The sequence below is a fragment of the Bradyrhizobium sp. SZCCHNRI3043 genome, assembly GCF_032377735.1.
Lineage (GTDB): Bacteria > Pseudomonadota > Alphaproteobacteria > Rhizobiales > Xanthobacteraceae > Bradyrhizobium.
On the sequence record NZ_JAUHID010000026.1, the window covers coordinates 1 to 56,612 of the forward strand.

The 56,612-nt window shown below is 64.8% G+C and carries 51 protein-coding genes and 3 pseudogenes (1 of these 54 running past the window's edge); 34 read left to right on the forward strand and 20 right to left on the reverse strand.

Annotated elements, in window-relative coordinates; genetic code table 11:
- A partial coding sequence (locus QX124_RS29505) for a hypothetical protein (RefSeq protein ID WP_315799046.1) occupies positions 1–188 on the reverse strand: 188 nt, incomplete at its 3' end.
- A 583-nt stretch (positions 189–771) separates the two neighbouring features.
- On the opposite strand from QX124_RS29505, the gene QX124_RS29510 reads away from it, so the two are divergent.
- Positions 772–1,065 (forward strand): hypothetical protein, encoded by a 294-nt coding sequence (locus tag QX124_RS29510; RefSeq protein WP_315786667.1) that lies wholly within the window; start codon positions 772–774, stop codon positions 1,063–1,065.
- 53 nt (positions 1,066–1,118) lie between these two features.
- Here the strand turns inward: QX124_RS29510 and QX124_RS29515 are convergent, their stop codons facing one another.
- From QX124_RS29515 to QX124_RS29530, 4 genes are read right to left on the reverse strand one after another with little or no spacing between them, the layout of a single operon-like run.
- On the reverse strand, positions 1,119–2,069 hold the full coding sequence (locus QX124_RS29515) for an oligopeptide/dipeptide ABC transporter ATP-binding protein (RefSeq protein ID WP_315786664.1): 951 nt from the start codon (positions 2,067–2,069) through the stop codon (positions 1,119–1,121).
- Complete coding sequence (locus QX124_RS29520) at positions 2,047–3,054, reverse strand: ABC transporter ATP-binding protein (RefSeq protein ID WP_315799047.1); 1,008 nt, start codon at positions 3,052–3,054, stop codon at positions 2,047–2,049. Before QX124_RS29520 ends, QX124_RS29515 begins: the two co-directional genes overlap by 23 nt.
- 2 nt (positions 3,055–3,056) lie before the next feature.
- Entirely contained in the window at positions 3,057–4,040 is a 984-nt protein-coding gene (locus tag QX124_RS29525) for an ABC transporter permease (protein ID WP_315799048.1), read from the reverse strand.
- Positions 4,040–5,026 carry an ABC transporter permease gene (locus tag QX124_RS29530; RefSeq protein WP_315799049.1) on the reverse strand — a complete coding sequence of 329 codons (987 nt, stop codon included), beginning with the start codon at positions 5,024–5,026 and terminating at the stop codon, positions 4,040–4,042. Before QX124_RS29530 ends, QX124_RS29525 begins: the two co-directional genes overlap by 1 nt.
- Before the next feature lie 490 nt (positions 5,027–5,516).
- On the opposite strand from QX124_RS29530, the gene QX124_RS29535 reads away from it, so the two are divergent.
- Entirely contained in the window at positions 5,517–6,866 is a 1,350-nt protein-coding gene (locus QX124_RS29535) for an LLM class flavin-dependent oxidoreductase (RefSeq protein WP_315799050.1), read from the forward strand.
- Here the strand turns inward: QX124_RS29535 and QX124_RS29540 are convergent.
- Entirely contained in the window at positions 6,836–7,531 is a 696-nt protein-coding gene (locus tag QX124_RS29540; RefSeq protein ID WP_315799051.1) for a glutathione S-transferase family protein, read from the reverse strand. The genes QX124_RS29535 and QX124_RS29540 overlap by 31 nt on opposite strands.
- A 335-nt stretch (positions 7,532–7,866) precedes the next feature.
- Between QX124_RS29540 and QX124_RS29545 the strand changes: the two genes are divergently transcribed.
- The 9 genes and pseudogenes from QX124_RS29545 to QX124_RS29585 form a co-directional block, all read left to right on the forward strand.
- The gene (locus tag QX124_RS29545; RefSeq protein WP_315799052.1) at positions 7,867–8,649 is read left to right on the forward strand and encodes a MetQ/NlpA family ABC transporter substrate-binding protein; all 783 of its coding nucleotides are present in this window, start codon (positions 7,867–7,869) and stop codon (positions 8,647–8,649) included.
- A gap of 55 nt (positions 8,650–8,704) precedes the next feature.
- A complete protein-coding gene (locus tag QX124_RS29550) occupies positions 8,705–10,063 on the forward strand; it encodes an LLM class flavin-dependent oxidoreductase (RefSeq protein WP_315799053.1) in 1,359 nt (452 codons plus the stop codon).
- Between the two features lie 31 nt (positions 10,064–10,094).
- The gene (locus tag QX124_RS29555; protein ID WP_315799054.1) at positions 10,095–11,723 is read left to right on the forward strand and encodes a rhodanese-like domain-containing protein; all 1,629 of its coding nucleotides are present in this window, start codon (positions 10,095–10,097) and stop codon (positions 11,721–11,723) included.
- An 11-nt stretch (positions 11,724–11,734) separates the two neighbouring features.
- Positions 11,735–12,610 carry an ABC transporter permease gene (locus tag QX124_RS29560; protein ID WP_315799055.1) on the forward strand — a complete coding sequence of 292 codons (876 nt, stop codon included), beginning with the start codon at positions 11,735–11,737 and terminating at the stop codon, positions 12,608–12,610.
- A gap of 82 nt (positions 12,611–12,692) precedes the next feature.
- Positions 12,693–13,394 (forward strand): ABC transporter ATP-binding protein, encoded by a 702-nt coding sequence (locus QX124_RS29565; RefSeq protein WP_315799094.1) that lies wholly within the window; start codon positions 12,693–12,695, stop codon positions 13,392–13,394.
- 19 nt (positions 13,395–13,413) lie between these two features.
- Positions 13,414–14,430, forward strand: a complete 1,017-nt coding sequence (locus QX124_RS29570) for a hypothetical protein (protein ID WP_315799056.1) — start codon at positions 13,414–13,416, stop codon at positions 14,428–14,430.
- 21 nt (positions 14,431–14,451) lie between these two features.
- Positions 14,452–15,680, forward strand: a pseudogene (locus tag QX124_RS29575) (acyl-CoA dehydrogenase family protein).
- Positions 15,681–15,962: 282 nt separating this feature from the next.
- Positions 15,963–16,349 (forward strand): annotated as a pseudogene (locus QX124_RS29580) (ABC transporter substrate-binding protein); the annotation flags it as partial.
- Positions 16,330–16,536, forward strand: a pseudogene (locus QX124_RS29585) (Lrp/AsnC ligand binding domain-containing protein); the annotation flags it as partial. The pseudogenes QX124_RS29580 and QX124_RS29585, both read left to right, overlap by 20 nt.
- Positions 16,537–16,591: 55 nt before the next feature.
- Here QX124_RS29585 and QX124_RS29590 read toward each other — a convergent pair.
- On the reverse strand, positions 16,592–18,007 hold the full coding sequence (locus QX124_RS29590; protein WP_315799057.1) for an LLM class flavin-dependent oxidoreductase: 1,416 nt from the start codon (positions 18,005–18,007) through the stop codon (positions 16,592–16,594).
- 428 nt (positions 18,008–18,435) lie between these two features.
- On the opposite strand from QX124_RS29590, the gene QX124_RS29595 reads away from it, so the two are divergent.
- The 6 genes from QX124_RS29595 to QX124_RS29620 all read left to right on the forward strand — a co-directional run bounded on the left by QX124_RS29595 (position 18,436) and on the right by QX124_RS29620 (position 24,097).
- Positions 18,436–19,242 carry a MetQ/NlpA family ABC transporter substrate-binding protein gene (locus QX124_RS29595; RefSeq protein ID WP_315799058.1) on the forward strand — a complete coding sequence of 269 codons (807 nt, stop codon included), beginning with the start codon at positions 18,436–18,438 and terminating at the stop codon, positions 19,240–19,242.
- 114 nt (positions 19,243–19,356) lie between these two features.
- Entirely contained in the window at positions 19,357–20,439 is a 1,083-nt protein-coding gene (locus tag QX124_RS29600; RefSeq protein ID WP_315799059.1) for an ABC transporter substrate-binding protein, read from the forward strand.
- Positions 20,436–21,281, forward strand: a complete 846-nt coding sequence (locus QX124_RS29605) for an ABC transporter ATP-binding protein (protein WP_315799060.1) — start codon at positions 20,436–20,438, stop codon at positions 21,279–21,281. The genes QX124_RS29600 and QX124_RS29605 overlap by 4 nt, the downstream gene beginning before the upstream one ends.
- Positions 21,278–22,150 (forward strand): ABC transporter permease, encoded by an 873-nt coding sequence (locus tag QX124_RS29610; protein WP_315799061.1) that lies wholly within the window; start codon positions 21,278–21,280, stop codon positions 22,148–22,150. The genes QX124_RS29605 and QX124_RS29610 overlap by 4 nt, the downstream gene beginning before the upstream one ends.
- Positions 22,140–22,919: an ABC transporter permease gene (locus tag QX124_RS29615; protein ID WP_315799062.1), complete on the forward strand. Its 780-nt coding sequence runs from the start codon at positions 22,140–22,142 to the stop codon at positions 22,917–22,919. Before QX124_RS29610 ends, QX124_RS29615 begins: the two co-directional genes overlap by 11 nt.
- A 227-nt stretch (positions 22,920–23,146) precedes the next feature.
- Positions 23,147–24,097, forward strand: a complete 951-nt coding sequence (locus QX124_RS29620; protein WP_315786616.1) for a TauD/TfdA family dioxygenase — start codon at positions 23,147–23,149, stop codon at positions 24,095–24,097.
- A 264-nt stretch (positions 24,098–24,361) separates the two neighbouring features.
- Here the strand turns inward: QX124_RS29620 and QX124_RS29625 are convergent, their stop codons facing one another.
- Positions 24,362–25,177, reverse strand: coding sequence for a class I SAM-dependent methyltransferase (locus tag QX124_RS29625; protein ID WP_315799063.1), 816 nt, complete (start codon positions 25,175–25,177; stop codon positions 24,362–24,364).
- 384 nt (positions 25,178–25,561) lie between these two features.
- On the opposite strand from QX124_RS29625, the gene QX124_RS29630 reads away from it, so the two are divergent.
- On the forward strand, positions 25,562–25,906 hold the full coding sequence (locus QX124_RS29630) for a DUF3088 domain-containing protein (protein ID WP_315786613.1): 345 nt from the start codon (positions 25,562–25,564) through the stop codon (positions 25,904–25,906).
- Positions 25,907–25,928: 22 nt separating this feature from the next.
- Positions 25,929–27,368: an NAD(P)/FAD-dependent oxidoreductase gene (locus tag QX124_RS29635; protein ID WP_315799064.1), complete on the forward strand. Its 1,440-nt coding sequence runs from the start codon at positions 25,929–25,931 to the stop codon at positions 27,366–27,368.
- 60 nt (positions 27,369–27,428) lie between these two features.
- Here QX124_RS29635 and QX124_RS29640 read toward each other — a convergent pair whose 3' ends face one another.
- The 4 genes from QX124_RS29640 to QX124_RS29655 are packed head-to-tail and all read right to left on the reverse strand — an operon-like array spanning position 27,429 to position 32,657.
- A complete protein-coding gene (locus tag QX124_RS29640; RefSeq protein WP_315799065.1) occupies positions 27,429–29,144 on the reverse strand; it encodes an ABC transporter ATP-binding protein in 1,716 nt (571 codons plus the stop codon).
- Positions 29,123–29,965: an ABC transporter permease gene (locus QX124_RS29645; RefSeq protein ID WP_315799066.1), complete on the reverse strand. Its 843-nt coding sequence runs from the start codon at positions 29,963–29,965 to the stop codon at positions 29,123–29,125. Before QX124_RS29645 ends, QX124_RS29640 begins: the two co-directional genes overlap by 22 nt.
- Positions 29,962–30,972, reverse strand: a complete 1,011-nt coding sequence (locus tag QX124_RS29650; protein WP_315786604.1) for an ABC transporter permease — start codon at positions 30,970–30,972, stop codon at positions 29,962–29,964. The genes QX124_RS29645 and QX124_RS29650 overlap by 4 nt, the downstream gene beginning before the upstream one ends.
- Positions 30,973–31,010: 38 nt before the next feature.
- Positions 31,011–32,657 (reverse strand): ABC transporter substrate-binding protein, encoded by a 1,647-nt coding sequence (locus tag QX124_RS29655; RefSeq protein ID WP_315786602.1) that lies wholly within the window; start codon positions 32,655–32,657, stop codon positions 31,011–31,013.
- A 388-nt stretch (positions 32,658–33,045) separates the two neighbouring features.
- Here QX124_RS29655 and QX124_RS29660 point away from each other — a divergent pair, with 388 nt between their 5' ends.
- The 3 genes from QX124_RS29660 (at position 33,046) to QX124_RS29670 (ending at position 36,381) form a co-directional block, all read left to right on the forward strand.
- Entirely contained in the window at positions 33,046–34,629 is a 1,584-nt protein-coding gene (locus QX124_RS29660; protein WP_315799067.1) for an ABC transporter substrate-binding protein, read from the forward strand.
- Positions 34,630–34,695: 66 nt separating this feature from the next.
- Complete coding sequence (locus QX124_RS29665) at positions 34,696–35,616, forward strand: AEC family transporter (RefSeq protein ID WP_315777377.1); 921 nt, start codon at positions 34,696–34,698, stop codon at positions 35,614–35,616.
- A gap of 255 nt (positions 35,617–35,871) precedes the next feature.
- Positions 35,872–36,381 (forward strand): hypothetical protein, encoded by a 510-nt coding sequence (locus QX124_RS29670; RefSeq protein ID WP_315799068.1) that lies wholly within the window; start codon positions 35,872–35,874, stop codon positions 36,379–36,381.
- 260 nt (positions 36,382–36,641) lie between these two features.
- Here the strand turns inward: QX124_RS29670 and QX124_RS29675 are convergent, their stop codons facing one another.
- Both QX124_RS29675 and QX124_RS29680 read right to left on the reverse strand, forming a co-directional pair.
- Positions 36,642–38,384 carry a hypothetical protein gene (locus QX124_RS29675; protein ID WP_315786593.1) on the reverse strand — a complete coding sequence of 581 codons (1,743 nt, stop codon included), beginning with the start codon at positions 38,382–38,384 and terminating at the stop codon, positions 36,642–36,644.
- Between the two features lie 2 nt (positions 38,385–38,386).
- Positions 38,387–38,920 carry a hypothetical protein gene (locus tag QX124_RS29680; RefSeq protein WP_315786590.1) on the reverse strand — a complete coding sequence of 178 codons (534 nt, stop codon included), beginning with the start codon at positions 38,918–38,920 and terminating at the stop codon, positions 38,387–38,389.
- A gap of 417 nt (positions 38,921–39,337) precedes the next feature.
- Between QX124_RS29680 and QX124_RS29685 the strand changes: the two genes are divergently transcribed.
- The 3 genes from QX124_RS29685 to QX124_RS29695 all read left to right on the forward strand — a co-directional run bounded on the left by QX124_RS29685 (position 39,338) and on the right by QX124_RS29695 (position 42,154).
- Complete coding sequence (locus tag QX124_RS29685) at positions 39,338–39,739, forward strand: transposase (RefSeq protein WP_315786587.1); 402 nt, start codon at positions 39,338–39,340, stop codon at positions 39,737–39,739.
- Positions 39,740–40,977: 1,238 nt separating this feature from the next.
- A complete protein-coding gene (locus tag QX124_RS29690) occupies positions 40,978–41,181 on the forward strand; it encodes a hypothetical protein (RefSeq protein ID WP_315739236.1) in 204 nt (67 codons plus the stop codon).
- Between the two features lie 34 nt (positions 41,182–41,215).
- Entirely contained in the window at positions 41,216–42,154 is a 939-nt protein-coding gene (locus tag QX124_RS29695) for a TauD/TfdA family dioxygenase (protein ID WP_315786579.1), read from the forward strand.
- A 53-nt stretch (positions 42,155–42,207) separates the two neighbouring features.
- On the opposite strand, the gene QX124_RS29700 is transcribed toward QX124_RS29695, so the two are convergent.
- On the reverse strand, positions 42,208–42,489 hold the full coding sequence (locus QX124_RS29700) for a hypothetical protein (protein WP_315799069.1): 282 nt from the start codon (positions 42,487–42,489) through the stop codon (positions 42,208–42,210).
- Positions 42,490–42,877: 388 nt separating this feature from the next.
- Between QX124_RS29700 and QX124_RS29705 the strand changes: the two genes are divergently transcribed.
- The 5 genes from QX124_RS29705 (at position 42,878) to QX124_RS29725 (ending at position 47,662) form a co-directional block, all read left to right on the forward strand.
- The gene (locus QX124_RS29705; RefSeq protein WP_315799070.1) at positions 42,878–43,723 is read left to right on the forward strand and encodes a CmcJ/NvfI family oxidoreductase; all 846 of its coding nucleotides are present in this window, start codon (positions 42,878–42,880) and stop codon (positions 43,721–43,723) included.
- Positions 43,724–43,886: 163 nt separating this feature from the next.
- Positions 43,887–45,008 (forward strand): methionine ABC transporter ATP-binding protein, encoded by a 1,122-nt coding sequence (locus QX124_RS29710; protein WP_315799071.1) that lies wholly within the window; start codon positions 43,887–43,889, stop codon positions 45,006–45,008.
- The gene (locus QX124_RS29715) at positions 44,998–45,663 is read left to right on the forward strand and encodes a methionine ABC transporter permease (protein ID WP_315799072.1); all 666 of its coding nucleotides are present in this window, start codon (positions 44,998–45,000) and stop codon (positions 45,661–45,663) included. Before QX124_RS29710 ends, QX124_RS29715 begins: the two co-directional genes overlap by 11 nt.
- A gap of 184 nt (positions 45,664–45,847) precedes the next feature.
- Positions 45,848–46,630 carry a class II aldolase/adducin family protein gene (locus QX124_RS29720; RefSeq protein WP_315786565.1) on the forward strand — a complete coding sequence of 261 codons (783 nt, stop codon included), beginning with the start codon at positions 45,848–45,850 and terminating at the stop codon, positions 46,628–46,630.
- A 255-nt stretch (positions 46,631–46,885) separates the two neighbouring features.
- The gene (locus tag QX124_RS29725; protein WP_315799073.1) at positions 46,886–47,662 is read left to right on the forward strand and encodes a MetQ/NlpA family ABC transporter substrate-binding protein; all 777 of its coding nucleotides are present in this window, start codon (positions 46,886–46,888) and stop codon (positions 47,660–47,662) included.
- On the opposite strand, the gene QX124_RS29730 is transcribed toward QX124_RS29725, so the two are convergent.
- On the reverse strand, positions 47,644–49,068 hold the full coding sequence (locus tag QX124_RS29730) for an FAD/NAD(P)-binding protein (protein ID WP_315799074.1): 1,425 nt from the start codon (positions 49,066–49,068) through the stop codon (positions 47,644–47,646). The genes QX124_RS29725 and QX124_RS29730 overlap by 19 nt on opposite strands.
- A gap of 448 nt (positions 49,069–49,516) precedes the next feature.
- Between QX124_RS29730 and QX124_RS29735 the strand changes: the two genes are divergently transcribed.
- From QX124_RS29735 to QX124_RS29750, 4 genes are all read left to right on the forward strand, one after another.
- Positions 49,517–51,112: an FAD-binding protein gene (locus tag QX124_RS29735; RefSeq protein WP_315799075.1), complete on the forward strand. Its 1,596-nt coding sequence runs from the start codon at positions 49,517–49,519 to the stop codon at positions 51,110–51,112.
- Positions 51,109–51,483 (forward strand): ferredoxin family protein, encoded by a 375-nt coding sequence (locus QX124_RS29740; RefSeq protein ID WP_315739247.1) that lies wholly within the window; start codon positions 51,109–51,111, stop codon positions 51,481–51,483. The genes QX124_RS29735 and QX124_RS29740 overlap by 4 nt, the downstream gene beginning before the upstream one ends.
- The gene (locus QX124_RS29745; RefSeq protein ID WP_315799076.1) at positions 51,480–52,709 is read left to right on the forward strand and encodes an LLM class flavin-dependent oxidoreductase; all 1,230 of its coding nucleotides are present in this window, start codon (positions 51,480–51,482) and stop codon (positions 52,707–52,709) included. The genes QX124_RS29740 and QX124_RS29745 overlap by 4 nt, the downstream gene beginning before the upstream one ends.
- A gap of 139 nt (positions 52,710–52,848) precedes the next feature.
- The gene (locus QX124_RS29750) at positions 52,849–53,703 is read left to right on the forward strand and encodes an NADPH-dependent oxidoreductase (RefSeq protein ID WP_315799077.1); all 855 of its coding nucleotides are present in this window, start codon (positions 52,849–52,851) and stop codon (positions 53,701–53,703) included.
- A gap of 58 nt (positions 53,704–53,761) precedes the next feature.
- Here the strand turns inward: QX124_RS29750 and QX124_RS29755 are convergent, their stop codons facing one another.
- From QX124_RS29755 to epsC, 4 genes are all read right to left on the reverse strand, one after another.
- Positions 53,762–54,571, reverse strand: a complete 810-nt coding sequence (locus QX124_RS29755) for a MetQ/NlpA family ABC transporter substrate-binding protein (RefSeq protein ID WP_315799078.1) — start codon at positions 54,569–54,571, stop codon at positions 53,762–53,764.
- Positions 54,572–54,647: 76 nt separating this feature from the next.
- A complete protein-coding gene (locus tag QX124_RS29760; protein ID WP_315799079.1) occupies positions 54,648–55,991 on the reverse strand; it encodes an LLM class flavin-dependent oxidoreductase in 1,344 nt (447 codons plus the stop codon).
- A gap of 57 nt (positions 55,992–56,048) precedes the next feature.
- Positions 56,049–56,273, reverse strand: coding sequence for a hypothetical protein (locus tag QX124_RS29765; protein ID WP_315799080.1), 225 nt, complete (start codon positions 56,271–56,273; stop codon positions 56,049–56,051).
- A 254-nt stretch (positions 56,274–56,527) separates the two neighbouring features.
- Positions 56,528–56,612: the final stretch of a serine O-acetyltransferase EpsC gene (gene epsC, locus QX124_RS29770; RefSeq protein ID WP_315799081.1), read on the reverse strand. It continues 875 nt past the right edge of the window; only the last 85 of its 960 coding nucleotides appear in the window; its start codon lies off the right edge, out of view; its stop codon occupies positions 56,528–56,530.

The window sequence follows — 56,612 nt, forward strand, 5'->3', positions numbered from 1 at the left end:
CCCTCTTGCTGCCACAGGTCATCCTCGAAATGCCTGTCACAGAAATTATCGTGTCTCACTTCAGGGGTGCAGTCCAGTGCACAAAACTCGTGAGCTTCGCTCGCTATCGAGACCGCCCTCGCTGCCTCGTTCAGCGCGGGGCCCGCGACGAAGGCCCGGGCATCCACGTCTTTCTTCGTGATGACCACGACGTGGATGGCTGTGACCGAGCATGGCCATAACGATGGGAGAGGGGCGAGGCCACTCACGGACGCCCGGTCGTCGTGCGATGGATCATCTGCCCGACGGGCAATCCGCGCATGCCCCGCATGCGCCAACTGCCCGTCGTGCCAGTTTGTCGCGGACTCCTCACTTGCGTCGTCGGGCAAATCACATCCACATTCTCGCGCATCCCGGCTCGCTGAAGAGGGACGTTTCGCGATCGTCACGAGCGTCGAGCCGGAGAGGTGACGGGCGTGTTGCTCTGCAGCCGGGTGTCACAGCCGGGCCGACGAACGGAGCGATGCGACGGCGAAGTGGTGTGGTCCTGGCATCGCGGTGCTGATGCCAAGCCGGCGGTGATGATGATCCGCCGGCGACGGGGGCAAGACAGCCGATCCCCGGGGAGAGCGCCTATAACCCGTTCAAACCGTCGCGCAGGGAAGGCCGGATATTGGGCTGAACCTGTGGTTCTGCCGCGTGCTTTCTGCTGCACGCGGACCGCGGGTATCAGCCGATACCCGGTCTTCCCTGCGCCTCTTCGTCTCAAGGAGAGGTTCACTCAGACAAAACTTGGGCGGAGATCGCCGCGAGATCGCGAAGCCATGCCTGCTGTTTGAAGCGTGGAGAAAGGTTGCCGCACGATGTCGTTGCACAGGGCATCAGAACTTCGCCGATGTACTGGTCGATGTTCGCTTAGAAGGCACTGTTCATTTCGCCCACTGTCATTCCGGGGCAAGGCCGCAGGCCTTGAACCCGGAATCTCGAGATTGTCTTGCGTTCATGTCCAACAAGCTCGAGATTCCGGGTTCAATCGCCAACGCGCCGCCGCTTCGCGGCTTTGCACTGGCGATTGCCCCGGAATGACGGCGAGGACCGCGGCGGATCTGCTCCTTGTGACGGAGTACGAGCAGAGTCAGTCAGGAGTGCAGTGCCGGCTCCGCATGATGGCAGGCGACGTGATGTCCGGCTGCGGCGGCGCGCAGCGCCGGGTCCTGCGTCCGGCAGATCTCGGTCGCGATCGGACAGCGCGGCTGGAAGCGGCAGCCGCCACCGACACTGCACGGATCTGGCAGGTCGCCCGGCAGCGGCGCGGCGTAGCGGCGGCGCGTCGGGTCGGGCACCGCGTCGATCAGCGCCTTGGTGTAGGGATGCAGCGGCCGGTGCCAGATCTGCGCATGGCTGCCGCTCTCGACGATGCGGCCGAGATACATCACCAGCACGCGGTCGGAGAGATAGCGGACGACGGACAGGTCGTGCGAGATGAAGAGCAGCGACAGATTGAGGCTTTGCTTCAGCTCGGCGAGCAGATTGAGGATCTGCGCCTGCACCGAGAGATCGAGCGCCGACACCGGCTCGTCGCAGATGATGAGGTCCGGTCCTAGGATCAGCGCGCGGGCGATGCCGATGCGCTGGCGCTGGCCGCCGGAGAATTCGTGCGGATAGCGGCCGGCGCTGTCCGGCGGCAGGCCGACGCGCGCCAGGATGTCGTCGACGCGGCGCTGCCGCTCGGCGCGCGTTGTGATACCGTGGACCGCGAGCGGCGCACTCAGGATCTCGCCGATGGTCTGGCGCGGATTGAGCGAGGCGAACGGATCCTGGAACACCATCTGCATCCGCTTACGCCGGCTGCGCAGCGCCCGTTCCGGCAGCGATGTGAGGTCCTCGCCGTCGAACAGGATGCGGCCGCCCGACGGCTCGACCAGCCGCAGGATCGTCTTGCCCAAAGTGGACTTGCCGCAGCCGGATTCGCCGACCAGGCCGATGGTCTCGCCGCGCGCGATCTCCAGCGACACGCCGTCGACGGCATGCACGGCGCTGCGGCCTGACGTGTAGGTGGTGGTGAGGTCAGAGACGGACAGCAGCGTCATGAAGCGATGGTCCTGTTGCAATCGGCGGCGTCACGGCATGGCAGGCGACGCTGCGGCCGAAGCCGGCCAGTTGCTGATCCGGGAAGGCAGTGCGGCAGACGTCGCGGCGCGACGGGCAGCGCGGCACGAACGGGCAGCCTTTTTCCAGCACCGCGGAGCTGATGCTGCCGGGAATTTCCGACAGCCGGCTGTTGCGATAATGCAGGTCGTCGTGCAGGCGCGGCGAGGCTGCGAGCAGCCCTTGGGTGTAGGGATGCAAGGGATCGTTGAACAGCGGCTCGGGCCGTGCCTCCTCGACCTTGCGTCCCGCATACATCACGACGACGCGGTCTGCCCATTGGCCGACGACGCCGAGATCATGGGTGATCAGCAGCAGCGCCAGCGACAATTCGCGCCTGAGACGGTCGAGCAGCTCCAGCACCTGCGCCTGGATGGTGACGTCGAGCGCGGTGGTCGGCTCGTCCGCGATCAGGAGCTTTGGCCGGCAGGCCACTGCGATCGCGATCATCACGCGCTGGCGCATGCCGCCGGAGAGCCGGTACGGATAGTCGTCGAGGCAGCGGTCGGGATCGGGAATGCGGACGAGATCGAGCAGGTCGCGCGCCTCGCGCCGCGCCTGGGCGCGCGTCAGCCCGCGATGCAGCCGCAGTACCTCGACGATCTGGCGCCCGATCGTGAGCACCGGATTGAGCGAGGTCATCGGTTCCTGGAAGATCATCGCGATGTCGCGGCCGCGGCGCTCGCGCATCGCGGGCTCCGGCACGGTGACGAGATCCTCGCCGGCGAAGCGGATCGATCCGTCAGTGATGCGCGCCGTCTTCGGCAGCAGCCGCATCAGGGCGAGCGCGGTCAGCGACTTGCCCGAGCCGGATTCGCCGACGATCGCAAGCGTCTCCGCCTCGGCGACCTCAAAGCTGAGGTACTTGACCGGCGTCGCGTTGGGAAAGCGGATTGTCAGCCCTTCGGTGTCCAGCAGGGTGGCCATGGTCAGCGCTTCACGCTGGTGCGCGGATTGAGCACGTCGGTCAGGCCATCGCCGATCAGGTTCAGCGACAGCACGGTCAGGACGATCACCACGCCGGGCAGGGCGGTCAGATACCAGGCGGTGCGGATCAGCTCGCGCCCGGAGCCGATCATGCTGCCCCAGCTGACGACGTTGGGATCGCCGAGACCGAGGAACGACAGCGCGGCCTCCATCAGGATCGCGGTCGCGACCATGACGGACGCCGTGACGATGATCGCCGGCAGGGCGTTCGGCAGGATCTCGCGGATCACGATGCGGCCATGGCCGAAGCCGAGGCTGCGCGCGGCCATCACGAAATCCTTCTCGCGCAGCACGCGGAATTCGGCCCGCACGAGACGCGCGATGGTCGGCCAGGTGACGAGACCGATCGCCCAGGTCACGGTCAGGATCGAGGGCTGCGCGATCGCGACCAGCACGACCAGCAGGATGAAGCTCGGCACGGTCTGGAACAGCTCGATCACGCGGACCAGCACATCGTCGATCCAGCCGCCGCGATACCCTGCGGTGGCGCCGACCAGGATCCCGACGCTGACGCCGATCGAGGTGGCGACGACGCCGATCAGCAGTGACACCCGCGCGCCATGGAACAGGCCGGCGGCGACGTCGCGGCCGAGCGAGTTGGTGCCGAACGGAAACGCCGTGGTCTGGCCGGGCCACAGCAGCGGCCGCGCCACCATCGACAGGGGATCGCCAGGATACAGCCAGGGCGCCAGCGCTGCGGCAATGATGATCAGCGACAGCAGCGCGCCGCCCGCTGCCACCGACGGATTGCGCACCAGACGGAGCACGGTCAGGCGGCGAACATTGTGGCTGGTCGCACTGATCACATGGGTGTCGGCGGCGTGCAGGTTGGGCCAGGACAACGGGCTGACTTCGGCCGAGACGGCAATCGGCGGCGTGTCGGCTTCCGGCTGAAGAAGGGTCGTGCGCGTGTTGATCTGGAGCATCAGCGGGTCTCGATACGCGGGTCAAGCCAGGCCTGCACGAGATCGACCGTAACATTGGCGATGATCACGAGCAGGGACGACAGCAGGAGAATGCCGAGCAGCACGCTGAAATCGCGGCTCATGACCGCCTCGAAGGCGAGGCGGCCGAGCCCGGGCCAGCTGTAGACCGTCTCGACGACGACGGCGCCGCTGAGCAGACCGCCGAGATGCATGCCGGCCACCGTCGTCACCGGCAGCAGCGCGTTGCGCAGCACGTGGCCGAAGGTGATCGCGAACGGCGAGAGGCCCTTGGCCGCGGCAGTCCGCACATAGTCCTGGGTCTGCGCATCGAGCATCGCCGCGCGCGTCAGGCGCGAATAGATCGCGATGTAGAACAGCGCGAGCGACAGCGCGGGGAGCACCATGTAGCGCGCCCGATCGATGACGGCCTCGAAGCCGCTGATGTTGGCGCCGATCGTGCCGGAGCCGCCGCTCGGCAGCCAGCCGAGCTTGACCGAGAACAGGAGGATCAGCATCAAGCCGATCCAGAAGCCGGGGATCGAATAGAACAGCGTGATCCCGACCGAGATCAGCCGATCCGGCCAGCGCCCGGCGTAGGTCGCCATGACGGTGCCGAGCGCGATGCCGCCGGCGAGCGCGAGCGTGAGCGCGGTCAGCATCAGGATGACGGTGCCAGGCAGCCGCTGCGCGATGATGTCGGAGACCGGCAGATTGTAGCGCGGCGAGAAGCCGAGGCTGAAATGGGCGAGATTGTCGAGATAGGCAATCAGCTGGACCAGCACGGGCTGATCCAGCCCGAACCGGGCACGCAGGGCTGCGACCGTCTCCATGGTCGCGGATCCCGACTCGCCGGCGAGCACGTCGGCCGCATCGCCTGGTGCAAGCTGTAGCAGCAGGAAGTTGAGGATGACGATGCCGATGACGGTCGGCACCGCCTGCAACGTCGTCCGCCGCAGCACCTTGGCAAGACGGGTCACGTTCGACATGTCGTCCCTCGGACAATCTCGTGCATTCGCATTATTTCGTTCACCCCCACGCCAGCGCTTGAGTGTCGAGAGTGAATGACGCTCCATCTGATTTTTGAGCACGACGCGATCCGCTTGAGGCGCCGATAGGTGGTGATCGGTCCGAGAAGGGCTACGATATCGCGGTGCTCAACGATCATCACTTCATGTCATCTGACAGTCGGTTGCACGAGTAATCCATCGAACATCTGCCAAATCAATCCACTTTGGAGCTTAGATCGATAATGAAAAGATTACGGCTGTAAAAACTGGCTACAGCGAACGTGTTCACGCGTGCGCTTCACCAACAAAAAAAGCAAATTCTCTGAAGCCCGTGCGTATCATGGCGCATCTGACGTTCCAGTTGCCAGGCGATGCGCGGCGCAAAGAGCCTGAATGGCAGCTCCGCCGATCTCTGTGATCAATTCCTCAACCTGAACTGACCATTTCAACCTCGTCTCGGAGACTCCGGATGGCTCGCCGCAAAGACAAGCTTTCGCTCGGTGCATTTCTTCTGTTCACGGGCCATCACGTCGCGGCGTGGCGCTCCAAGGATGCCTCCGACAGCCAGACGCTGCAGGACTTCGTGCAATTCGCCAGGCTTGCCGAGGACGCCAAGTTCGACGCGGTGTTCTTGGCCGATCAGGTCGGCGTCAAGATCGACCGGCTCAATGCTGCGAGCCGCAAGGCGCATACTGGCGTGTATCCGTTCGAGCCGCTGACCCTGCTGTCGGCGCTGTCGTCGGTGACGTCGCGGATCGGTCTCGTGGCGACGGTGTCGACCAGCTACAACGAGCCGTTCAACGTGGCCCGGCAGTTCGCCTCGCTCGACCGGCTGAGCGGTGGGCGGGCTGGGTGGAATCTCGTGACCTCGACGGATGCCTCGGCCGCGCTGAACTTCAATCATGACGGCCTCATCCCGCATGCGGATCGCTATGCGCGCGCCGAGGAGTTCGCCGATGTCGTCGACGGGCTCTGGGACAGCTGGGACGACGACGCCTTCCTGCGCGACCGCGCCGACGGCGTCTATTTCGACGCAGCCAAGCTGCATGTTCTCGATCACCGCGGTCGGCATTTCAAGGTGAGGGGACCGCTCAACATTCCGCCGTCGCCGCAGGGCCGGCCGGTCGTCGTACAGGCCGGGTCGAGCGAGCCCGGCAAGGCGCTGGCGGCGCGGACGGCGGAAGCGATCTTCACCGCGCAGCAGACGCTCGCCGATGCCGTCGCGTTCTATGCCGACGTCAAGGGCCGGCTGGCCAAGTTCGGCCGCGAGCCCGACGACCTCAAGATTCTGCCGGGCGTGTTTCCGGTGGTCGCGGAAACCGAGAGCGAAGCCAAGGAAAAGTTCGACTATCTGCAATCGCTGATCTCGCCCGAGGTCGGCCTCGACCTGCTCGCGACCTTCCTCGGCACGACGGAGATCCTGAACGCCGATCCCAACGGGCCGGTGCCGGCCTTGAAGGAGACCGAGGGCGGCAAGAGCCGGCAGGCCCTGCTGGTCGACCTCGCGCGCCGCGAGGGCCTGTCGCTGCGCGACCTCTATCTGCGCATCGCTGGCGCCCGGGGGCATTGGCAGGTGGTGGGCACGCCGAGCCAGATCGTCGATCAGCTCGAGGAGCGCTTCGAGAATTACGGCGCCGACGGCTTCAACATCATGGCGCCGACCCTGCCGACGGGCCTCGAAGACTTCATTCGCTTGGTCGTGCCGGAGCTGCGCCGTCGTGGCCTGTTCCGCGAGGAGTATGAAGGCCGCACCCTGCGCGATCATCTCGGCCTGCGCCGGCCCCAGCGTCAGGTGCGTGCGGCTGTTGCGGCGGAGTAGCGGCTGGACAGATAGATCGGCCTCACGAAGGCTCGCAACTCATCATAGCATACCATGACGTGCTCGCGAAATGCGGGCCGCTGTGACAGTCGCTCGTAATAGGCATGGATGGAGGGATGAGGGCGGCGTTCGATGCCGATATCGAAATAGCAAAACAGGATGTGTCCGAACTGGATATCTGCCAGCGTGATCACATCGCCGCACAGGAAATCGCTCCGCGCCAGCCGGGCCTCTGCGATATCGAGCGCACGCGACAGATCTCCGATCGCGCGGCGCACCGTAGGCCAGTCGATGTCTGATGGCGCGGTCCGTACTGTAGCGCCGAAGACCGGCCCGGTGAACGCGAGGGCGATGTTGAGTCTGGCCCACTCGGCCCACATGTCGATCTTGGCGCGATCTGCCGGGACGGCCGGCCAGAATGACGGGCTGCCGTAGCGGGCGGCGAGATAGCGCAGGATCGCTCCCGTTTCCCAGATCGGCCGATCGTCCTCGTCGACCAGCACGGGGATCGTGCCATTGGGATTCATGGCCAGGAATTCCAGCGTGTCGGTTCCGCCGTAGCGATGGCCGACGTCATGTCGCCGACATGTGAGCCCGAGCTTGCCGATGCACCACATCAGCGCCTGGACATTCGAAGATGTTGTCCGTCCCCAAACGGTGAGCATGAAAGGTGCCCCTGCAGCGCGCGGCGGTCCAGTCTCGCCCGAGTGCCCATCCTGCACCCAACCAGACGGCATCTCAACGCATCAATCGTCACTGGATCGCTCTGCTTCTGAGAAGAGTCGAGAATGCGCTGGAATTGTTCACGTTGAGTATCCGCTTCGATCGCTCTCTTTAGGTGCGAACGGGCTGCAGAGAAAGAAGCACACCACGCTCTTCGCGCGCGAGAAACGATCCTTCCCTGGTCGCGGCCAACTTTGGTTGCGCGTTTCATTGTCAGCGCAGGCTTTCGTCTCCACTATCAGCGTCGTTCAATGCGATCTGTTGGAGACCAAGCGACATGAAACGTACGCTGCTTTCGATCCTCGCCGGACTTGTGCTGTTTGCTGTACCGGCGTTTGCCGATCAGAAGATCAAGGTTGGAATCTCCGGCGGCGATGCCGAGATTCTCTGGGCGAAGGTGAAGGAGATCGCAGCCAAGGACGGGCTCGACGTGTCCGTCGTCGTCTTCAACGACTATCTGCTGCCGAATGCGGCGCTCGACTCAGGCGATCTCGACGCCAATGCGTTCCAGCATCGGCCGTTCCTCGACAACCAGATCAAGACGCGCGGCTACAAGATCGTGCCGGTCGGCACTACGATCATCGCACCGATCGGGCTGTACTCGAAAAAGGTGAAATCGGTCGACGAGATCAAGCAGGGCGCTGCGATCGGGATTCCGAACGATCCCTCGAATGGCGGCCGGGCGCTGCTGCTGTTGCAGGCCGAGAGGCTGATCAAGGTCAAGGAGGGCGCCGGCCTGCTGCCGACTGTGCTCGACGTGGTCGACAATCCGCGCAAGCTGCAGTTCCGCGAGATCGATGCCGCGCAGCTGCCGCGCAGTCTCGGCGATCTCGATGCCGCGGTGGTCAACACCAACTACGCGGTGCCGGCCGGTCTCATTCCGGGCAAGGATTCGATCGCGATCGAATCGCCTGCCGAAAATCCCTACAGCAACTTCATTGCGGTGCGCGAGCGCGACAAGGATGCACCGTGGGTGTCGACGCTGGTCCGCGCCTTCCAGAACGACACCATCCGCCAGCTGATCAAGGACCGGCTGCCGGGACAGATTCCGGCGTTCTGATCGCGCGTCGAATGTAACGGTTGGGTCGGCCGCAGTCGATGTCGGGGAGGCGCGCATGGCGAGACAGCTTCATCTGAATCTCAACTTTCTCAACGCCGGCACGTTCGGCGCCGCCTGGCGCTGGCCGGCGTCCGATCCCACAGGCTTCTTCGACATCGACTATTGGGTCCGCACTGCGAAGCTCGCCGAGCGCGCGACGTTCGATGCGGTGTTCCTGGCGGATTTTCCGTCGCTGTCGGACAGTCCTGAATTCCGATCGTTCCAGTCGCTCGAGCCGAGCATCGTGCTCACCGCCATCGCCGCGGCGACCACGCATGTCGGGCTGATCGGCACCGCATCCTCGTCCTATAACGAGCCATATAACATCGCCCGCCGCTGGGCGTCGCTCGATCATGTCAGCCGCGGCCGCGCCGGCCTCAACGTCGTGACCACGGCTGATCCGGCCGCGGGACGCAATTTCGGTGCGGATGTGCGTCCGGCGCACGACGCGCGGTACGAAAGAGGTGCCGAGTTCACCGAGGTGGTCGGGGCACTCTGGGACAGCTGGGACGATGACGCCGTGCTGGGCGACAAGGCGGCCGGGCGGCTCACCGATCCATCGCGGATCCACGCGATCAATCATCGCGGCAAGCACTTTTCCGTCGCGGGACCGCTCAACGTGCCGCGCTCACCGCAGGGGCGGCCGATCGTGGTGCAGGCCGGCGGCTCCGACGCCGGGCGCGACCTCGCGGCGCGCTATGCGGACGCCGTCTTCTCCGTGGCGCTCACCCTCGATGAGGCCGAGGAGTACAGCAACGATCTGCGCGCGCGGACGGTCGCGCATGGCCGGCGCGCCTCCGATATCCTGATCTTCCCGGGGCTCGTCACCGTGATTGGCGGCACCGAGGCCGAGGCGAGGCAGCGCGAGCAGGAACTGTGGGAGCTGTTGCCATTCGAATATGGTCTGCGGCGGCTTGCCGGCACGCTCGGCGTTCCCCCTGAGAGTCTCGAACTCGACAAGCCGTTGCCACCCTTGCCGTTGGCGGCCGACGGCATCCAGACCTTCTTCAAGGGCGCTGTCGCGACGGCCCAGCGCGGCAATCTGACCGTGCGCCAGCTGATCCGCGCGCAGGGCGGCGGCACCAGCCATCGCATCGTGGTCGGCACGCCCGAGCAGATTGCTGACGGCATCGCAGACTGGTTCGCCACCGGCTTCGTCGACGGATTCAATGTCATGCCGGACGTGATCGCCTCCGGCTTCGATGCGTTTGCGGAGCAGGTGGTGCCGCTGCTGCGGCGCAAGGGCATCTTCCGCGAGCACTATGAGGGCGCGACGCTGCGCGACCATCTCGGGCTTGCTCGCCCCGTGCGTCGTGCCGCACCGGGCGAGACGCGCTTCGGCTCGCCGACCAATGTCGCGGCGCTGCGGCCGTAATCTCAGTCGTGGAAGGTCTGGAGACATTGCGATGAACGCACCACTCGTATCGATCGCGCCGTCGCGCTTTCCGAGCATCGATGTCGATGCCCTTGCGGCCCGCCTGCATGAGAATGCCGAGCTGGCGCTCGTCGATGTCCGGGAGGAGGGGGTGATTGCCGGAGACGGCCATATCATCTTCTCGGTCCCGCTGCCGCTGAGCCGGCTCGAGCTGCGCGCCGGCAGCCTGCTCAAGCGACGAGCGGTGCCGATCGTCGTGACCGATAGCGGGCCAGGCGACCTCGCCGCGCGTGCGGCCGCGAAGCTCGCGGAGCTCGGCTTCGTGGACGTGTCGCTGCTGAGTGGCGGTGTGGCCGCCTGGGCCGCCTCGGGCCGCGAGGTCTATACCGGCTCCGGCGCCTATTCGAAGGCCTTCGGCGAATTCGTCGAGCACGCCTACGGTACGCCGCGCATTTCGGCTGAGGAGTTCAAGGGGCGTGTCGATGCCGGCGAGCGCATCGTCGTGCTCGACGGCCGTACGCTGCAGGAGTTCGAGAATTTCTCGCTGCCCGGGGCCCATGCGGTGCCCAATGCTGAGCTGCCGCTGCGCGCCCACGATCTGATCACATCGCCTGATGATCTCGTGGTCGTCAATTGCGCCGGCCGGACGCGGTCGATCATCGGCGCGCAGGCGCTGATCAATGCCGGCCTGCCCAATAAGGTGGTGGCGCTCGAGAACGGCACGATGGCCTGGCTGGCCAACGGCTGGAGCCTCGAGCACGGCCGGCAGGCGGAGCTCCAGCCGCCCAGCAATGCCGCATTGGCGCAGGCGAAGGCCGCGGTCGCGCAGTTGTCACACCGCTTCGCGCTGTCGTGGATCGACGAGGCGGCGCTGGATCGCTTCCGCAGCGAAGCTGAGCAGCGTTCGCTCTACGTCTACGATGTCCGCAGCAAGGCCGAGTTCGAGGCCGGCCATCTGCCTGACGCGCATTGGGCTGAGGGCGGCCAACTGGTCCAGGGCGTCGACCGCTGGGTCGGTGCGCGCAACGCCCGCGTCGTCGTCGTCGACGACGAGGTGGGCGCGCGCGCCGCGATCACCGCGAGCTGGCTGGTGCAGCTCGGCTGGGGCGAGGTGCACGCGCTGGCGGTGCGGCAGACCGGTGAGGGACGGTTGGCCGGGCCGGATCGTCCGCCCTTGCTGCGCGCGCCGCCTGCGGTGGAGACGATCGCGCCTGCCGCGCTGAAGGCCGAGCTCGACGGGGGCGCGGTCACCGTGATCGATCTCGACACCAGCCTCGCCTATGCGTCCGGCCACATTCCCGGCGCAAGATTCGCCGTCCGCGCCAGGCTCGATGTTTCGCGCGACATCGAGGGTGGTTCTGCAATCGTGCTGACGTCCGTCGATGGCATCCTCGCAGCCTGTGCCGCCGCGGAGCTTGCGCCGCGGACCGGACGATCCGTTCGTGTGCTGGCTGGCGGCACGCAGGCGTGGCGCGCGGCAGGCCTTCCGCTGGAGACGGGCGAGACCGCACTGATCCATGACGCTGACGACGTCTGGCGGTCACCTTATCAGCAGCCCGGCGACAGGCTTGCCGCCTTCAAGGCCTATCTCGATTGGGAGGTCGGCCTGCTGGCGCAGATCGAGCGTGATCCGGATCTGTCATTCAAGGTCTTTCCATGAGTCTGGCGGGATTGCCCATCGCCGCTGTCGACGTCGCTGGCCGCGACCCGCGTGACGCTGCGGCGCGTGTGCATCTCGTCGATCTCGGCGCCGGTGATCCCGCGATCGGCAGACGCTCATGGATTGCGAGCGGCCGCGATGCACTCAGGGCGCTGGTGCCGGTCTCGCTCTTGGCGGTGTGGCAGGCGGTGTCCGGTTTCGGCATGGTCGAGCCCACCGTCTTGCCGTCGCCGCTGACGGTCCTCGAAGCATTCGCGGAGCTGATCACGACGGGTGAGCTGCAGGCGGCCATTCCGGCCTCGCTCCGCCGCGCGCTCAGCGGGCTGGCGCTGGGGGCTGGCACCGGTCTGGCGCTCGGCTTGTTCGCCGGACTCTGGCGGCTCGGCGAGGAGCTGTTCGATGCACCGCTGCAGATGCTGCGCACGATCCCGTTCATCGCGATGATTCCGCTCTTCATCATCTGGTTCGGCATCGGCGAGACCGCCAAGATCGCGCTGATCTATGGCGCGACGATCTTCCCCGTCTACCTCAACACCTATGCCGGCGTGCGCGGCGTCGATCCCAAGCTGATCGAGGCCGGCAAGGTGTTCGGCCTCGATCCGCGGCAGATCGCGCTGCGGGTAATCCTGCCGACCGCGTTGCCGTCGATCCTGGTCGGCGTCCGTTTCTCCGCCGGTGTGTCGCTGCTGGCGCTGGTCGCCGCCGAGCAGATCAATGCCCGCTCCGGCATCGGCTACATCCTCAACAACGCCAACCAGAACCAGCGCACCGACGTGATCATCGCCGGCATCATCGTCTATGCGCTGCTCGGCATCGTGATCGATCTCGTGATGCGCTGGGTCGAACGCGCAGCGCTGCCATGGAGGGCCTCGCTTGTCTTTGCATGATCTGGCCAGCGTGCGCACGATCTCACCGGTCGCGTTCGAGACCGGGCAGGGCGCCGTCGACAACGACTTCGGTCCCGAGACCGTGCGGCTGCGCGGCGTTCGGCGCAGCTTCGCCGGCCGCGCCGTGCTCGACGGCGTCGATCTCTCCGTGCGCAAGGGCGAGTTCGTTGCCCTGCTGGGGCCATCCGGCACCGGCAAGACGACGCTGCTGCGCATCCTCGCCGCGCTGGACCGCGCCGACGCGGGCGAGGTCGCCGTGGCCGCCGCGCGCTCCGTCGTGTTTCAGGAGCCGCGGCTGGTGCCGGCGTTGAAGGTCTGGCGCAACGTCGTCCTCGGTCACCCGCGCAATGCCGCGACCCGCCAGCTTGCGGCGACGGCGCTCGCCGAGGTCGGTCTGGCCAGCCATGCCGATGCCTGGCCGCGCACGCTTTCCGGCGGCGAGGCGCAGCGCGTCGCGCTCGCACGGGCGCTGGTGCAGGAGCCAGACCTGCTGCTGCTCGACGAGCCGTTCGCCGCGCTCGATGCGCTGACCCGGATTCGCATGCAGGGCCTGGTGCATGAGCTGGTGCGGCGGCATTCCCCCGGCGTGGTGCTGGTGACGCACGACATCGACGAAGCGCTCGCCCTCGCCGATCGGGTCGTGGTCCTCAATGGCGGCCGCGTGCGCCTCGATGAACACATCGACACGCCGCGGCCGCGGGCGCGCACCGATCGTCATATCGAACTGCTGCGCCAGCGCTTGCTGGCCGAACTCGGCGTCGCGACCGACGCTGCGCCGATCTGAAACGCTCATGAGGATGATGATGAAGACAGCTCTCTCGACAGGTCTCCGCACATCGCTGGTTGCCGCGGCTGTGCTGGCGATCGGCTTCACGACCGCAGCCTTTGCCGAAGGCGCCAAGCCGGTGCTACTGGTCGGCTTCCAGGATCAGACGTTGCCGGAGACGGTCGCCGCGTCGAAAGTGCTCGAAGGCGCGCCCTACGAGGTGCAATGGGTCACCCTGACCGGCCCGGCGGCGCAGCTCTCCGCGCTGTATTCGAAGGCGATCGACATCGGGCACATGGGCGACACCTCGCTGATCATCGAGCAGGGCAAGGCCAAGGACGAATGGACTGCCGCAACCGTCCCGCTGCAGATCGTGGCCGGCTGGCGCACCGCCGACAAGAAATATCCGCCGATCGTGACGGTGGCGCGGGCCGGCACCGGCGTCGAGACGCTGGCCGATGCGAAGGGGCATTCCTGGTCGCACAATTATGGCGGCTACAACTATCTGCAATACGTGCTGTCGCTGGTGAAGGCCAGGCTGACCGAGAAGGACATCGAGGCGGTCCGCCTTCAGGACACCACCACGAGCGCGGCCGCCTTCAACTCCGGCAAGGTCGACATCTTCTCCGGCTCGACACTCGGGGTTGTCGACGCCATCGAGGCCGGCAAGGCGAAGATTCTCGTCAACAGCGACGAGCTCGACATTCCCGCCCTCAACGTCTTCACCGCCCGCGGCGACGTGCTGCGCGATCCGGCGAAGAAGGCGCAGATTGCGGACTTCCTGACCCGGCTCAAGGCCTACTGGGCCTGGTATCCGGATCACAAGGCGGAGATCGAGGCGATCTTCGTCGAGAAGCTGAAGCAGACGCCGCAGCGCGCGAAATTCGTCACGGCTTTCCAGCAATCGTCCTTCGTCGCGTTCGACGATGCGCTGATCGCGCGCGAGCAGCGCATCGCGGACGTGCTGCTGACGTCCGGCGTCATTGCGAAGAAGGTCGACGTCGCCGTGGAGTTCAATCGCGACTTCAACGCGGCCGCCGTGGCGCAGCGCTGAGCCCGACAGAGGAGAATGAGCATGACGCAGATCGAACTCGGCTGGGGCAGTGTCCCCAGCGCGCGCTATGAGCAACTGGCCGAGCCGTTCCGGCCGCTGTTCCAGAAGATCCGGGCGAGCGCCGTGGAGCGGGATCTCGAGCGGAAGCTTCCCTATGACGAGATCAAGGCGTTGCGCGCCGCCGGCTTCACCGCGGTCCGTGTGCCCACGGAGTTCGGCGGCGGCGGTGCGACCTTGCCGGAGCTGTTCAACCTGCTGATTGAGCTGTCCGAGGGCGACTCCAACGTCACCAACGCGGTGCGCGCGCATTTCGGTTTCACCGAGGATGTCCTGAACTCGCGCAATTCGCAGCGCCGCGCGCTGTGGCTCGGCCGCCTCGCCGAAAAGACGTTCTTCGGCAATGGCCACACCGAGATCGGCGATGCCAGCCTGAGCGCGTTCTCGACCGTGGTCTCGAAGAAGAATGGACGCGATGTCCTCAACGGCCGCAAATATTACACGACGGGCACGCTGTTCGCCGACTGGATCAACGTCGCCGCGCAGCTCGAGAATGGCGATCCGGTCGGCGTCGTGGTATCGCGCCATGGCGGCGGCGTCGAAGTGCTGGACGATTGGAACGGGTTCGGCCAGGCGACCACTGCGAGCGGCACTGCGATCTTTACCGATGCGCCGATCGAGCCGGACCAGATCGTTCCGGTCAGCGAGCGCTTCAAATACTCCAATCCGTTCTATCAGCTGGTGCACCTCGCGACCTTGGCCGGCATCGGCCGCGCCGCGGCCGGCGACGTCGCCCGCCTGGTCCGCGAGCGTAAGCGCGTCTTCAGCCACGGCAATGCGCCGACTGTCTCGGCAGATCCGCAGATCCTGCAGATCGTCGGGCGCGTTCGCGGCAATGCCTATGCCGCAGGCCTGATCGTGCTCAAGGTCGCCGAGGCCTTGCAGCGCGCCTATGAGGCGCATCTGACCGGGGACGACGAGCGTGCCGCCAGCGCCATCGCAATTGCGGAGATCGAGCTCGACCAGTCGGTCACCGTCGTCTCCGACCTGGTGCTGCAGGCGACCACCATCCTGTTCGACGCGCTCGGCGCCTCCTCTCGGCCGCGAAGCCGCTCGCGCTCGACCGCTACTGGCGCAACGCGCGGACCATCATCTCGCACAATCCGCGGGTCTATCGCGACCGCATCGTCGGCGACTTCGCCGTCAACGGCACGCCGCCGCCCGGCCAGTACCGGATCGGCACAGCGGGGTAGGGACCGCCTGCAATGGTCTCATCTCCCCGGCGCGAGCCTCATCGCCTATGCGCCGACGAGATGGAGTTCACATGCCCGGACAATCTCGGCGTCCGTCCCGGAGAAGGTCGAAGTGAGGAACATTCTCGTTCGATCCTTATCGGCGACTGCTTCATTCCATTTCAGCTTGCCAAATTGCCAGCAAACTTCGCGTTTCCTCGCATAAGTTGCGGGAAGATTCTTCGTTAGCAGCCGTCCGGCATAGCTCGGAACGATGCGGCTCACTAGTTCAGGAGATTGATCATGTCGGATGGTCTGCGAACCCCGGCTCCGTCCCGGCGTGCGTTTCTCGCAGGCACCGCGTCGCTGGCCGCGAGCGTGTCGCTTGGCGGCGGTGTCAGAGCCGCCGGTGCGCAAGGAACCGCACCCGTCACGGGTGGACGGCTGATCTATCTCGAGCAGCAGGCGCATACCAACCCGTACCCCCCGGCCGGCGGCTTCTACCCCAATGGCGGCGTGCTCAATCAGATCACCGACAAGCTGACCTATCAGAATCCGAAGACGCTGAAGATCGAGCCTTGGCTGGCCGAGAGCTGGACCTTCAATGCGGAGCGGACGGACTATGTCTTCAAGCTGCGCAAAGGCGTGACGTTCTCCGACGGCACGCCGCTCGATGCCGCAGCCGTGGCCGTTCTACCGCATGGCGGGCGACGTCGATTACATGCTGCGCGTGGTCGTTGCTGACATGCAGAGCTATGATCTGGTCTACAAGAAGCTCATCGGCTCCGTCGCATTGAAGAATGTGACGTCGCGGTTTGCGATGGAAAAGATCAAGTCCTTGACGGCGTTGCCCGTTCCGCCCGTCGAAACGACGTAGCGACCGATCGTGACAGCGATCGGAGGTGAGAGCGGCTCGTCGAGCTGATCCCCGGTCACTCCGCCGCGTCGGTCCTTTCCGGCGTGAGCTGCTGCAGGAGAGCAGGATCGCGATGGCGCGCGCCAGGATGCGTTGCATGCAGGAGAGGCCCGCGGCCGGGAAACAGCTTCTCCCGCAATGTCCCGTCGCGATAGGCGGTCTTGTAGACACCGCGCGACTGCAGCTCCGGCACCACCAGGTCGACGAAGGCTTCGAGGGATTCCGGCGCCACCAGGCGGAACAGGTTGAAGCCGTCGACGTCGGTCTCGTCGGCCCAGGCGATCAGCTCGTCGGCGACGTCCTGCGGCGAGCCGACGACGAAGGGTGAGCGGGCACCGGCGCGGCTCAAGGCGGCGAGATCGCCGATGCGGACCGGCCGTTCGCTGCGCACGGTAAAATTCTCGACCATCGACTGGATGGCGTTGCTTTCGACATATCGGATCGGGTCGTCCGGATTGTAGGTCGAGAAATCGATGCCCGCCCAGCCTGAGAGCAGCGCAAGCTGTCCGGCCTGGTCGACATGCGCGGCGTAGTCCGCGAGCAGGTCGTTGGCCTCGGCCTGCGTCGGCGCCACGATGACGGTCGCGCCGGCGAACAGGCGGATGTCGTAGGGATCGCGGCCTGCGTCTTTCGCCGCCTCCCGGATCTCGCGCACCGCGCGCGCCAGCACCGGCCGGGTCTGACCGTTCAGGAAAATGGCCTCGGCATGGCGGGCGGCGAAGACGCGGCCGCGCTTCGACGTGCCCGCTTGGTAGAGCAGGGGCGTGCGCTGCGGCGACGGCTCGGCGAGATGAATGCCGTCGACCTTGAAATGGGCGGCTTGATGCTGGACCCGATGCACCTTGGACGGATCGGTGAACAGGCCTGTGGCGCGATCACGATGAACCGCGCCGGGCTGCCAGCTGCCCTCCCAGAGCTTGTAGACCGCGGCAAGGAAATCCTCGGCCGCATCGTAGCGGTCGTCATGGGCGTGATTTTTCGGCAGGCCCATGCCGCGCGCGCCGCTGTCGAGATAGCCGGTGACGATGTTCCAGCCGATCCGGCCGCTGCTCAGATGATCGAGCGTCGAGAAGCGCCGTGCGAACTGATAGGGGTGCTCATAGGTGAGGTTGGCGGTGATGCCGAAGCCGAGATGCCGGGTGACGAGCGCCATCGCCGAGACCAGCAAGGTCGGCTCGGCATTGGGCAACTGGATCGCTTGCGCCAAGGCGGTGTCAGCGCTGTTGCCGTACACGTCGTAGACGCCGAACACATCGGCGAGGAAAATGCCGTCCAACAGGCCGCGTTCGGCCGTCCTGGCATAGTCGACCCAGTAGTCGAGCGTGTTGTAGTTGATGGACTGATCGCGCGGGTGTGACCACAGCCCGCCCCAATTGTGGCTCGGGGCCATCATGTTGAAGGCGTTGATCCTGAGCTCGCGCGGTCTGGTCATCGTTCGACTTTCGAGAATCGTGATCGGAACTGAATCGTCCAGCGGATAGCGCTGGCGATCGGATTCGACGATAGCAGCTCGACCGGAGCACGTTGTTTTCATTTGAGTAGCACGGCGGATCAATCGTTCTGTCGCGACATGTCGGAGCGATATCGTTTCACTGCCGTCTGTGACGATTCTAACGGGTCTTCCGGGCAGTTGCGCTGCCTCGCGCGCAACACGGCGCGCACCGGTCATCCGTCTCGGCCATCCGAGCTGGACAACAAACGCATGCTTCGGCGGCACGATCGGGAAAGAAACGGGTCTCGCAAGCCACGCGTCGCAGAACGCGCATCGTTTTTTGTCGCGAGCGCTCGACAGGAACAGCGCCGCTGCACATCATTCTCAGCTCGATCGTGACGGACTATTAAAACGAGGATTGGATGTTGATGAAGATGCTGTTGCGCGTGATGCTGGCCGTGGGCCTGGTGTCCGGTCTGTCCGTCGGCAGTCGTGCTGACGAGCCGCTGAAGATCTCGACCAGCGCCGGTCCGGTCGGCCAACTGGTCGGGTTTGCCGCCAAGCTTGCCAAGGAGAAAGGGCAGGACGTCAAGGTGGTCGAGCTATCGGACTGGGTTGCGATCAACGAGGTCGTGAATTCCGGCGACGTCGACGCCAACCTGTTCCAGCACGCCACCTACCTCGCTCTGCAGAACAAGCAGCGCGGCTACAATTTCGTCCAAGTGGACAAGGTCGGCGTGATCGCGCCTGTCGGGCTGTTTTCCAGGAAGATCAAGAAGCTCGAGGAGGTGAAGGACGGCGACTCCGTCGCCATTCCCAATGAGCCGCTGAATGGCGCGCGCGGGCTGATCCTGCTGGAGCGCGCCGGTCTGATCAAGCTGACTCCCGGCAAGGGCTTCTCGGTCTCCAAGTTCGACATCGTCGAGAACCCGAAGAACCTGAAGATCGTCGAGCTCGATCCGGCGCAGACCTACCGCTCGCTCGATGACGTCACGCTGGGGCTGGTCAACATCACCTATCTGATCCCGGCCGGCGGCGATCCGAAATCGGCGCTGATCATCGACCGGACGATCGATGACGGCCTGGTGCTCCGGTTCACCGCGCGGGCCGATAAGAAGGATAATCCGAAGCTGAAGGCCTTCATCGAGGTCTTCAAGTCGCCGGAGGTCAAGCAGTTCATCGAGGAGAAGCTGCCGGCCTTCATCCCGACCGGCTTCGACACCAAGGCGTCGTGATCCCAGCTGCTCGGCATCGAGTGGGAACTTGTCGGTTCTCTCCGTGGGAGACGAAGCCATCCCTCTCGATGCCTTGCCGAGGCACGCCAGATCAGCAGAAGGACAGGAGACATGATGTCGACGCGCAGGCAATTCTTGATCGGGCTGTTGGCCGCGCTGACCTTTGGCCTGCTCGGCCAGGCCGCGGCCCTAGCCGAGCCGCTGACGGTGCGGATCGGCTTCGCTTCGGTCGGGGCCGACAACCGGCAGTTCTCCGGCGGCTCGTCCGCGGCGATTGCCCATGCCGAGCGCTATGTCGAGCAGGAGCTGCGCGACCTGCCGGACGTCAAGATCGAATGGTCGTTCTTCAAGGGGGCGGGTCCCGCGGTCAACGAAGCCTTCGCCAACAATCAGCTCGATTTCGCTCTGCAGGGCGATCTGCCCCAGATCATCGGCCGCGCCAACGGGTTGAAGACGAAGATCCTGCTGGCCGCCGGCGCGCATGCTCCGATCTACCTCGCTGTCCCGAAGGACTCGCCGATCCGCAAGGTCGCCGATCTCAAGGGCCGAAAGGTGTCGATCTTCCGCGGCACCAACAACCATCTCGCCGCGGTGAAGGTGCTGGCGGGCTACGGCCTGCAGGAGAAGGACGTCCAGGTCATCAACATGGACACGGCGACGACCAACGCCGCCCTGACGTCGCGCGACATCGATGCGGCCTTCGGCAACTTCCCGCTCGCGAGCCTCGCCGAGAAGAACATCGCCGAGATCATCTACACGACCAAGGGCGACAACCCGGCCTATGAGCGGCACTCGAGCTTGATCGGGCAGGAGGCGTTTATTGCGGCCCATCCCGACGTGACGCAGAAGATCGTCTCGGCGATCGTGCGCGCGGCGCGCTGGTCGTCGGACGAGGCCAATCGCGGGGCGTTCTTCGAGATCTCGGCGCGCTCTGGCTTCCCGGCGTCGGGCTATCGGTTCGACTTCAAGGACCAGGAGCTGAAATACCGCAACACGCCGATCATCGATGCCTCGATCATCGAGAGCTATCGCGTCCAGGCGCGGCAGGCCAAGGAGTTCGGCCTGCTCCGCCGCAACGTCGAGATCGACGGCTGGTTCGACCGCACCTTCCTCGACAAGGCGTTGAAGGAGCAGGGGCTGGCCGGCTACTGGCAGGATTTCGGGGCCGACGGCAAGCCGGTGGCGGCGGGTCAATGAGCCTCGCGGTTGAGCGGGCAGATCGCGCTGAGACGCCGGCCGCAACCGCCCGCGGCCGGCTGGAGGTGCGCGGCGTCTCGAAGAGCTTCACCGTCAATGGCGCGCCGATCGCGGCCCTCGACGACGTCTCACTGACCGTCACGCCCGGAGAGTTCGTGGCGCTCCTGGGTCCGAGCGGCTGCGGCAAGTCCACCTTGCTGCGCCTGGTCGCCGGGCTCGATCGCGACTACAAGGGCAGCATCGTGCAGGATGGCGAACCCGTCACCGGCACGAGCCTGGAGCGCGGCATCGTGTTCCAGGAGCCGCGGCTGTTTCCCTGGGCCACGGTCCGCCAGAACATCGCGCTCGGTCTGAAGAATGCGCCAATCAGCGAGGCCGACAAGCGCGAGGCGGTGGCGGCGCATATCGCGCTGGTCGGCCTCGACGGCTTTGCCGACGCCTATCCACATCAGCTGTCGGGCGGGATGGCGCAGCGTGCGGCGATCGCGCGCGGGCTGGTCAACCGGCCGCGGCTGCTGCTGCTCGACGAGCCGTTCGGCGCGCTCGACGCGCTGACGCGGGCCCGGCTGCAGACCGAGCTGCAGCGCATCTGGGCGCATGAGAAGATCACCATGATCCTGGTGACCCACGACGTCGACGAAGCCGTGTTTCTCGGCGACCGCGTCGTCGTCCTCGCCCCGCGCCCCGGCCGCATCTCGCGCATCTTCGATGTCGCGGCGGCCCGGCCACGCGCGCGCAGCGACGACGACCTGGTCCGGCTCCGCAACGAGGTGCTGCGCACGCTCGAGCATGACGGCGCAACTGATCCCAGGGCGAGCCAAGGCAGCCGGAGCGATGCATGAGCGATGCGGTTCTCGAGACTGATCTGAGCCCAAGTTTGAGCTCAAGGCGCGCGCTCGGCGCGCGTGTGTGGCGCGAATGGCCGGCCCATGCGCTGGTCTCGGTTCTGGTCGTGCGCGCAAAGGCCGCGGCGTGGCTGCTGATTTTCCCCGCCGTCGCGCTCCCGGTCTGGATCATCGGCAGCGAGCGCGGCTGGCTGGCCGAGCAGATCCTGCCGCGGCCGGCCGACGTGCTGCATGCCTTCAACGAGATGCTCGCGAGCGGCGAGCTGGCGCAGCATGCCGGCATCAGCCTGCTGCGTGTGCTCCTGAGCTTTGCGGTCGGTGCCGGGGCGGGGCTGGTGCTCGGCGCGGCGATGGGACTGTCGCGGCGGGTCGACGATCACGTCCGCCCGCTGTTCACCGCGATCGCGCAGGTGCCTGCACTCGCATGGATCCCGCTGGCGATGCTGCTGCTCGGCATCGGCGAGACGTTGAAGATCGTGGTCATCGCCAAGGCGGCGTTCGTGCCGGTCGCGATGAACACCAGCGCCGGGATCGCCAATGTGCCGCGTGCGCTGGTCGAGGTCGGCGAGACCTTCCGCTTCTCGCCGTTGCAGATGCTGCGCCATGTCGTGCTGCCGGGTGCAGTGCCGCCGATCTTCACCGGCCTGCGCTACGGGCTGACCCATGCCTGGATTGCACTGGTGAGCGTCGAGCTGCTCGCCTCGTCGGAAGGGCTCGGCTATCTGCTGGTCTGGGGCCGGCAGATGTTCTGGCTCGACACGGTGCTGGTGGCGATGATCGTGATCGGGGTGATCGGCTTTGCCAGCGACAAGCTGCTGGCGAGCGTCGAGGCGCGGCTGCAGCGGTGGCGCACCGATGGCGTCTGAGAGCGTCGCCACGTCGGCAACGACCGGTCTGCGGCGCGGGCTCGTGCTGCCGCTGCTGCTGCTCGTTGACTGGGAGGCCGGCAGCCATTCCGGCTTCGTCAATCCGCAATTTCTGCCGCCGCTTGAAAAGGTGGCTCGGGTCGCATGGCAGGAGGTCGCGAGCGGCGAGCTGCCGTACGCGCTGGCGGCGAGCCTGAAGCGAGATCTGCTCGGCTTTGCGCTCGGCGCCGACATCGGCATTCTCGTCGGCCTGTTGCTCGGCCTCTCCAGCATCGCCGACCGCATCTTCACGACCTGGTTCAACGGCCTCAAGCAGATCGCGCTGTTGGCCTGGATTCCGCTGATCTCGCTCTGGTTCGGCTTCGACGAGGCCGCCAAGATCGTATTCATCGCGCTGGCCGCCTCCATTCCCGTCATCCTCAACACCGTCGAGGGTGTCCGCTCCACCTCGGTCAAGCTCAGGGAGGTCGGCGAGGTCTTCCGGTTCAGCCGGCTGCAGCTGGTGTGGTCGCTGTATCTGCCGGCGGCGACGCCATCGGTGCTGACGGGACTGCATCTCGGCCTGATCTATGCGTGGCTGGCGACCATCGGCGCCGAGTATTTCATGGCCGCCGGGCCCGGCATCGGCGGCCTGATCATTTCAGGGCGCGAGCGCTTCGAAATGGCGCTGGTGATGCTCGGTATCGTCGTCGTCGGCCTGGTCGGCTTCATCGTGGATCGCAGTGCCAGCGCGATCGAGCATCGGCTGGTGCGGTGGCGGAATGTCTGAGCAAGGGTGGAAGATCCAGCTCAGGATCGCGACAACCTGAGTGAAGGCGTGTGTTGTTCTAACTCAGGCACCGCGCGGCAATTGTCTCTTTCTTTGCAACTGACAAGTTTGAAAGCCAATTCTGCGGGCTTGCGTATAGCTTTCGTCTGACGTCGCTGACCGGCCTCCGCAATTGGCGGCGCAACAACCAGCGACGTAACACACCAGAAACGCATCGGGAGCCTGCCATGGCCAGCGTCCACTCAGTTCCGCAATCAAGTCCGACCGCAGGGCGGTCGATCCAGGCATCCGACGTTTCCAGGCTGTCGGCCCGGATCGGCGCCGAGATCCGCAATGTGAAATTGTCGGGCGATCTGCCTGATGCGCTCGTCAAGGAGATCAACGATCTCCTGCTGCAGCATCGCGTCGTCTTTTTCCGCGGCCAGGACCATCTCGACGATGCCGAGCAGGAGCGCTTTGCCAAGCGGCTCGGCGATCTCGTCCCGCATCCGACCGTCGGCGCCATCAAGGGCACGGCGTCGATCCTGGAGCTGGATTCGGGCCGCGGCGGCGGCCGCGCCGATTCCTGGCACACCGATGTGACCTTCGTCGATGCCTATCCCAAGGCGGCCGTGCTGCGCGGGGTCGTGATCCCCGAATTCGGCGGCGACACGATCTGGTCGAACACGGCTGCCGCCTATCAGGACCTCCCCGCGCCGCTGCAGCGTCTGGCCGATGAGCTGTGGGCCGTGCACAGCAACGCCTACGACTATGCCGCGACCCGGAGCCGGGCGACCGAGGCCGACCGCAAGCATTTCGAGGAGGTGTTCACCGGCACGGTCTATGAGACCGAGCACCCGGTGGTGCGCGTGCATCCGGAGACCGGCGAGCGCACGCTGCTGCTCGGCAATTTCGTCCAGCGCTTTGTCGGCATCCGCAAGGCTGACGGCCAGAAGCTGTTCGACCTGTTCCAGTCCTACATCACGGCACCGGAGAACACCGTGCGCTGGCGCTGGAAGCAGGGCGACATCGCGATCTGGGACAACCGCGCGACCCAGCACATCGCCGTCAACGACTATGGCGATCAGCACCGCATCGTGCGGCGCGCGACCATCGATGGCGACATTCCGGTCGGTGTCGACGGCCGCAAGAGCGTGACCCGGGTCAAGGCGCCGAAGCCGGTCAATCGGGCTGCATAACGTCTGTTATCAGAATGCGAGAGGTGGCCCGTGACGAGCGCGGGCCGCAGTTCCGCTGAGTCAACTGCTATTCTCATCGGCTATTTCTGGAGCGTCAGTTCCACCGTCATTCCGGGGCAAGGCCGCAGGCCTTGAACCCGGAATCTCGACCTTGTCTTGCATCAAACCATCTCGAGATTCCGGGTTCATTCGCCAACGGTCAGCCGCTGCGCGTCTGCCCATTGCCGAATGCCCCGGAATGACGGTGTTCGTGACGTGGTTCGACTATTCGGGCTTGCGTGCGAAGGCGTAGCGCAGGTAGCGGGCCAGCTTCAGGCCTTCGGGAGTCCGATGCGCCTCCACCAGCTTGGCAAAAGCGGCGCGGATCTGCTTGCCTTCGGCATAGGAGAAGCCGTCCAGGAAATTGCCGAACGCGCTGCTCTCGGACCAGCCGAGCAGCTCATCGGCACTGCCATGTGTCTCGACCAGGGTCCGCAGCTCGCTGCGATAGTCGACGAATCCCGTCCGGTCGAACAGCGCGCGCAGCTCGTCGTCCGTCGCGGCATGAACGCCATGAGCGGTCAGTCGTCCGGCGTCGAGGCCGACCTCTGCCACCGCGCGCCGCAGCAGCCGGCGGGATTCATGCGGAACCGTCGTATCCTGAATCGTGAGGCCGATGCGGCCGCCCGGCCGCAGCACCCGTTCGGCCTCGGCCAGAACCGTCCGCTTGTCGGCGATCCAGTGCAGCACGCTGTTGAAGTAGATGATGTTGAACTCGCCGGCGGAGAAGCGGGAGAGATCCTCGGCGCGGCCGGTGTCGAAGACCAGGTTGGTCGATTGGCGCAGGCGCGCGATGGCGATGCGGCTCTCCAGCGGATCGACGCCGACGACGTGACCCTTGGGGCCGACCAGATGGGCCGCGAACTCGGCAAGACGGCCGGTTCCGGTGCCGACGTCGAGCACCCGCTCGCCCGCTATCAGCGCCAGCGGTTCGAGCAGCAGCTTGCCATGGTTGAACTGGATGACGCCAAGCTGCTCATAGGCGCGGGCGAGCTCTGGGGTATCCTGTTGAAGACTGATGACGGCGAGGGGATCTGACATGGTGATATCCGTTCGAGCGCTGCAGCTCTCTGAAGTGAGGTGAACAGGCTGAGCAATATAGAAACTCTAGCGGTGCCGTCCTGATGCTGTCGATGAAATGGATTTGCATAGTTGCAGGCGAGGTGAGAAGGAACGCGTCGCTCGCAGCGTTTCCAAACGAGACAGCTTAAACGCCTATTCGGGTCCGAAAGCAGATGATGACCGGTGACGTCAGACGGGTGAGCTTAGTGCCTGAGGGCGGCGCATAGATTGTTTCTCGATCGCCGTTCTCATCAGTCGATCATTGCAACAACACGGAAACAAAGCGCGTTATGTTTCATTGACCACTTTGCGATCGCTTCTAGGATGAGACGAATACGTCGGTCCTTTTGGTGATAGAACGGCATGAGCGGCGATCGGCTTTTCCTCCTCGCACCCGGATTTCGTGACGTCGCGCATCCCGGACGCTTCTTCGTATGTCCGCACTGCAATGCGATCGAGGGATTGCTGGGATCATTCCCTGGCCTCGCGACGCAGATCGAAGTTCATCGGTTGCCGTTCGAGAGGCCGCGCGAAGCGGTCGTGACGCTCATCGGCGAGCAGCATCAGTCCCTGCCTGTCCTGATCTTCGCCGACGACAAGCCGGTCCCCGCCGACGCGCAGATCGCGAATGGCCGGCGCTTCATCGATGATCCCGGCCGCATCCTCCGCTATCTCGCGGAACGCTACGGCTTTCCGCACATCCACTGACAGCCAATTCCGGAGACGACAGATGTCCCAACCCAATCTCGACGCGACCGCACGCGAGACGCTGCGGCTGATCGGGCCGGATCCGCAGAACTGGGTGCCTGATCGCGACGGTGTCGACCACAACGTGGTCGTGGTCGGCGGCGGTCATTCCGGCAGCACGTTTGCGTTCGCGCTGCGCCGTGCTGGAATTGGCAAGGTGACGGTGATCGATGCGGCAAAGGATGCTGCCGGCTGCGGCATCTGGCTTACGACCGCACGTATGAACAAGCTGCGCACGCCGAAGACTCTGCCGGGGCCCGAGCTCGGGCTCCCTGGTCTGAGCTTTCAGGCTTGGTACGAGTCTCGCCATGGCGAGGCGGTCTATTCGGAGATCGACCGCATCGCGCGGGTCGATTGGGCGGCCTATCTCGATTGGTACCGCTCGGTCCTGAACATCGAGGTCCAGTACGGCACGCGGTTGCTGTGGATCGAGCCGGCCGACGGCCATCTCAAGCTGCATCTGGAGCGTGACGGTGCGGCGCGGGTCGAAACGACGCGCAAGGTCATCCTGGCGAACGGCTTCCTCGGCGCGGGCGGACCTTACGTGCCCGAGGTGATCGCGCACAAGCTGCCGCCCTCGCTCTATGCCCACACCTCGCAGGCGATCGATTTTGCGGCGTTGCGCGGCAGGTCGGTCGCGGTGGTCGGAAGCGCTGCCTCTGCGTTCGATGCGGCGGCGGTCGCACTCGAGAGCGGGACGAGCGAGGTGCACCTGTTCGCGCGCCGCCACGAGCTGGCATCGCTGCCGGTGATCCGCATCCGTGGTTATCCCGGCGCCTACGACAATTACGGCGCGCTGCCGGATGCGATCCGCTGGCACCAGGCAATCCGCTTCCGCCAGGCCGGCTCGACGCCGCCGCCGGACGCGATCACGCGTGCGGTGAAGCACCGCAACTTCCACCTGCATCTGTCGTCGCCCTGGACGGATGTGCGAACTGACGGAGCGCAGGGGATCGCCGTGACGCCGCGCGGTGAGTTCAAGTTCGACTTTGTTATCGTCGGCACCGGCTTCACCGTCGACGCGCATCGCAGGCCGGAGCTGGCCGACTTCGCCGACGACATCCTGCTGTGGCGCGATCGCTTCACGCCGCCGGCCGACGAGCAGGACGACAGTCTGGGCGGCTACCCGTATCTCGGAGCCGGCCGTGAGTATCTGGAGAAGCAGCCGGGACAGGCGCCATTCCTGAAGAACATTCACGTGTTCAATCCGGCCGCCTTCGTCAGCTACGGCCTGCCGGTCGGCGACGTCCCAAGCTTCAAGCGTGACATTCCGGGCGTGGTGTCGCGGATCAGCCGCGACCTGTTCCTGGACGATCTGCCGGCGCATGAGGCGCGCATCAACGGCTCGGTCGATCCCGACTTCAATGGCGAGCTCTACGCGTCGGCGATCTGGCGCGGCCCGCTCAACGTCGCGGCGGAATAGATGTGAGGGCCGGCGCGCTTCGGCGCGCCGACCTCCTCAGTGTGACATTCTTGATTCCGATCAGGCGGCCGTGATCATGGCTCGCGCGCGATGCTGCGGCACGCGCGCGGCACCGGCCGCTCCCGAGGGGATCGAAGCGAGCAGCGCGCGCGTATAGGGCTCGCGGGGCGTGTCGAAGATCTCGCTCACGGTGCCATGCTCGACGATCCGTCCGCGATGCATCACCGAGACGGTGTGGGCGAGCTGGCGCACCAGCGCCAGATCATGCGAGACGAACATATAGGTCAGTCCGAGATTGGCCTGCAGCGACAGCAGCGCCTCGACGATGTCGGCCTGAACGGTGACGTCGAGCGCAGAGGTCGGCTCGTCGAGCACGATCACATCCGGCCTCAGCACGAGCGCGCGGGCGATCGCCACGCGCTGGCGCTGGCCGCCTGACAGCGCGCCTGGCTTGCGCGCGAGCAGATGCTCGCCGAGCCCGACATCGGCCAGGGACTGCCGGACCTGCGCGATCCGCGCCTCTGGTGTGCCGATCTTGAAGCGATCCAGCGGCTCGCGCACGAGCTGCTCGACGGTCCAGGTCGGGTCGAGCGAGGTGAACGGATTCTGGTAGATGAGCTGAAGGTGGCGCCAGACTGCGCGCAGTTTGTCCGGCGACCGGCCACTGAGCGTGTCGCCAGCAACAGTGATCGTGCCGCTGTCGGGCTGCTCGAGCCCGAGCAGCAGCCGGATCGTCGTCGTCTTGCCCGAGCCGGACTCGCCGACCAGGGCGTGGGTAGTGCCGGCCGGTACGGTGAACGACACGCCGTCGACGGCCGTCAGCGTCTTGCCGTCGACGGTAAAGGTCTTGGTGACGGAGCTGACTTCGATCTTCGCGGTCGCGCCCTGCTTGAGGCTGCGGAAGCCCGGGTCGCGCAACTCAGCGTAACGATCGGGGTTGAGCGCCGGGACATCGGCGTGCAGCTTCCTTGCATAGGCCGACGCCGGCGCGGAGAACACGGATGATGTCCGGCCGGCCTCCTGGATGATTCCGTCCTTCAGCACCACCAGCGCATCGGCCCGCTCGGCGGCGATCGCGAGGTCATGGGTGATCAGCAGCAGGCTGATGTCGAGCTCGGATTGCAGCCGCGACAGCAGGTCGAGGATGCGCTTCTGGATGGTGACGTCGAGCGCCGAGGTCGGTTCGTCCGCCACCAGCAGCGACGGTCGTGGCAGCACCGCGAGCCCGATCAGCACCCGCTGCAGCATGCCGCCGGACAGCTGATGCGGATAGGAGTCATAGACGCGCTGGGGATTGTCGAGCCCGACCTGGGCGAACGTCTCCAGGATGCGCTGCCTGCGGACTCTGTTGTCCGGCTCGTCGAGCAGCACAGCTGCCTCCATCGCCTGGGCGCCGATCGTGCGCACCGGGTTCAGCGCATTGCCGGGATCCTGCGGCACGAAGCCGATGGCGCGGCCGCGCAGCGGCCGAAAGCGGCGCTCGGAGAGCGCGAGCACATCCTGGCCGTCGAATGCGACACGGCCGGTCGCATGTCCGCCGCTCGGCAGCAGCCGCAGCACCGCGCGGGCGATCGTCGACTTGCCCGAGCCGGATTCGCCGATCAAAGCGAGGCTCCGGCCGCGGCCGAGCTCGAAGCTGACGTCGGAGACGACCTGCTGTTTGCCGTAGAACACCGACAGGCCGTCGACGTGGAGCAGGGGAGCTTGCGGCTGCAAGCCCGGCGCATCGATGGTGTCGCGGCTGAATGTGGCGCTCAGTCTGTCCGGCGAAGCCATCGGCTGATCCTGTTCAACGAGAGCACGGTCCCGATCGTGACGAAGGCGGGCGCGTAAACCAGCCATGGCCATTTGAGGTAGTCCTTGCCGATCGAGATCAGCAGGCCCCAGTCGGAGGCAGGCGGCGGATCGCCATAGCCGAGGAAGGCGAGGCTGGCGATCACCAGGATCGACAGGCCGAACTGCAGCGCCGCGAGCGGCAGCACCGAGCGCGACGCGTTCGGCAGCACATGCCGCAACAGGATGTGCCAGCGCGAGCCGCCGAGCAGGAACGAGGCCTCGACGAACGCGGCCTGCCGGGTCTTGATCACCTCCGAGCGCATGACGCGGGCGAACACCGCCACCGCCGAGATGCCGGTGGCAATCGCCGCGTTGGTCGTGTCGAAGCCGAGCGCGGTGACGATGATCACCGCGAGCAGGAAATGCGGGATCGCCAGCAGCACGTCGACGAGGCGGGCCAGCACGATGTCGACCCAGCCGCCAAAGAAGCCGGCGAGCAGGCCAATGAGGCCGCCGGCGACGGCGGCAATGACCACAGCGATCAAGGCGGAGCTCACCGACGAGGCCGTGCCGTGAACGACGCGCGCGTAGAGGTCGCGGCCGAGATGGTCGGTGCCGAACCAATGCGCGGCGCTGGGGCCGAGCAGCTTGTCGGCGGGCACGCCGTTGATCGGGCTGTAGCTGGTGAACAGGCCGGGGGCGACCGACCAGGCGATCACGAGCGCAATGACCGCGAAGGAGAGCAGGACGGTCGGCGGGACCTTGAGGGCCGCCAGCCGGCTGGTCGTCGGGACGAACGCGGAGGAGGACAGGAGGCTCATGGCGTCACCGCCTGGGAAGCGCCGACGGCGTCGTCGTCAGCCGTGGTCGGGCGCCGGCTGGCGGCGCCGACCAGCTTCACACGCGGGTCGAGGAGGGGATAGACGAGATCGGCGATCAGGTTCACGAGCACGAACACGACGGCGGCGAGCGAGACCACCGCCTGCAGGACGGGAAGATCCTGCGTGCTGACCGAGCGCTGCACGAGGCTGCCGATGCCGGTGCGGCCGAACACCGTCTCGGTGATCAGCGAGCCACCGAGCAGCTCGCCGAGCGTGAGCGCGATGATGGTGACGACCGGCAGCGAGGACGGCTTGAGCAGATGCTTGGCGAACAGGCGAACCGGCCCGAGCCCGCGACTTCGGGCGACGGCGGCGTAGTCCTGCGCCCGCTCGTGGTCGAGATTGGCGATCAGCACCTCCGCGATCTGTGCCGACACGGGAATGCCGAGTGCGATCGCGGCGAAGAACGTCGCCCAGAAGCTGTTGGGCGCGATCACCTTGAACAGCCCGAGCTGAAAACCGAACAGGTGGATCAGCACCAGGCCGATCACGAAATTGGGCACCGACAGAAACAGTGACGGAAAGCCTCGTAGCAGGCCCTGGCCGGACCGCTTGGGCACGAACTGCGTGCCGTAGGCAACGGTCGTCGCGAGCAGCAGCGCGACGGCGAAGCCGGATGACGCTAGGATCAGCGTCGAGGGCAGAACTTCGCCAATCAGCGTCGTCACCGGCCGGTTGGAGCGCATCGACAGTCCGAGGTCGCCGGTCAGGAAATGGGTCAGCGACGTCCAGAGCTGGACCAGGACCGGCTGGTCCAGGCCCTGGGCTGCGATGATCTGCCGGATCTCGTCCTCGGTGAACCCGTTCTGCGGATCGCGGAGCACGTTGGTGATGGGATCGCCCGGCAGGATGCTGACGACGACGAAGGTGAGAACGTAGGCCAGCAGAATGACGATGATGGCCTGGGCGAGGCGCCTTGCGGCAAGGCCGAGATAGGCATTGCTCATGCGGGTGGCCTCCTCACGTGACCTGTCCGCAACGCCGGCTACTCACCTTTCGTCGCCGTGTAGTAGCTGGCATAGGCGATGCCGTTATAGACTTCGCCCTTGAGCCGCGGTGATTGCACGTAGATGCGCTGGACGATCTGCGTGCGCGGGATGAAATAGCCCTGCTCGAGGACGTATCTCTGCAGCTCGTTGAGCAGCGGGCCACGGACTTCGGTGGTGCCGGCGCCGGCGATCTTGTCACGCAGCTCGTTGAGCTTGGTGTCGCTCTCGCCGAGCGCGAACCAGTTTTCGCCATTGTTGGCATCGGTGAGGATGCTGGCAACCGTGCCGGCGTCGATGAAGCTGCGTGTCACCTCATAGGCGGGCACGGCCGGGCCACCGAATCTGACCTTCTCGCCGAAGGTTACGACGTCGTAGGCGCGGATGAAGACCTTCCAGCCGATCTTGCCGAGCTGCTGGGCGATTAGCTCATCGACCGGTTTCGCCGTCGCGAGATAGGGATTGGAGTAGAGCGTCAAGGTCAGCGGCTTGCTGTCCTTGGTGCGGACGCCGTTGGCGCCCTTGATCCAGCCGGCCTCGTCGAGCAGCTTGCCGGCCTTGTCGGGATCGTAGGCCAGCAGCGCGCTCTGGTCGGTGGCGCCGGGCACGTTGCTCTGGATGAACGAGGTCGCGAGCTTCCACTCCGGCGTATAGACGGTGTCGATGATCTCCTGGCGATTGATCGCGGCCTGCAGCGCCTGGCGCACCTTCACGTCGTTGTAGGGTTCCAGCTTGGTATTGATCGCCCAGCCATTGACGAAGCCGAGATAGCGCGGCGTCGCGACGGTGAAGCCGGCCTCCTTGAGCGATTTCAGCTCCTGCGGGGACGCGTTGTAGGCGACGTCGGCCTGGCCGGACTGCACCGCGGCGACGCGCAGCGACTGTTCCGCCACGAGCTTGTAGGTGATCGAATCGAGGAGGGCAGGTCCAGTGTGGCCGACCGCCGCCGGCCCCCAATTGTAGTCCTTGCGCTTGACCAGCTTGACGAAGTCGCCTTCCTTCCAGGATTCGACCACGTAGGGGCCGCTGCCCGAGGTCTTGCCGAGATCGGCCTGCTGGCTGGCGGGCTGAGCGAGCGTCTTCGGCGAGATCAGGATCGAGCCGTGATAGCCCAGCGTCGGGATGAAGCCGAGCGTCGGCGCCTTGAATGAGACCTTCACGGTCGCAGCGTCGATCGCCTCGGCTCTCTTGTAGGTCTTCGGAAACAGGCCGATCGGGTTGATGCCCTCGCTCTTGCGCCCGGCGTACCAGATATCGAGATTGGCGACCACGGCGGCGGCGTCGAGCGGCGTGCCGTCGGAGAAGGTCACGCCCTTCTTCAAATGCAGGATGAACGAGGTCGCGTCCTCGTTCTGCTCCCAGCTCTCGGCGATCCAGGGGCTGACCTTGCCGTCGGCGTCGACATAGACGAGCTTGTCGGTGACGTGGCCCCAGATATGGCCCTGGAAGCTCGAGATCGCGCTGTTGTTGGGGATCCAGGTGCTGCCCAGCGAGTCGATCAGGAACACGATGTCGCCGCCATTCTTCGGCGCGGCGTGGGCCACGGGCAACGCCGTCATCGCGGCCAGTGCCATCGTGGCCGCCGCAAAGCCGCGCACCAGCACGCGTCGCCGGGACAGTGAGAGCGAAGGAAAGCGCGGGATCATTGTGTGGACCGTATCGTTGAAGTGAATTGCTGAGCTGTCTAGCAAACGGAAAAAACGCAGATCTGGCTATTCCAAATTTCAAATGAGACGGGCAACAAACGTCTCCGGAGTCCCGGCACGTCAGCGCTGCCATCATTCAGTTTATGACGTCGGTGTTGCATCTTGTCGCGGCGTGGTCGCCAGGAGTTGACGCGCGGTGCAGGTCCTGCGGGAGCGACGAAGGAGGGCGTCATGAGAGGCCCATGCTCCAACTGACAAACAAGTCGCTACGATCATTCCTCGCTCCCGGCATTCATCAGCAAGCATTTGACGCGACTTCTGGTGTAGAGCTGGCCAGTCATGCGACGCCGTCTCGCGTCGAACATGTTTGTCAAAAAGAGGGCTGCCTATGAGCTTTCGTGCGCTCGGTCGACATGCGATGGGTCTTGCGCTAGTGCTTCTGCTAGTATTGCCGGCTGTAGCCAATGCGGAGGCGCCGCGCGGTGGCACGTTGCGCTTCTTGGTCGAGCAGGAGCCGACCACGCTGGTGACGATTGCCCATACGGCCGGTCCATCTACGCGCATTTCGCCCAAGGTGACCGAGGGCCTTTTGACCTACGGTTTTGGCTTCAAGCCGCAGCCGGCGCTGGCAACGGAATGGAGCGTCACGGAGGACGGGCTGCGCTACAGCTTCAAGCTCCGTCCGAACGTGAAATGGCATGACGGCAAGGAGTTCACCTCGGCGGACGTCGCCTATTCGATCAAGCTGCTGAAGGAGAACCACCCGCGCGGGCGCGGCACCTTCGCTTTCGTCCAGGAGGTGCAGACGCCCGATCCGCTGACCGCGATCATCGTGCTGTCCAAGCCGGCGCCCTATCTGCTCAAGGCGCTCGATGCGTCGGAGTCGCCGATCGTGCCGAAGCACGTCTATGAGGGCACCGATCCGCTTGGCAACAAGAACGCCAGCGCGCCGATCGGCACCGGCCCGTTCGTGTTCAAGGAGTGGGTCAAGGGCAGCCACATCATCCTCGACCGCAATCCCAATTATTGGGATGCCGGCAAGCCCTATCTCGATCGCATCATCGTCCGCTTCATCGCCGATCAGGCGGCGCGCTCGGTGGCGTTCGAGACCGGCGAGCTCGATCTCGGCGGCGGGCCGCCGGTACCGCGCTCCGACCTCGCGCGGCTGCAGGCGCTGCCGCATCTCGGCTCGGAGACGCGCGGCTACGAATACAATGCCGGCATGACCCAGCTGTATTTCAACTATGACAATCCGATCCTCAGGGATAAGCGGGTGCGGCTCGCGATCGGGCACGCGATCGACTATGGCCGGCTGCTCGACTTCGTCTATTTCGGCTACGGCAAGGTCGCGCCGTCGGCGGTCAGTCCGGACCTGGCCGACTTCGTCGATCCCTCGATCAAGCCGTATGCTCTTGATCTGGCGAAGGCGAACAAGCTGCTCGACGAGGCCGGTTATCCCAAGAAGGCCGACGGGACCCGCTTTCCAATCCGGCTCTATGCCAACCCGTTCAATCTGCAGGCGGCCGGAGACTTCGTCAAACAGGCGCTGACCAAGCTCGGCATCGCCGTCGATTTCCAGTTCTTCGACTTCTCGACCTACATCAATAAGGCCTATACCGGGCGTGAGTTCGACATCACGCTCGAATCGCTGTCCAATACCTTCGATCCGACTCCGGGCATCCAGCGCGCCTTCTGGTCGAAGAACTTCAAGATCGGCTTGCCGTTCTCGAACGCCTCGCACTACAGCAACCCGGCCGTCGACCAGCTGCTCGAGGATGCGGCCGTCGAGCCCGATCCCGAAAAGCGCCGGGCGCTGTGGTTCAAGTTCCAGAACCTGATCTATGACGATGTCGCGGCGATCCATCTGGTCGCACCCGATGGGGTGACGCTCTTCAACAAGAAGGTCAGGAATCACACGCTCGGTGTGACCGGGATCAACGCCAGCTTCGCGGACGTCTATTTCGAGAAATAGGTCTTTGAGGCACAATTCTGCGTTGGCAAATTTCGATGAAAGCTGGGAGTTGCAGGTGATCTGTTCGTGATCGAGATCGTGACGGCGCTTGCTCCGATCTTCGCGATCATCGTGCTGGGAGCTGTGCTTCGGCACAGCCAGCTGGTTGCTGAGCCGTTCTGGATACCTTGCGAGCGGCTCAACTACTTCTGTCTGTTTCCTTCCTTGATGTACATGCAGGTCGCGACAGCCGAGCTGGCCGGGATTTCGTTGCATTCGACCGCCGTCGTCCTGCTGGGTGCGGTCGCACTCGGTGGATTGTTCCTCACCGCTTGGAGCGCCGTTCGCCCGCATCCTGGGCCGGTGTTCTCGTCCGTCCTTCAGGGAGCGCTCCGGCCGAATACGTATGTCGGAGTTGCAGCAGCGACGGCGCTCTATGGTCAGGCGGGTCTGTCCGTCACTGCGCTGGCCATCGCGATCACCATTCCGGTGTTGAACGTCGGGTCGATCCTGGTCCTGGCATTGCACGGCAGCCATGGCGCGCGCGCCCGGGCGAACATCGCCCGGACTGTGCTGACAAACCCCGTCATCCTCGCCGTCGTTGCCGGCGCGATCACCAATCTCGGCGGCCTCGGCATCCCCAAGCCCATCGCATCGACATTGGGCGTGCTGGGCGCCGCATCGCTGCCGCTCGGTCTGCTCGCAGTTGGCGCCAGCCTGGATGTCGCTGCAGCGCGGATCGCGGGCGGCCCGGTCCTGCAATCCAGCCTGGTCAAGCTGGCACTGGTCCCGCTTGCCACCTATGGCATCGGGCGCATGGTCGGCCTCAACGGCGTTCCACTCAACACGCTGGTCCTGTTCAACGCGTTGCCATGCACGCCCTCCGCCTACATCATGGCGCGGCTGCTGGGAGGCGACCACCGCGTTGCTGCCGGGATCATCAGCTTTCAAACGGCAGTTGCCGTCCTGACCATGCCTCTGGTCCTCGCACTCACGACCGGGCAATAGACGAGTCGGCACAGACCCGCTGCTCAAGTCGCGAGGGTTCACGGTTAGCAATTTTTCATTGTCGTCCTGGCGATAGCAGGCGATAGGTGACGAAGGGTGCTCGGCCCCAGGTGAAAAAATATTCCTGTGGAGTCATGATGCTAGAAATCTGCCGGTTCTGCCAACGGCGTCCTGACGTGATCCCGGAGTATAATCCAAGGAGATCAAAGCCTTATTCATGTGCGAGATAATCGAGTGGGAGTGAGGTAAGCCGTCATGAGCGGGATATCGCGACGCCATCTGTTGGCCATTCTTGGTGGCGCCGTCATCCCGGCCCCGGCCTTCGCTGGCCACGCGTTCGCTCCGGCCGAGCATTTCTTCTCGGTCGAGTTTCCGACGCCACCGGAGGAAAAGTCGAGTGGACTGCTGGGACTTTCGTCGACGACGTATCTGGCCAAGGACGGAAACAAGGCCTTCGCCGTTTTCCATGCTGCCTGGCCGATCCAAGGCAAGCCCGCCCTGATGATGCAATCCATGCTCGATGGACTGGTGGAGCGCATATCGGGCGAATTCCTGTCGATCGACAAGACCGAGTTCAAGTCGGCGAACGGCGCCACGCTCCCGGCCAAGCGGTTCACCTATGGTAGTGAGAAGGTATGGGGAGGCGGCCTGACGACGGTCTCCGGACCGCATAGCTTCCTTGTGCAGGTCATGAAGCGCAAACCGCTGGAGGGCTGGGATGCGGCAGACCGGAAGTTCATGGCCTCGTTCAAGGTATTGATCTGACGACGTTGCGCGGCCTTTGTTGTTTTGTGCACTATCACCGTAATGCCGGAAGCTCAAAGCTACAGCAAGCTATGACGACAAGCGGTCTGCGCTGACGCGCGCAAATGCTCGCATCGCCGAGTTTGAATAGCCTGACGCTCCAGGCGGCTTGTTGCCGATCGCGCCATAGGGACGTTCTTCATCGGTGGCATCTGGCGTGAATTCAATGTGCTTTGGACGTTGGCCTCCGTTCCGAGCACACGAATCAGGCCTGCTCCGCTTCAAGACGATCGGCCGCCAAACCACGCCAAAATCGCCAATATTGTCAGCAGTAGCGCCGCAGCCCATCTTCCTCCATCCCACCATTTGTACTGCCGGGCTGCTCCGATGAAGAATAGCTCCCAGTAGCCGGACAGCCATGGCCACGCCAGCAACAGCGCCGCCATGCTGCCGAATTTCCAATAATTGCGTTCAAGGGAGTCCAACGATAGGCCTAAGAGCCATTTCACCCTCTCGGCACGTAGTCCATGGTCCGGTAGCGTCGCGAAGAAGCCCATGAGAAAGAGCATCAGGATCGCGATCAGGTACGAGGCTGGAAAGAGAATCTGTCGCAGTAGTCTCCTCATCCAGTCGTCGCGCCTAATCAACCATGCTCTCAGCCAGACCGGCGGATGGCTCAGAGTTCCCAGCATTCGGGATATCCGTCCACCGGCTCCCATCGCCTTGGTGCCGCATTCGACGTGCAGGACCTGCGCGCGGCTCCCGCCGTAGTCTGCGTTCAGCTCCAGGGCCCAGATAGCCACGAGCGGCTTTGTGATCGAAGCCATGATCAGGAAGAGGAGAGATGCGGTTGAGCATAACGCCATCAGTGCAGTCCGCCCAAAGAGCTGCGCTTGGTGCTCGATATGCAAACCGACCGATCTCACGGAAAGCGCCATGGAGGAGATCAGGGTCATCGCCATCACTAGGATGAAGATGACAAGCAGCCACTTGAGATACCCCGAGAAGAAGCTTCCGTACCCCACGACAAGATGGTCCCCTTGGCGGACATGCTCCATTTCATGCAGCAATATGCCCCTCGCGGTCACGGGATCACGTTTCCAAAGCACATACATTCCGCCGAGCACTGCCAGGCGCGGGCGCCGATAGCTCCGTGGATAGACAAATGCATAGCCCGAATGCAGCAGGTTGACCCGCAGTTCGATGCGCGGAGCGCTCATCGCTACAAATGCCTGTAGTTCGTCGATCTCCGGAAACCCTCCGAGATACTCCCGGAGCCCGAATGTCCTTTCCACGTGCCAAGCTCGCCAACGGGGAAACGCTACCGTCAACAAGCAGAAAATCGGGATCAAGGTGATTCCTAGATCTACAAGGAAGGCGGGTTTGCTCAAGATCAGGGAGATGCGTGACCGCCATACGTCATCCATGGATATATGGCCCTGATCTCCCGTGTCCAAGGTCGGGCGCGCCTGCGGGGCGAGCGTTCGCCAATTCGTGCTCATAGTTTGGCGCTGGTCTTCTTTCGGTTCCAGCAGATAATGGATTATCTCGGCTTTGCTTGCCGTCGGCGGCGGTCGTTTGCCCTCGATCTGCACAAGTTCGGAGCGTTCGTCGTCGTCAAGCATCTCCAAGATGAGAGCCATCGCATCTTTCTTGAGTTTAACTTGCTGACGGTAAAGGCCCCGCAGGTCGTCTTCGAGAAAGTTCGCTTGTTCAATGGCGGCAAGGGCCCGGTCTAGTTCCGCTCGGAACCGGATGCATGCGCCATTTTTTAGCCAATTCAGCAAATGCGCATGATGCTGCATCACTTGCTGAGCGTCACTTTTGGCGACGATCGAGCTGGCATCATCGACATTTGCTACAGCGAGCTCCAGCCGGTTCATTTCGTCGATCTTCTGAAAATCGCCAAGATCTTCGCGTGCCGTCTGATAACTCTGCGGAAGTCCGAAGACTAACAACGTCAGGAATAGCAAAAGCCACGGTGGCAGACCCGCGTCGGAGTTCTGTCGTTGTGGCTCGGCCATCCCTATGCGCTTTCACTCTGGAATGTCCTGACCAGTTGTGCTCCCTCGATAGGCTCGTCGAGCAGCACCATCATCACTCGGTAACAGATCAGCTCGCACTGATCTGTCGACAAGCCCTGTTCCCTAAGAGCGCGCTGCACCTCGTCCAGGGTATGGCGCAGACTGCGTCGTGCCTCCGTTTCCGTGACTGCATGTGCTTCTTCACGTGCTTTCCGGGTCTTGATGAGATCGAAGGCGTTTTTCCAGATGCTCAGCAGGTTGGATATTCCGCTGAGCCCGCCTGATTGATACAGCTTGAGCAGCCCCTTTGCGATGTAGCTGAGCGCCATATAAGCAAAAGGCAAAAGCAAGGCTCCGCCATCTGGCAGAAAACCGCCGAGTTCCGCTTTATTCTCAAAGAGCTGCCGTCGGTCTCGACCGCCACGCAGATAGGCCTCCATCATCATTGGCGCGAGAGCTTCGCTCTCGGGTTCGATCTCTGCTGCAATCCGCTTCGCCCATTTGCTGATGGAGTCCGACGAGAATTCTTCGGTCATCGCAGTGAATCCCTTCATAAAAGTGGTTCCCCCAAGTCGTGTGCGAACTGAAGAAAATTGGTCGATCATTTTCAGGATCTAATCGTCACAGGCGCGTCGGCTATGCTGCGGACTAAGTGGCCTTGTGTCGTGCACGTCGGTGTGCGGCTGGCTCGGATCGTCCGGCCGCTAATAAGTGAATTCTTCGGAGATATGTGCGTTGCAGTATGAGGTGAATGATAGAAAAAAGCAATCAAAAGTAGAAAGAATGAAAATGAGGTTGTCCTGTCGACCATGGGCTGGCGGATTTGCGACCGGCATCCACTGAGAGATGGCGGATTGGGTTCGATATTACGGTGACAGTGTTGGACTGCACTGGACTGCACCCCTCAAGTGAGACACAGATAATTTCTGTGACAGGCATTTCGGGGATGAGCTGTGGCAGTACGAGGAAAGACCCGTCAGTTCCCGACGGCTTACAAATTGAAGGCGATCAAGCGGGTCGAGCGAGGCGAAGGCGTTCTGCCCGTCGCTCGTGACCTCGGCATAGCGCGCAAGCTTCTGCACGACTGGATCAAGGCGTGGAAGGCGCACGGGCCAGAGGGATTGAACCGCAAGGGCGGTCCCAAGCCCGGCCCGCGCAAGCTCAAGCCCGTGGCGACGTATGACGACAAGCGTTCGGCGCTCGCCCCGGCGAATGCGCGCATCGCCGAGCTGGAACGGCTGGTCGGCCGACAGCAGATGGACATCGATTTTTTTCGGCAAGCCTTGCGCGCTCTGGAGCGGCCGGTCGTGCAAGGCAAACCCGCATCCGCATCATCGAAGTCATCCAGGCCATGACATCGGAGGCCGCCGACTCCCACGTTCACGTGCAGCACCTCTGCGCGCTGGCGGGTCTGCCGCGCGCGACCTATTACCGCGGGATTACGCGCGGGATTACGGTGACAGTGCATAAAACTCGTGAGCTTCGCTCGCTATCTCGACCGCCCTCGCTGCCCCGTTCAGCGCGGGGCCGGCGACGAAGGCCCGGGCATCCACGTCTTTCTTCGTGATGACCACGACGTGGATGGCTGTGACCGAGCATGGCCATGACGATGGGGGCGGGGGCGAGGCGACTCACGGACGCCCGGTCGTCGTGCGATGGATCATCTGCCCGACGAGCAATCCACGCATGCCCTACATGCGCCAACTGCCCGTCGTGCCAGTTTGTCGCGGACTCCTCACTTGCGTTGTCGGGCAAATCACCTCCACATTCTCGCGCATCCCGGCTCGCTGAAGAGGGACGTTTCGCGATCGTCACGAGCGTCGAGCCTGGGGAGGCGATGGGCGCGTTGCTCCGCAGCCGGGTGTCAAAGCCCGCGCCGACGAACGGAGCGAGGCGACGGCGAAGTGGTGTGGTCCTGGCATCGCGGTGCTGATGCCAAGCCGGCGGTGATGATGATCCGCCGGCGACGGGGGCAAGACAGCCGATCCCCGGGGAGAGCGCCTATAACCCGTCAAACCGTCGCGCAGGGAAGGCCGGATATTGGGCTGAACCTGTGGTTCTGCCGCGTGCTTTTTTGCTGCACGCGGACCGCGGGTATCAGTCGATACCCGGTCTTCCCTGCGCCTCTTCTTCAAAGGAGAGGTCGAACGAATGCAAAGCTCGGGCGCATGCGGCCGCGAGATCCCCGAGCCATGCCTGCTGTTTGAAACGTGGAGAAAGCTTTTGTCGTACGATGTCCCACGCCGCGTCATCTGCAAGTCCGTCTCAATCCCAGCTTCCGGATAAGCGAGCGACTATTTGCGTCGAGATGTGTCGTTCTGAAATAAACGATGCGCTGGTTTGCAATCTTTGAAGTTCCATTTCATTGACCGCATAGCGCCTCGCGCCGATATTCCCTGTCGTCATCGCTCAACCACGGAACGCCAGATGAGAACCCGAACCGCAGCCGATCGCCTGGTGCGCAAGCGCCTTGCCGGCCGCTGTTTCTCTGCGGCGACCGGGGCCTGTTGCTGATCGCTGCAGCCGAATTCAACGCCTTCAACCATCTGCAGATCAGACAGGAGCGCCGCACGCACGCGGCGAACGACCGGTCATGTCCAAAGCCTATGTCATCGAGGTTCTCAACCGCACCGCCGGCATCGTCACGGCCGACGAGCGCGGCTTCAGCTTTTTCTCATCCGAACGCGCATTCGACAGCCTGGAGGGACAGCACTTTGCCTCCGCGCGCGAGGCCGAACGCGCGGCCCGTGCGCTCGTCGCGACCGGCGGAGGACGCCTGCGCCGCGCGGTCATCTGATCTCCCACATCGCAACTTTCGAGAAGGATAAGTCATGAGCTTCTACAGGGACTTCAACGACAAGCTGGCCATCCAGGCATGGAACAGCGCCCGGCGCGAGCCGTATCGCACGATTAAGGTGCGGCAGCTCAGTCCGACGGTCGGCGCCGAGATCGGCGGCGTCGATCTCACCAAGGATCTGCCGGACGAGCAGTTCGCGGAAATCCACCGCGCGCTCGATGAGAATCTTGCGATCGTGTTCCGCGATCAGGAGATCTCGAAAGACGACCACAAGCGCTTTGCGCGCCGCTTCGGCAAGTCGCTGCACCGGCACGAGCTGGCCGCGACCCGCTTCCGGCACGACGGGCTGTTCGATCCGGAATTCCTGTCGTGGAAGACCGATGCGAATTCGCGCTTCACCGCCGGCGACGGCTGGCATCCGGACGTGTCCTGCGATCCCAGCCCGATTGCGGTCTCGCTGCTTCGTGTGACCAAGACGCCGCCGCTCGGCGGCGACACGGCCTTCGCCAACATGTATCTCGCCTATGAATTCCTGTCGGATCCGATCAAGCAGCTGCTGGATGGCCTCACGGCCATCCATGATGGATCATTGGCCTGGACCGCGGGTTATGGCGCCAAGCCCGATCCCGGCAAGACCTATCCGCAATCCGAGCATCCGGTGGTCGTGACTCATCCGCGTACCGGCCGCAAGTTCCTGTACGTCAATGCGTCCTTTACCTCGCACATCGTGCAGCTAACCCGGCGCGAGAGCGATGCGCTGCTGCAGCTCCTGTTCCGTCACATCGAAGGCCAGCTTGCATTGCAGACGCGGGTGCAGTGGCGGCCGAACTCGCTGCTGGTTTGGGACAATTGGGCGAGCCAGCATCATGCGGTGTGGGACTACTATCCCGAAGAGCGCTGGGGCGAGCGTGTGTCGGTGGTGACCGGCGAGGTGCCGCGGGCGCGGCTTGGGCTCAGCGAGGCCGCGGAGTAGGTCGGTCGCGCTGCACAGGCGCGGGCCCGAACGGGCCTGCGCTCCCTGCGGTGTCAGTCCGGACTGATATGAACCAAGAGAAGGCGGGAGATCGCCGCGTCGGCAAGCTCGTCGGCGCGGTCGCGATAGACGACGGCCTCGTCGTCGGTTGCTCCGCGGAGCGCAAGCCGTTCGGCCTGGGCAGGACGCCTCAGCCGGCAGAAAGCGTCGATCGCGTGGAGCAATCGCGGTGACCGCACCAGGCTCTGCGCCATGTCGTGATCATTCGTGGCGAACACGAAGGCCGGGCGCCGGCCAAGATCGATGGCGAAGACCTGCGGAGGTGCGGCTGACATGCGGTGGCGTCGGATCGTGTCTGTTCGGCGCGGGGCGCGTTGGTGCTCTGATGCTGAGTGTAGAAGGACGCCGCATGCCGTCAATAAAATGGGTCGCGCGATTTTCAGGCTGATCGAGCAAGAATTGTTCTGCGCGGGCGGCGTGACCCGAATGCAAGGGACCCGATGGCGCCGAGTCTGGCTGCGGTGATGTCATGCCAGCCATGTCCTGGCGCAGGACGCGACACACAGAAGAAAACTTCGGTCTAGCACTGTGTTCGACGAGCAATTCCTTGCTACGCCGGGCCGCAGCGAAAGCAGGAGCGTTGCTATTTCGGGCGCCGGCTTGTTCTGACCGCCGGCGCCGATCAAGCTACATGCAATCGCATGAAACTGCCCGGAGACATCCATGAGCCTGGTCGAGAGAAAGATCAAAGCGTTGCCCTTCGTTCTCGCCGAGCTGAACTATCTGGCGCCCACCGCGGGCAAGCCGCGCACCTATGCGTTCGACCCGCCGCCGGGCGAGCCGAAATCGACCGCGCTGCCGGAGCCCCGTCAGGTGCCGGTGTTCAACGGCCGCCCGATCGCGCAATCATTCTCGCTCGACCGTGAGGGCTTTGCGCTGGTGCGACACCCCACATTCGTGCGTGACTTCACCAACGAGAAGGAAGTCCGTAGCATCTATTATCCGGCGGCGGAGGCCTTCATTCGTGCGACCTTGCGCGCCGATCGCGTCGTGATCTTCGACCACACCCTGCGCAAGCGTGTGGCCGGTGCTCCCGACGTCCGTGACGGCGGGCCGCGCCAGCCGGCGACGCGCGTGCATGTGGACCAGACCGCGACGTCGGGTGCCAACCGGGTGCGTGAGCATCTCGGCGCCGAGGCGGAGGACCTGCTGCGCGGGCGGGTTCAGGTGATCAACCTGTGGCGGCCAATCATCGGGCCGTTGCGCGACACGCCGCTGGCGATGTGCGACGGGACCACGGTCGCGCCGGATGATCTGGTCGCGTCCGACCTGATCTATCCCAACCGCAACGGCGAGATCTACTCCGTCACGTACAATCCCGCTCATCGCTGGTTCTATTTCCCGGACATGACACCCGACGAGGCGCTGCTGCTGAAGTGCTACGATTCGGCGACCGACGGGCGCACGCGGTTCGGACCGCATACCGCGTTCGTCGACCCGACGACGCCGACCGATGCGCCACCGCGCGAGAGCATCGAATTGCGGATGCTGGTGTTCCACTTCGATTGAACGTGAGCAGGAGGATGACGTTTCACGGACGGTGACGCCGTGAGAAGCTTCGTCCAACTTGGGGGCATTTTCTGAAATTGCCTCTGGACTGATCGCAGGCGATGGTGAGCGCAATTCGAGTGCGCTGCAGCATCTGAAGCCAAGGTCAGTCCAAGGTCAGTCCATGAATGCCCACCCAACCCTGGGGATCGCCGAGCCGGTCGTGCCGGCCGGTCTCATCCCTTCGTCTCTCGTCGCCGAGCCGATGGTTCGCTTCGAGGGACTGTCGAAGATCTATCCCGCCTATCGCGACAAGCCGGATGTCGAGGCGCTCAAGGATATTGACTTCGCGATCGCGCGGGGCTCCATCACCGGCGTGATCGGACGGTCCGGCGCCGGCAAGTCGAGCCTCGTCAGGCTGATCAATGGGCTGGAGAAGCCGACGGCGGGACGGGTGGTCGTCGATGGACGCGACATCTCGGCTCTGCGCGGCCAGGCGCTCCGGCTGGCGCAGCGTTCGATCGGCATGATCTTCCAGCACTTCAACCTGCTGTCGTCGCGCACGGCCTCCGACAACATCGCACTCCCGCTCGAGATCGCCGGCTGGTCGAAGGCCGACATCAGGACGCGGGTCGCCGAGCTGCTGGAGCTGGTCGACATCGCCGACAAGCATGATCGCTACCCGGCGGAGTTGTCCGGCGGTCAGAAGCAGCGCATCGGCATTGCGCGCGCGCTGGCGACGCGGCCGAACGTGCTGCTGTCCGATGAGGCGACGTCGGCGCTCGATCCGCAGACGACGCGGGCGATTCTCGACCTGCTCGCCAACATCAATCGCGAGCTCGGCGTCACCATCATCCTGATCACCCACGAGATGTCCGTGGTCCGCCAGCTCGCCAAGGAAGTCGTCGTGATCGATGATGGGCGTGTCGTCGAGCGCGGCCATGTCGCCGACATCTTCACCCATCCGAAGCATCCGACCACGCAGACCTTCCTGGCCGAGGTGCTCGGCGATGCCGTGCCGGTGTCGCTGGCGAGCCGGCTCGTGCAGGAGCCTGTGCCGATCGGACAGACGGTGCTCCGCGTCCAGGTGCGCGGCTCGGATGCCGGCGACACGCTGGTGGCGCGGCTGGCACGCGAGCTGTCGATCGACGTCGCGCTGCTATCGGCGCGGATCGACGAGATCGGCGGCCAGCATGTCGGCTCGCTGATCCTGGGCATTCCCGGCGGCGAGGCGGCGGCGCGGCAGACGCTGTCCTATCTCTCACTGCATCACTTCGCAGCGGAGCGTCTCGGCTATGTCTCCTGAGCTCATCAACCTGATCATCCAGGCCACCGGCGAGAGCCTGTTCATGGTCTCGACCGCGGCGTTGGTCGCGACCTCGCTCGGGTTGCCGCTCGGCGTCTTCCTGGCGACGAGCCGCGCGGGGGAGTTGTTCGCAGCGCCCGCGGCCAACGCGATCCTTGGCATCGTCGTCAACGCCACGCGCTCGACGCCCTTCATCATCCTGGTCGTCGCCATCATCCCGTTCACGCGCCTCGTCGCCGGCACGTCGATCGGCTCGGGGGCTGCGATCGTGCCGCTGACGGTGGCGGCGACGCCGTTCATCGCGCGGCTGGTCGAGGCGGCGATCCGCGAGGTCGATGGCGGCCTGATCGAGACCGCGTCCTCGTTCGGCGCGACTCCGCTGCAGATCGTGTTCAAGGTGCTGATCCCGGAAGCCTTGCCGGGCCTCGTGCTGGCGTTGACGCTCGCCGTGGTCAGCCTGCTCGGCTATTCCGCGATGGTCGGCGCGGTCGGCGGCGGCGGTCTCGGCGACCTCGGCATTCGCTACGGCTATCAGCGCTTCATGCCGGAGATGATGCTGGCCGTGGTCGTCGTCCTGATCGCGCTGGTGCAGACGGTGCAGACCGTCGGTGATCATCTCGCGCGCAGGCTCAATCGGCGGCTGCGGCAGCGTTGAGCAGAGATTGTGTCGCGACGGCGCGGCGGAGACGTTTTCGGTCGACGTGAGATACGAGGGCTCGCCGGCATTTCCGGTGAGCCCTGATCTTTGAAAAGATCGTCTCGCGCCGTTCGTTCTACCATCAGCCTAACGAGTTGACCGCGCGATGGACGCGCGCGCTCGAGGCAAGAGGTGAACGGCCATGAATACGCTCGTCGAGAAACCCAGGAAGTTTGCGCTCGTCGAGCGCCAGCCCACCGCCACGTTCGCGGAGGAGCGGCTGCATCGCAAGCAGCGCCTCGCGGCGACCTTCCGCCTGTTTGCCCGCTACGGTTTCGATCAGGGCCTGGCGGGCCACGTCACCGTGCGCGATCCGGAATTCCCCGACCGGTTCTGGATCAATCCGCTGTCGGCGCATTTCAGCCAGATCAAGGTGTCCGACCTGCAACTCGTCGATCACGATGGCAACATCCTGATCGGCGACAGGCCGATCAACCAGGCCGGCTTCGTCATTCACTCCGCGATCCATGCGGCGCATCCGCATGTGATCGCCGCCGCGCATACGCATTCGACCTATGGCAAGGCGTGGTCCGCGCTCGGCCGACTGCTCGATCCCCTGACGCAGGATTCCTGCGCCTTCTACGGGGATCACGTGCTGTTCGACCCGTTCACCGGCGTCGTGCTCGATGCCGATGAGGGCAGAAAGATCGCCCAGGCGTTGGGGACGAAGAAGGCCGCGATCCTGCAAAATCACGGGTTGCTGACGGTCGGCCCGACCATCGAGGCTGTAGCGTGGTGGTACATCGCGATGGACAATGCCGCGCGCACGCAATTGTTGGCCGAGGCCGCCGGTCCCACCAAGCCGATCCCGCACGAGATCGCCAAGCTGACGGCGGGGCAGGTCGGCACCCACAAGGGTGGCTATTTCAGCTTCCAGCCGCTGTGGGACTGGATCACGGCGCAGGAGCCGGATCTGTTCAACTGAAGGATCAGTAGCCCGCATGAGCGCCAGCGACATGCGGGTTCTTCTCCACGCCTCGTGTGAGCCCGGAGGTCGCTTCGCTCATCCGGGCTACAGGTTGAGAGAATGAATCGATCAGAATGGCTGAGAAGAAAGAACATTTGCACGCAATGATCAGCTGCGAGAGCGCGTCCATTGCTTTGTTCGCACCTGCGATTGCGGCCCGGCTGTTGCGGCGCTAGTGAGCAACGAAACTTGGTTGTTTCGTTGGAGACTTGAATGCGCCTTCCCCTTGTTGCCAGTGCCGCCCTTGTGTCGTTGATCCTTCCCGCACAAGCGGAAGCTATCCGCGTCGGCGTGACCGCCGGGCCGCATGCCGAAATCATCGACGTCGTCAAGAAGGTGGCCGCCGAGCGCGGGCTCGACATCAAGGTCGTCGAGTTCACCGACTACGTGATTCCAAACCAGGCGCTGGCGTTGAAGGATCTCGAGGCGAACTCGTTCCAGCACGAGCCCTATCTGAAGAACCAGATCTCCAAGACCGGATGGAAGATCGTCAAGGTCGCGACCACCATCGCCTCGCCGCAGGGCGTGTATTCGCAGAAATACAAGGCGCTGGCCGAGCTTCCGGAAGGCGCCAAGGTCGCGATCGCCAATGATCCGTCGAACGGCGCGCGCGGGCTGATGATCCTTGCGCTGCACGGCGCCATCAAGCTGAAGGATCCGAGCAATGTCGCCTCGAGAGTGGTCGACATCACCGACAATCCGAAGAAGCTGAAATTCGTCGAGCTCGACGCGGCGCAGCTGCCGCGCGCGCTGGCCGACGTCGACCTCGTCTCGATCAACAACAACTACGCAGTTCAGGCCGGGCTCAATCCCGCCAAGGATGCCATCGCGCGTGAAAATGCCGAGGGGCCCTGGGTCAACATCCTCGCGGTGCGCGAGGAGGACAAGGACAAGCCCTGGGTCAAGCAGCTGATCGAGGCCTACCAGTCCGAGCCGGTCAAGGCGTTCCTGGAGACGCGCTTCAATGGCACCTACATCGCGACCTGGTGATCGGCAACCGCCGCCAGCGCCGGCGCTTCGATCGGCGGCACGACGATCGGGCGGGCCTGCAACAGCCGGTCCGCCAGATCGGCGCACTGGCTCCGGATGTCCGGGATCGCGATGATCTCCCAGAAGGCGGCGCGGGTCAGCGGGCCGATTGCGAACAGGCGCTGTGACGGCGTGCCATCGGCACCGACGATGGCGCAGTCCGCCGTGACCTCGATGCCGATCCGCAGCGGATCGCAGCGTGCCAGTCCTTGATCGAACAGGCTGCGCACGGCGGGGTTGGCGGTGGCGCGGGGGTCCCTGACGATCCCCGTGCAGTCGATCACGGCACCGACCTCGAGCGTCTCGATCTCGCTGCGGCCACGCCGGCGATAATGCGCCCGAGCGCCGTGCGTCCCACCGTCGATCTTGACGAGCTTGGCAGCGGCGACGCGAAGTTGGCCGTCCGCGATCGCCTGTGCGATGCGCTGTTCGACCTCCGGCGCCATACGGTGCCGATGCACATCCCACCACGCCCGCGCATGCTCCAGGAAGCTGTGCTTGGACGCCAGCGGCAAGTCCTGCCACAGCCGATGGCTGAACGGCCTGACGGCGTCGATGACGCCGCGCCAGTCGCCACCCTCGGCGATGTGGGCGGCGATCCGCTGCCGGAACCAGCGCAGCAGAACGCTGCCGCGCGCGCCGAACGGAACCTCATCCTCGCTGATCTTGCAGGGAGTGATACGCCGATGTCCCTTCGCCATCAGGCCGCGGCGCGAGATCGCGAGGATCGGGCCGCGATGGCCCTCACGCAGCAGCGACAGCACGTAGTCCGCCATGGTCAGGCCGGCGCCGAGAATGAGCACCGCCGAATCGCGGCTGAAGCCGGGAATGGACGGCGAGATCCAGGGATCGGCATGCCAGGCCGAGCGCGGGATGGCCGCGTCATGCCCGGTCGCGAACACCGCGACGTCGCCGATCTGCCGCGTCCCATCCGCCAAACTCACGGTCACGGTGTGAGCGCCCTCGCTCACCGCGATGCATTCGCCACGGATAATGCTGAGACGCCGGGCGCCGTCCTCGGTCTCCAGGAACGGCGCGATCAGGCTGGCGATGTAGTCGCCATAAAGGCGGCGAGGCACGAAGCAGAACGGATCGGGACAAAGCCGCAGGCCATGCTCGTGCGTCGACAGCCAGCGCCAGAAATGCTCGGAATCATCGGGCAGCGCACTCATGTTGGCAGCGCGCACGTTGAGCAGGTGATCAGCATTGCCGGTGTGATAGGCCAGCCCGCGACCGACCTCCGAACGCTTCTCGATCAAGGTGATCCGGATATCGGACTTCGGGCGTTGCAGCAGCTGATAGGCCAGAAGGACGCCGGATGCACCGCCGCCGACGATGATCACGTGTCGTTCTGGAAAACGGCTCATGCAAAGATGCCTTTTCTCTCGCGCGCGGACGATGTGCTACGTTTGTAGTCTAGCACGTAAAACATCGGCCGGATTCGGAAAGACGAATATTCTACTTGTTGGCGCGTTCCGACCGATGGTGTTCCAAGAACATACAGATTGTTGTCGCAAGTGTGTCGTCATGAGCGACGCTGCGATAGAATTATTATTTGCAGCCGGCTGGCGCGCCGGGCGGCGATGGAGGCCTGGAACACTCGACCGAAATCTTCTCCGGTCATGGATCGCGGCGAGAACAGAGCGTTTGAAAATCGCGCAACTCTGAAATTGCCAGCAGCGCCGCACTGGTTGACCATGATCGCGCGCGTGCGTCGTTTACGCACGGCAGCGGAGTTCGGAACATGGTTGCGCAGGCCACGCCGGCAGAACGAACGGGAGCGCGCGCTTTGCGGATGACACATCCGGTGTCGCCGTGACTGCTTCAGGGCCGGATCCACTATCGCTCACCGCCGACGTGCTCGTCATCGGCGGCGGCATGGCCGGTGCCTGGGCTGCGGTCTCGGCCGCGCGCGCCGGTGCGCGGGTGATCCTCGTCGACAAGGGCTATTGCGGCACCAGCGGCGTCACGGCCGCGGCCGGCCCCGGTCACTGGTGGGTGCCGCCGCAGGCGCGCGAGCAGGCCGTCAGCCAGCGTGTCATCGCGGGTCTCGGTCTCGGCGAAGCCGCATGGATGCATGGGATCATCGCGGAGACTTGGCGGACATTGCCAACGCTCGCGAGCCACTACGCGTTCGGCATCGACGATGACGGGCAGACCAACTATCGCGCGGTTCGCGGTCCCGAATACATGCGGGCGCTGCGTGCCTTTGCGCGTGATCATGGCGTCACGATCCTTGACCATTCGCCAGTGCTGGAACTGCTGGCGCGCAGTGACGGCACGATCGGCGGTGCACGAGGCCTTCGCCGTCAGGATGGGGCGCGGCCTTACCAGATCGCCGCAGGTGCGACTGTGCTCGCTGCCGGCGGCACCAGCTTCCTGTCGCATCTCTTGGGATCGCGCACCAATACCGGCGATGGCTATCTGCTGGCGGCGGAAGCCGGCGCCGATCTCTCAGGGATGGAATTCACCGCGGCCTACACGATCGCGCCGGCGCATTCGACGATGACGCGCAGCATGGCCTATGCGTTCGCGACTTATTACGACGCCGACGGGCGCGAACTCGATCTGCCGTTCGGGCCGCAGCAGACGGTCGGGTTGGCCAAGGCTATGCTTGCTGGACCGGTGTTTTGCTCGCTCCATCTTCTGCCCGACGACATCAAGGCCCGCCTGCATACGATCTCGCCGAACGTGCCGCTGGTGTTCGATCGCTGGGGCGTCGATCCCTGGCGCGATCGCTTCGAGGTCACGCTGCACAATGACGGTACCATCCGTGGTCTCGGCGGCGTCAGGGTCGACGATCTCGACGGGCGTACTGCCGTGCCGGGGCTGTTCGTCGCCGGCGACAACGCCTCGCGCGAGAAGGTTGCCGGTGCGATCTCCGGCGGCGGCAGCATCAATTCGGCCTGGGCGCTGTCGTCGGGCGTCCGTGCCGGGCAGGCCGCCGCGCGACTGGCGCGCAGCATCGGGTCGAAAGCCTCGTCCTTGATTCCGCTCGGACAGGCCGGCCTGCGGCCGAGGGTGCGGAGCAGAGCGGGCGATCTCGACGCGATCAGGGCCGGCGTCCGCGCCGAGATGCATCCATTCGACAAGAACCTGTTCCGCAAGGAATCGACGCTGGCTGCGTCGCTCCGGTCGCTCGACGGGCTCTGGCGCGAGATCGCCGACCATGCGGGCGGCGATCCGCTGCGGTCGCGCGAGACGGCGGCGCTGGTCGCAACGGCGCGCTGGTCGGTCGCGACCGCGCGACAGCGGACCGAAAGCAGGGGGATGCATCGCAGGCTCGATCATCCCGGCGTCGATCCGGACCTCGCAGTGCGCCTGGTGAGCCGCGGCCTCGATCGCGTCGACATCGCAGCCGACACGCGCCGTGTGCCGGCAGCTCCAATCGCCCTGGAAGCCGCGTCATGATCGAGCTCATCGTTGCCGATCGCTGCACGGACTGTGGCGCCTGCGTCGAGGCGTGCCCGACCAACGTGCTCGACCGCGCGTCGTCGGGGCCGCCGCTGCTGGCGCGGGTCGAGGATTGCCAGACCTGCTTCATGTGCGAGCTGTATTGCCGCGCGGATGCGATCTACGTCGCGCCCGATTGCGACCGCCGCGTCACGATCACGCCGGGCGAGGCGGTGGCCTCGGGACGCCTCGGTCAATATCGCAAGCATTCCGGCTGGGACGAATGGGCCCGGCAGTTTCCTAACGAGCAATGGCTGATGGAAACGGTGTTTCGCCGCGCCGGCGAAACCGTGCGTGCAGCCGCCGCAGACGACAGGAGGACGGCATGACCATCATCACCCACCGGCCAGGAGCCCTTGTCGGCCTCGACGGCTTTCCGGGACCGGCCGACCGGCCGGACAGCCCGTTGTCGCAGGCGCTGCAGCAGCCGCTGCTGCTCGGCCTGTTCCTGCCGATCCAGGCCGGCGGCTGGAGCGCGTCGACCTTGCCGCGGACGACGTCCTGGCATTTCGACTACAACCGCGACCTGGTGCTGGCTGCGGAGAATCTCGGCTTCGATCTGGTGTTCGCGCTGTCGCAATGGCTGCCCAAGGGCGGCTATGGCGGCGTGTTCACCGGCGAGGCGCTCGACTCGTTCATGACCACGGCGGCGCTGACCAGTCTGACCCGGCGCATCATCCTGGTCTCGACCATCCACGTGCTCTACGGTCCCTTGCATCCGCTGCATCTCGCCAAATATGGCGCCACGCTCGATCACATCTCCAACGGGCGCTGGGGCATCAATGTCGTGACCGGCCATCGCGCCGCCGAACACGAGGCGTTCGGCTGGAGCCGGATCGATCACGACCGCCGCTACGAGCTTGCCGCCGAGTTTCTTGAAGTGCTGCAGCGGCTGTGGGGCGACACTGAGAACTACTCATTCTCCGGCCAGTCGTCCTGGAAGCTCAACGGCGCCTTCGTGACGCCGAAGCCGCGCTACGGCCGGCCGGTGCTGGTCAACGCCACCGGCTCGGACGCCGGCATCGCCTTCGCCGCGCGCTATTCCGACATCGTCTTCATCACCAGCCCGACAGGCTCGAGCTTCGAGAGCGCCATTCCTGCGCTGCCGGCGCATACGGCGAGGGTCAAGCAGGCGGCGCGCGATCTCGGCCGCGAGGTGCGGACGCTGCTCAATCCGATGGTGATCTGCCGCGAGACCGAGCGCGAGACCTGGACCTATCACGATGCCATCGTCGCCCATGCCGATCCGGTCGGCGACTTCCACCGGCTCGACAGCGACGCTCATGCCTGGCGCGGCCGTGTCGGCGTCGATGCGCCCAAGCGCCGGGCGATCGGCGGCAACATCGAGGTGATCGGCACCCCCGAGCAGGTGGTCGAGCAGTTCGTCCAGCTCAAGAAGGCCGGCGTCGATGGGCTGCAACTGTCGTTCTACGATTTCAAGCCCGACCTCGACTTCTTCGGCCGCCGCGTGCTGCCGCTGATGGAGCAGGCGGGATTGCGTATACCCGTGATTGAGACAGTGGCTCATCCTGCTGCTGCAGAGGCCGCCGAGTAGCCGTGAGCGCCGACCGACCGACGCGGGCGATATGGGGATTGCCGTCGTCCGCGAGGTCGGCTTTGCTGCGGATCGAAGTGCGAGCTGGACGAGATGGCTGCCGGCGCGAAAAGCGCACGGCATGACGTGAGGGACTGGAATGACGATTGTTGAAACGAGGACATCGCGCGCGGCGGAAGACGACGTCACGGCGGCGCTGCGCAAGCGTTATGGCGCGCATATCCCTGCGGTCGCCGCCGGCGCCGAGGACATCCTCGGCCAGTTGCTGGCGCATCGCTCGATCCGCAGCTATCGGCCTGATCCGGTGCCCCCGCACACGGTGGAGACGCTGGTGGCCGCCGCGCAGTCGGCCGCGTCGTCCTCTAACCTGCAGACCTGGAGCGTCGTCGCGGTCGAGGATCCCGCGCGCAAGCAGCGGCTGTCGGAGTTCGCCGGCAACCAGAAGCACATCCGCGAGGCGCCGTTGTTCCTGGTCTGGCTTGCCGACCTGTCGCGGGCCGAACGGCTGGCACGGCGCGAAGGGCGCTCCGACGACGGCATCCATTTCCTGGAAACGCTGTTCGTTGCGGTCATCGATGCCGCGCTTGCAGCCCAGAACGCCGTGGTGGCGCTGGAGGCGCTCGGGCTAGGCTCGGTCTATATCGGCGCGATCCGCAACCGCCCGCAGGCAGTGGCCGAGGAACTCGGCCTGCCGCCGAACGTGCTCGCCGTGTTCGGCCTCTGCGTCGGCTATGCCGATCGGGCCGCCGGCGAGGACGTCAAGCCGCGGCTGCGCCAGAGCGTGATCCTGCATCGCGAGCGCTATGCGCCGACGGACGAGATCCACGGCATCGCCGCCTATGACGAGACGCTGCGCGACTTCCAGACCAGCCAGGGCATCGCTGCAGTCGGCTGGCGAGAAGCCGTGCTGAACCGGCTGGGCTCGGCGAAGGCGCTCAACGGCCGCGACAAGCTGACCGAGGCGCTGCGCGCGCTGGGCTTCGGATTGAAGTAGAGCTGGCGTCGACCGAGATCAGCGGCGGCCCGTGACGAGCGCGGGCCGCCGCCGTTGGTCACTTCATGTATTCGGGCAGCGTGAAGCCGTCATAGAAGCGATCGGCGAGGATCGCGGCCTTGAAGCCCGGCGACTTGTAGCCCGCCACGATGTCCTTCGCCCAGGCGGCGTCGGCGTTGTCGCGCTTGACCGCGACCACGTTGATGTAGGGCGTCGTCATCTTTTCCAGCGCGAAGGCGTTGGTCAGCTTCAGGCCGCTGAAGATCGCGAAGTTGCCCTGGACGGCGGCGAAGTCGACGTCGTCGAGCGCGCGCGGCGCCTGCGCGGCCTCCAGCGGGACGATCTTGATGCCGCTGGGATTCTTGATGACGTCGAGCTCGGTGACGTCGACCGGCTTGGAGTCGCGGATCTCGATCAGGCTGAGATCGCGCAAGATCCACAGCGCGCGCTGCAGGTTGACCGGATCGTTCGGCACCGCGATCTTGGTGCCGAGCGGGTGCTTCTTGGAATAGATCCCCATCGGCGGCGTCGGCACGTGCACGATGCCGGTGAGATCGGTCTTCTGCCGCTCATTGTAGGAGTTCAGGAACACCGTGTGCTGCATGACATTGGCGTCGATCTCGCTCTTGAACACGGCATTGTTGGCCTCGAGGCCGGTCGAGAACTCGACATAGCGGATCTGATAGCCCTTCTTTGCAAGCTCGGGCGCCACGCCGATCTTGAATTCGTCGATATAGGGCCCGGGCACGAAGCCGACCTTGAGCTCCTTCTTCTCGGCCGACTGCGCCGACGCGCTGGTGACGGTGAACAGGGAGAGCGTCGAGGCGGCGAGCAGGCGGAGGACTTGCGATCGTGTCAATGCAGGCATGGGACTTCCAAAGCTTCAACAAACGAAGAGCGGCGCGGATGCCTTGCAAGGCGTTCGCGCCGCCCGAGAACGGATCTCAGGCAATCGCCTGGACCTGGTGACTGAAGGCGCTGTCTGGACGGTCGAGCCCGTAGTGCTCGCGCAGGGTCTTGCCGGTGTAGTCCTCGCGGAACAGGCCGCGCTTGCGCAGGATCGGCACGACGTGCTCGGCGAACAGGTCGAAGCCGCCGGGCAGCCAGGGCGGCATCACGTTGAAGCCGTCGGCGGCGCCGTTCTCGAACCAGGTCTGGATGTTGTCGGCGATCTTTTCCGGCGTGCCGGCGATCACCCAATGGCCGCGTGCGCCGGCGAGGCGCTGGATCAGCTGCCGGATCGTCGGCTTCTCGCGATCGACGATGTCGACCACGAGCTTGAAGCGGCTGGCGACGCCGCGTGCGCCGTCGGTCTCGATCAGGTGTCGCGGGAACGGGCCGTCGAGATCGAAGCCCTGGAGGTCGAGGCCCAGCATCTGGCGCAGCTGCACCAACGAATACTCCGGCTGGATCAGGTCGTTGAATTCCTCATGCAGGCGGTCGGCTTCGGCCTGCGTCGAGCCGACGAACGGGCTGATGCCGGGCAGGATCTTGACGTGATCCGGATTGCGATCGAGCGCGCGCGCCTGGCGCTGGATATCGGTATAGAACTCCTGCGCGCTCGCCAGCGTCTGGTGCGCGGTGAAGATGGCTTCCGCAAAGCGCGCCGCGAAGGCGCGGCCGTCCTCCGACGAGCCGGCCTGGACGTAGACCGGCCGTCCCTGCGGCGAACGCGGCACGTTCAGCGGACCGCGCACGCGAAAATACTTGCCGACATGGTTCAGCGCATGGACCTTGTCGGTGTCGGCGAAGATGCCGGAGGCGGGATCGTTGACGACCGCGTCGTCCTCCCAGCTGTCCCACAGCGCGGTCACGACATCGAGGAATTCCTTGGCGCGCTCGTAGCGCTCATGATGCGGCGGATGCTCCGGCAGGCCGAAGTTCTGCGCCGCCTGTGGCGCGCTTGTCGTGACGATGTTCCAGCCGGCGCGGCCGCCGCTGAGATGATCGAGCGAGGCGTACAGGCGCGCCAGATTGTAGGGCTCGTGGTAGGTGGTCGAAGCCGTGCCGATCAGGCCGATGTGGCTGGTCGCGGCGGCGATCGCCGACAGCCAGGTGATCGGCTCGAAGCGGAAGCGTTGCGCGTAGCGGACGTTGTCGGCCAGCGCCGGACCGTCAGCGAAGAAGATCGCATCGAACTTGTAGTGCTCCGCCGTCCTTGCCAGCTGCTGATAGTAGGTGATGTCGAGCGCGCGGCTGGTCGCCGAGCCCTTGTAGCGCCAGGCCGCCTCGTGATGACCACCGGGATAGATGAAGAGGTTGAGGTTCAGTTGGCGACGCTGGCTCATGGGGCGCTCGTGTTGTGGCTTGCTGATGTGCGTGTATCGGCAACCGACCGATATCGGCTAGTGCGGATCGCGGGCGGATGCGTAGCTCAAGTCGTGAACCGATCGCAGGCGCCGGGCGATTTGATCGGCCAGCCAGTTGATGCCGGCGCGGAGGTCGAAACCTGCTTTGTGGCCCTCCAGGCAGCGCTTGCCGGAATGGTGGATGCCGCCGGGCGGCTCACCGGTATCGGCAAGCCCGGGCGTATTCTGCTGAAGACTGATCACGGCGAGAGGGTCGAACATCGCAGCTTCCGTTGAAACGCTGCAGCCATCGGAGCGACTGGCGCCGGCTGCGGGAGATCAAAATCTAGTGGCCCTGTCCCGATGCTGTCGATGAAATGGATTTGCATTGTTGACCGGGGCACGAGCATGAATACGTCGTCCTCATCAGGAACGGGGGAGCGACATTTCGAGCGGCTGCCTTCCTGCGCAGCGGATCGTCGATCGACCCGTGTGCTCGGTCGCGGCGACTGTCGCCGTCATCGCACATGAGTCGATCAGGACTTCTGCGGCGCAGGTCCACCGACCTTGTTGCGCAGGGAGGCCTGGGTCACGACGCTGTTCGCAGGCACGTCGTGGGTC

Excerpts from the sequence above, each read along its gene's own strand:
- QX124_RS29745 (WP_315799076.1), top strand. The coding sequence starts at position 51,480 with ATGACCATCATCACCCACCGGCCAGGAGCCCTTGTCGGCCTCGACGGC.
- QX124_RS29570 (WP_315799056.1), top strand. The coding sequence starts at position 13,414 with ATGAAGACAGCTCTCTCGACAGGTCTCCGCACATCGCTGGTTGCCGCG.
- QX124_RS29650 (WP_315786604.1), bottom strand. The coding sequence starts at position 30,972 with ATGAGCAATGCCTATCTCGGCCTTGCCGCAAGGCGCCTCGCCCAGGCC.
- QX124_RS29705 (WP_315799070.1), top strand. The coding sequence starts at position 42,878 with ATGAGCCTGGTCGAGAGAAAGATCAAAGCGTTGCCCTTCGTTCTCGCC.
- QX124_RS29680 (WP_315786590.1), bottom strand. The coding sequence starts at position 38,920 with ATGACCGAAGAATTCTCGTCGGACTCCATCAGCAAATGGGCGAAGCGG.
- QX124_RS29730 (WP_315799074.1), bottom strand. The coding sequence starts at position 49,068 with ATGAGCCGTTTTCCAGAACGACACGTGATCATCGTCGGCGGCGGTGCA.
- QX124_RS29525 (WP_315799048.1), bottom strand. The coding sequence starts at position 4,040 with ATGCTCCAGATCAACACGCGCACGACCCTTCTTCAGCCGGAAGCCGAC.
- QX124_RS29595 (WP_315799058.1), top strand. The coding sequence starts at position 18,436 with ATGAAGATGCTGTTGCGCGTGATGCTGGCCGTGGGCCTGGTGTCCGGT.
- QX124_RS29590 (WP_315799057.1), bottom strand. The coding sequence starts at position 18,007 with ATGACCAGACCGCGCGAGCTCAGGATCAACGCCTTCAACATGATGGCC.
- QX124_RS29530 (WP_315799049.1), bottom strand. The coding sequence starts at position 5,026 with ATGTCGAACGTGACCCGTCTTGCCAAGGTGCTGCGGCGGACGACGTTG.
- QX124_RS29540 (WP_315799051.1), bottom strand. The coding sequence starts at position 7,531 with ATGCTCACCGTTTGGGGACGGACAACATCTTCGAATGTCCAGGCGCTG.
- QX124_RS29550 (WP_315799053.1), top strand. The coding sequence starts at position 8,705 with ATGGCGAGACAGCTTCATCTGAATCTCAACTTTCTCAACGCCGGCACG.
- QX124_RS29515 (WP_315786664.1), bottom strand. The coding sequence starts at position 2,069 with ATGACGCTGCTGTCCGTCTCTGACCTCACCACCACCTACACGTCAGGC.
- QX124_RS29710 (WP_315799071.1), top strand. The coding sequence starts at position 43,887 with ATGAATGCCCACCCAACCCTGGGGATCGCCGAGCCGGTCGTGCCGGCC.
- QX124_RS29635 (WP_315799064.1), top strand. The coding sequence starts at position 25,929 with ATGTCCCAACCCAATCTCGACGCGACCGCACGCGAGACGCTGCGGCTG.
- QX124_RS29750 (WP_315799077.1), top strand. The coding sequence starts at position 52,849 with ATGACGATTGTTGAAACGAGGACATCGCGCGCGGCGGAAGACGACGTC.
- QX124_RS29645 (WP_315799066.1), bottom strand. The coding sequence starts at position 29,965 with ATGAGCCTCCTGTCCTCCTCCGCGTTCGTCCCGACGACCAGCCGGCTG.
- QX124_RS29630 (WP_315786613.1), top strand. The coding sequence starts at position 25,562 with ATGAGCGGCGATCGGCTTTTCCTCCTCGCACCCGGATTTCGTGACGTC.
- QX124_RS29615 (WP_315799062.1), top strand. The coding sequence starts at position 22,140 with ATGGCGTCTGAGAGCGTCGCCACGTCGGCAACGACCGGTCTGCGGCGC.
- QX124_RS29655 (WP_315786602.1), bottom strand. The coding sequence starts at position 32,657 with ATGATCCCGCGCTTTCCTTCGCTCTCACTGTCCCGGCGACGCGTGCTG.
- QX124_RS29725 (WP_315799073.1), top strand. The coding sequence starts at position 46,886 with ATGCGCCTTCCCCTTGTTGCCAGTGCCGCCCTTGTGTCGTTGATCCTT.
- QX124_RS29720 (WP_315786565.1), top strand. The coding sequence starts at position 45,848 with ATGAATACGCTCGTCGAGAAACCCAGGAAGTTTGCGCTCGTCGAGCGC.
- QX124_RS29700 (WP_315799069.1), bottom strand. The coding sequence starts at position 42,489 with ATGTCAGCCGCACCTCCGCAGGTCTTCGCCATCGATCTTGGCCGGCGC.
- QX124_RS29675 (WP_315786593.1), bottom strand. The coding sequence starts at position 38,384 with ATGGCCGAGCCACAACGACAGAACTCCGACGCGGGTCTGCCACCGTGG.
- QX124_RS29660 (WP_315799067.1), top strand. The coding sequence starts at position 33,046 with ATGAGCTTTCGTGCGCTCGGTCGACATGCGATGGGTCTTGCGCTAGTG.
- QX124_RS29600 (WP_315799059.1), top strand. The coding sequence starts at position 19,357 with ATGTCGACGCGCAGGCAATTCTTGATCGGGCTGTTGGCCGCGCTGACC.
- QX124_RS29690 (WP_315739236.1), top strand. The coding sequence starts at position 40,978 with ATGTCCAAAGCCTATGTCATCGAGGTTCTCAACCGCACCGCCGGCATC.
- QX124_RS29625 (WP_315799063.1), bottom strand. The coding sequence starts at position 25,177 with ATGTCAGATCCCCTCGCCGTCATCAGTCTTCAACAGGATACCCCAGAG.
- QX124_RS29605 (WP_315799060.1), top strand. The coding sequence starts at position 20,436 with ATGAGCCTCGCGGTTGAGCGGGCAGATCGCGCTGAGACGCCGGCCGCA.
- QX124_RS29765 (WP_315799080.1), bottom strand. The coding sequence starts at position 56,273 with ATGTTCGACCCTCTCGCCGTGATCAGTCTTCAGCAGAATACGCCCGGG.
- QX124_RS29640 (WP_315799065.1), bottom strand. The coding sequence starts at position 29,144 with ATGGCTTCGCCGGACAGACTGAGCGCCACATTCAGCCGCGACACCATC.
- QX124_RS29695 (WP_315786579.1), top strand. The coding sequence starts at position 41,216 with ATGAGCTTCTACAGGGACTTCAACGACAAGCTGGCCATCCAGGCATGG.
- QX124_RS29610 (WP_315799061.1), top strand. The coding sequence starts at position 21,278 with ATGAGCGATGCGGTTCTCGAGACTGATCTGAGCCCAAGTTTGAGCTCA.
- QX124_RS29715 (WP_315799072.1), top strand. The coding sequence starts at position 44,998 with ATGTCTCCTGAGCTCATCAACCTGATCATCCAGGCCACCGGCGAGAGC.
- QX124_RS29545 (WP_315799052.1), top strand. The coding sequence starts at position 7,867 with ATGAAACGTACGCTGCTTTCGATCCTCGCCGGACTTGTGCTGTTTGCT.
- QX124_RS29535 (WP_315799050.1), top strand. The coding sequence starts at position 5,517 with ATGGCTCGCCGCAAAGACAAGCTTTCGCTCGGTGCATTTCTTCTGTTC.
- QX124_RS29755 (WP_315799078.1), bottom strand. The coding sequence starts at position 54,571 with ATGCCTGCATTGACACGATCGCAAGTCCTCCGCCTGCTCGCCGCCTCG.
- QX124_RS29555 (WP_315799054.1), top strand. The coding sequence starts at position 10,095 with ATGAACGCACCACTCGTATCGATCGCGCCGTCGCGCTTTCCGAGCATC.
- QX124_RS29670 (WP_315799068.1), top strand. The coding sequence starts at position 35,872 with ATGAGCGGGATATCGCGACGCCATCTGTTGGCCATTCTTGGTGGCGCC.
- QX124_RS29520 (WP_315799047.1), bottom strand. The coding sequence starts at position 3,054 with ATGGCCACCCTGCTGGACACCGAAGGGCTGACAATCCGCTTTCCCAAC.
- QX124_RS29620 (WP_315786616.1), top strand. The coding sequence starts at position 23,147 with ATGGCCAGCGTCCACTCAGTTCCGCAATCAAGTCCGACCGCAGGGCGG.
- QX124_RS29760 (WP_315799079.1), bottom strand. The coding sequence starts at position 55,991 with ATGAGCCAGCGTCGCCAACTGAACCTCAACCTCTTCATCTATCCCGGT.
- QX124_RS29740 (WP_315739247.1), top strand. The coding sequence starts at position 51,109 with ATGATCGAGCTCATCGTTGCCGATCGCTGCACGGACTGTGGCGCCTGC.